Origin of the sequence: Sphingobacterium pedocola (genome assembly GCF_015209965.1) — a bacterium.
Classification (GTDB): domain Bacteria; phylum Bacteroidota; class Bacteroidia; order Sphingobacteriales; family Sphingobacteriaceae; genus Sphingobacterium; species Sphingobacterium pedocola.
This window is the reverse complement of record NZ_MU158690.1, coordinates 647,515-705,185: the sequence shown is the minus strand read 5'-3', so window position 1 is coordinate 705,185 and position 57,671 is coordinate 647,515. Positions and strand designations below refer to the sequence as shown.

General features: G+C 42.7%; 51 protein-coding genes (1 of these 51 running past the window's edge). 20 read left to right on the top strand and 31 right to left on the bottom strand.

The features are described 5' to 3' along the window. On the bottom strand, positions 1-3,113 hold the 5' portion of the coding sequence (locus C4F40_RS13110) for a SusC/RagA family TonB-linked outer membrane protein (RefSeq protein WP_196939834.1). It extends 94 nt beyond the left edge of the window; 3,113 of the gene's 3,207 nt are visible here — the first part of the coding sequence; the start codon lies at positions 3,111-3,113; its stop codon lies off the left edge, out of view. After that, positions 3,110-4,270 (bottom strand): peroxiredoxin family protein, encoded by a 1,161-nt coding sequence (locus C4F40_RS13105; protein WP_196939833.1) that lies wholly within the window; start codon positions 4,268-4,270, stop codon positions 3,110-3,112. The genes C4F40_RS13110 and C4F40_RS13105 overlap by 4 nt, the downstream gene beginning before the upstream one ends. Before the next feature lie 646 nt (positions 4,271-4,916). On the opposite strand from C4F40_RS13105, the gene C4F40_RS13100 reads away from it, so the two are divergent. The 5 genes from C4F40_RS13100 to C4F40_RS13080 all read left to right on the top strand — a co-directional run bounded on the left by C4F40_RS13100 (position 4,917) and on the right by C4F40_RS13080 (position 9,019). Beyond that, the gene (locus tag C4F40_RS13100; RefSeq protein WP_196939832.1) at positions 4,917-5,411 is read left to right on the top strand and encodes a hypothetical protein; all 495 of its coding nucleotides are present in this window, start codon (positions 4,917-4,919) and stop codon (positions 5,409-5,411) included. 12 nt (positions 5,412-5,423) lie between these two features. Next, the gene (locus tag C4F40_RS13095; protein WP_196939831.1) at positions 5,424-6,791 is read left to right on the top strand and encodes an ATP-binding protein; all 1,368 of its coding nucleotides are present in this window, start codon (positions 5,424-5,426) and stop codon (positions 6,789-6,791) included. A 63-nt stretch (positions 6,792-6,854) separates the two neighbouring features. Continuing rightward, a complete protein-coding gene (locus C4F40_RS13090; RefSeq protein ID WP_196939830.1) occupies positions 6,855-8,072 on the top strand; it encodes a hypothetical protein in 1,218 nt (405 codons plus the stop codon). Between the two features lie 331 nt (positions 8,073-8,403). Further along, the gene (locus C4F40_RS13085; RefSeq protein WP_196940413.1) at positions 8,404-8,739 is read left to right on the top strand and encodes a type II toxin-antitoxin system RelE/ParE family toxin; all 336 of its coding nucleotides are present in this window, start codon (positions 8,404-8,406) and stop codon (positions 8,737-8,739) included. After that, positions 8,729-9,019, top strand: coding sequence for a helix-turn-helix domain-containing protein (locus C4F40_RS13080; protein ID WP_196939829.1), 291 nt, complete (start codon positions 8,729-8,731; stop codon positions 9,017-9,019). Before C4F40_RS13085 ends, C4F40_RS13080 begins: the two co-directional genes overlap by 11 nt. Positions 9,020-9,129: 110 nt before the next feature. Here C4F40_RS13080 and C4F40_RS13075 read toward each other — a convergent pair whose 3' ends face one another. From C4F40_RS13075 to C4F40_RS13065, 3 genes are all read right to left on the bottom strand, one after another. Next, positions 9,130-9,408, bottom strand: a complete 279-nt coding sequence (locus C4F40_RS13075; protein WP_196939828.1) for a hypothetical protein — start codon at positions 9,406-9,408, stop codon at positions 9,130-9,132. An 84-nt stretch (positions 9,409-9,492) separates the two neighbouring features. After that, the gene (locus C4F40_RS13070; protein ID WP_196939827.1) at positions 9,493-9,978 is read right to left on the bottom strand and encodes a hypothetical protein; all 486 of its coding nucleotides are present in this window, start codon (positions 9,976-9,978) and stop codon (positions 9,493-9,495) included. 35 nt (positions 9,979-10,013) lie between these two features. After that, the gene (locus tag C4F40_RS13065) at positions 10,014-10,439 is read right to left on the bottom strand and encodes a hypothetical protein (RefSeq protein WP_196939826.1); all 426 of its coding nucleotides are present in this window, start codon (positions 10,437-10,439) and stop codon (positions 10,014-10,016) included. Between the two features lie 413 nt (positions 10,440-10,852). On the opposite strand from C4F40_RS13065, the gene C4F40_RS13060 reads away from it, so the two are divergent. Continuing rightward, on the top strand, positions 10,853-11,110 hold the full coding sequence (locus C4F40_RS13060; RefSeq protein WP_136819251.1) for a hypothetical protein: 258 nt from the start codon (positions 10,853-10,855) through the stop codon (positions 11,108-11,110). A gap of 710 nt (positions 11,111-11,820) precedes the next feature. Here C4F40_RS13060 and C4F40_RS13055 read toward each other — a convergent pair. Then, positions 11,821-12,555: a sulfite exporter TauE/SafE family protein gene (locus tag C4F40_RS13055; protein ID WP_231390058.1), complete on the bottom strand. Its 735-nt coding sequence runs from the start codon at positions 12,553-12,555 to the stop codon at positions 11,821-11,823. Between the two features lie 492 nt (positions 12,556-13,047). On the opposite strand from C4F40_RS13055, the gene C4F40_RS13050 reads away from it, so the two are divergent. Next, positions 13,048-13,626: a Crp/Fnr family transcriptional regulator gene (locus C4F40_RS13050; RefSeq protein WP_196939825.1), complete on the top strand. Its 579-nt coding sequence runs from the start codon at positions 13,048-13,050 to the stop codon at positions 13,624-13,626. A gap of 73 nt (positions 13,627-13,699) precedes the next feature. Then, on the top strand, positions 13,700-14,275 hold the full coding sequence (locus C4F40_RS13045; protein WP_196939824.1) for a hypothetical protein: 576 nt from the start codon (positions 13,700-13,702) through the stop codon (positions 14,273-14,275). Between the two features lie 24 nt (positions 14,276-14,299). On the opposite strand, the gene C4F40_RS13040 is transcribed toward C4F40_RS13045, so the two are convergent. The 7 genes from C4F40_RS13040 to C4F40_RS13010 all read right to left on the bottom strand — a co-directional run bounded on the left by C4F40_RS13040 (position 14,300) and on the right by C4F40_RS13010 (position 18,889). Then, on the bottom strand, positions 14,300-14,470 hold the full coding sequence (locus tag C4F40_RS13040) for a hypothetical protein (RefSeq protein WP_196939823.1): 171 nt from the start codon (positions 14,468-14,470) through the stop codon (positions 14,300-14,302). A 151-nt stretch (positions 14,471-14,621) separates the two neighbouring features. Further along, positions 14,622-14,978 carry a rhodanese-like domain-containing protein gene (locus C4F40_RS13035; RefSeq protein WP_196939822.1) on the bottom strand — a complete coding sequence of 119 codons (357 nt, stop codon included), beginning with the start codon at positions 14,976-14,978 and terminating at the stop codon, positions 14,622-14,624. Then, entirely contained in the window at positions 14,975-15,286 is a 312-nt protein-coding gene (locus C4F40_RS13030) for a DUF3817 domain-containing protein (RefSeq protein WP_196939821.1), read from the bottom strand. The genes C4F40_RS13035 and C4F40_RS13030 overlap by 4 nt, the downstream gene beginning before the upstream one ends. A 29-nt stretch (positions 15,287-15,315) precedes the next feature. Beyond that, positions 15,316-15,774 (bottom strand): hypothetical protein, encoded by a 459-nt coding sequence (locus C4F40_RS13025; RefSeq protein ID WP_196939820.1) that lies wholly within the window; start codon positions 15,772-15,774, stop codon positions 15,316-15,318. A gap of 98 nt (positions 15,775-15,872) precedes the next feature. Beyond that, positions 15,873-16,463, bottom strand: a complete 591-nt coding sequence (locus C4F40_RS13020; RefSeq protein ID WP_196939819.1) for a TetR/AcrR family transcriptional regulator — start codon at positions 16,461-16,463, stop codon at positions 15,873-15,875. Positions 16,464-16,639: 176 nt separating this feature from the next. After that, positions 16,640-18,274, bottom strand: coding sequence for an alpha-L-fucosidase (locus C4F40_RS13015; protein WP_196939818.1), 1,635 nt, complete (start codon positions 18,272-18,274; stop codon positions 16,640-16,642). 210 nt (positions 18,275-18,484) lie between these two features. Next, on the bottom strand, positions 18,485-18,889 hold the full coding sequence (locus C4F40_RS13010) for an L-rhamnose mutarotase (protein ID WP_196939817.1): 405 nt from the start codon (positions 18,887-18,889) through the stop codon (positions 18,485-18,487). A 307-nt stretch (positions 18,890-19,196) separates the two neighbouring features. Here C4F40_RS13010 and C4F40_RS13005 point away from each other — a divergent pair, with 307 nt between their 5' ends. After that, entirely contained in the window at positions 19,197-20,066 is an 870-nt protein-coding gene (locus C4F40_RS13005) for a helix-turn-helix domain-containing protein (protein ID WP_196939816.1), read from the top strand. Positions 20,067-20,086: 20 nt separating this feature from the next. On the opposite strand, the gene C4F40_RS13000 is transcribed toward C4F40_RS13005, so the two are convergent. The 8 genes from C4F40_RS13000 to C4F40_RS12965 form a co-directional block, all read right to left on the bottom strand. Next, positions 20,087-21,103, bottom strand: a complete 1,017-nt coding sequence (locus tag C4F40_RS13000) for an aldo/keto reductase (protein ID WP_196939815.1) — start codon at positions 21,101-21,103, stop codon at positions 20,087-20,089. A gap of 171 nt (positions 21,104-21,274) precedes the next feature. Next, positions 21,275-22,144: an AraC family transcriptional regulator gene (locus C4F40_RS12995; protein ID WP_196939814.1), complete on the bottom strand. Its 870-nt coding sequence runs from the start codon at positions 22,142-22,144 to the stop codon at positions 21,275-21,277. Positions 22,145-22,182: 38 nt separating this feature from the next. Further along, a complete protein-coding gene (locus C4F40_RS12990; protein WP_196939813.1) occupies positions 22,183-22,548 on the bottom strand; it encodes a hypothetical protein in 366 nt (121 codons plus the stop codon). Positions 22,549-22,585: 37 nt separating this feature from the next. After that, on the bottom strand, positions 22,586-23,188 hold the full coding sequence (locus C4F40_RS12985) for an SCO family protein (protein ID WP_196939812.1): 603 nt from the start codon (positions 23,186-23,188) through the stop codon (positions 22,586-22,588). A gap of 189 nt (positions 23,189-23,377) precedes the next feature. Continuing rightward, positions 23,378-23,929: a cysteine hydrolase family protein gene (locus tag C4F40_RS12980; protein ID WP_196939811.1), complete on the bottom strand. Its 552-nt coding sequence runs from the start codon at positions 23,927-23,929 to the stop codon at positions 23,378-23,380. 62 nt (positions 23,930-23,991) lie between these two features. After that, positions 23,992-24,864 (bottom strand): AraC family transcriptional regulator, encoded by an 873-nt coding sequence (locus C4F40_RS12975; protein WP_196939810.1) that lies wholly within the window; start codon positions 24,862-24,864, stop codon positions 23,992-23,994. Between the two features lie 105 nt (positions 24,865-24,969). Next, the gene (locus C4F40_RS12970; protein WP_231390057.1) at positions 24,970-25,677 is read right to left on the bottom strand and encodes a DsbA family oxidoreductase; all 708 of its coding nucleotides are present in this window, start codon (positions 25,675-25,677) and stop codon (positions 24,970-24,972) included. Positions 25,678-25,934: 257 nt separating this feature from the next. After that, on the bottom strand, positions 25,935-26,324 hold the full coding sequence (locus C4F40_RS12965; RefSeq protein ID WP_196939809.1) for a nuclear transport factor 2 family protein: 390 nt from the start codon (positions 26,322-26,324) through the stop codon (positions 25,935-25,937). Positions 26,325-26,508: 184 nt separating this feature from the next. Here C4F40_RS12965 and C4F40_RS12960 point away from each other — a divergent pair, with 184 nt between their 5' ends. The 11 genes from C4F40_RS12960 to C4F40_RS12910 all read left to right on the top strand — a co-directional run bounded on the left by C4F40_RS12960 (position 26,509) and on the right by C4F40_RS12910 (position 35,045). Then, positions 26,509-26,841 carry a winged helix-turn-helix transcriptional regulator gene (locus tag C4F40_RS12960; RefSeq protein WP_196939808.1) on the top strand — a complete coding sequence of 111 codons (333 nt, stop codon included), beginning with the start codon at positions 26,509-26,511 and terminating at the stop codon, positions 26,839-26,841. Between the two features lie 249 nt (positions 26,842-27,090). Beyond that, complete coding sequence (locus tag C4F40_RS12955; RefSeq protein WP_196939807.1) at positions 27,091-27,741, top strand: SCO family protein; 651 nt, start codon at positions 27,091-27,093, stop codon at positions 27,739-27,741. 14 nt (positions 27,742-27,755) lie between these two features. Further along, positions 27,756-28,136, top strand: a complete 381-nt coding sequence (locus tag C4F40_RS12950; RefSeq protein WP_196939806.1) for a hypothetical protein — start codon at positions 27,756-27,758, stop codon at positions 28,134-28,136. Positions 28,137-28,319: 183 nt separating this feature from the next. Beyond that, on the top strand, positions 28,320-29,162 hold the full coding sequence (locus C4F40_RS12945) for a FixH family protein (protein ID WP_196939805.1): 843 nt from the start codon (positions 28,320-28,322) through the stop codon (positions 29,160-29,162). 32 nt (positions 29,163-29,194) lie between these two features. Further along, complete coding sequence (locus tag C4F40_RS12940; RefSeq protein ID WP_196939804.1) at positions 29,195-30,067, top strand: MbnP family protein; 873 nt, start codon at positions 29,195-29,197, stop codon at positions 30,065-30,067. Then, entirely contained in the window at positions 30,067-31,188 is a 1,122-nt protein-coding gene (locus C4F40_RS12935) for a cytochrome-c peroxidase (protein ID WP_196939803.1), read from the top strand. Before C4F40_RS12940 ends, C4F40_RS12935 begins: the two co-directional genes overlap by 1 nt. Before the next feature lie 5 nt (positions 31,189-31,193). Further along, positions 31,194-32,093: an MbnP family protein gene (locus tag C4F40_RS12930; protein WP_231390055.1), complete on the top strand. Its 900-nt coding sequence runs from the start codon at positions 31,194-31,196 to the stop codon at positions 32,091-32,093. A 15-nt stretch (positions 32,094-32,108) separates the two neighbouring features. Beyond that, a complete protein-coding gene (locus C4F40_RS12925; protein ID WP_196939802.1) occupies positions 32,109-33,176 on the top strand; it encodes a cytochrome-c peroxidase in 1,068 nt (355 codons plus the stop codon). A gap of 10 nt (positions 33,177-33,186) precedes the next feature. After that, a complete protein-coding gene (locus tag C4F40_RS12920; protein ID WP_196939801.1) occupies positions 33,187-34,137 on the top strand; it encodes a transporter family protein in 951 nt (316 codons plus the stop codon). 23 nt (positions 34,138-34,160) lie between these two features. Beyond that, the gene (locus C4F40_RS12915) at positions 34,161-34,649 is read left to right on the top strand and encodes a c-type cytochrome (RefSeq protein ID WP_231390053.1); all 489 of its coding nucleotides are present in this window, start codon (positions 34,161-34,163) and stop codon (positions 34,647-34,649) included. A 78-nt stretch (positions 34,650-34,727) separates the two neighbouring features. Then, complete coding sequence (locus tag C4F40_RS12910) at positions 34,728-35,045, top strand: hypothetical protein (RefSeq protein WP_196939800.1); 318 nt, start codon at positions 34,728-34,730, stop codon at positions 35,043-35,045. A 152-nt stretch (positions 35,046-35,197) separates the two neighbouring features. Here the strand turns inward: C4F40_RS12910 and C4F40_RS12905 are convergent, their stop codons facing one another. From C4F40_RS12905 to C4F40_RS12860, 10 genes are all read right to left on the bottom strand, one after another. Further along, the gene (locus C4F40_RS12905) at positions 35,198-37,858 is read right to left on the bottom strand and encodes a hypothetical protein (RefSeq protein WP_196939799.1); all 2,661 of its coding nucleotides are present in this window, start codon (positions 37,856-37,858) and stop codon (positions 35,198-35,200) included. Positions 37,859-38,014: 156 nt separating this feature from the next. Beyond that, the gene (locus tag C4F40_RS12900) at positions 38,015-39,853 is read right to left on the bottom strand and encodes a RagB/SusD family nutrient uptake outer membrane protein (protein WP_196939798.1); all 1,839 of its coding nucleotides are present in this window, start codon (positions 39,851-39,853) and stop codon (positions 38,015-38,017) included. A gap of 10 nt (positions 39,854-39,863) precedes the next feature. Further along, on the bottom strand, positions 39,864-43,049 hold the full coding sequence (locus C4F40_RS12895) for a SusC/RagA family TonB-linked outer membrane protein (protein WP_196939797.1): 3,186 nt from the start codon (positions 43,047-43,049) through the stop codon (positions 39,864-39,866). A gap of 9 nt (positions 43,050-43,058) precedes the next feature. Beyond that, a complete protein-coding gene (locus tag C4F40_RS12890; protein WP_196939796.1) occupies positions 43,059-44,525 on the bottom strand; it encodes a fasciclin domain-containing protein in 1,467 nt (488 codons plus the stop codon). 18 nt (positions 44,526-44,543) lie between these two features. Next, complete coding sequence (locus C4F40_RS12885) at positions 44,544-46,355, bottom strand: fasciclin domain-containing protein (RefSeq protein WP_196939795.1); 1,812 nt, start codon at positions 46,353-46,355, stop codon at positions 44,544-44,546. A gap of 7 nt (positions 46,356-46,362) precedes the next feature. Then, positions 46,363-47,853, bottom strand: coding sequence for a RagB/SusD family nutrient uptake outer membrane protein (locus C4F40_RS12880; protein ID WP_196939794.1), 1,491 nt, complete (start codon positions 47,851-47,853; stop codon positions 46,363-46,365). A 4-nt stretch (positions 47,854-47,857) separates the two neighbouring features. Continuing rightward, entirely contained in the window at positions 47,858-51,136 is a 3,279-nt protein-coding gene (locus tag C4F40_RS12875) for a SusC/RagA family TonB-linked outer membrane protein (protein ID WP_196939793.1), read from the bottom strand. A gap of 13 nt (positions 51,137-51,149) precedes the next feature. Further along, entirely contained in the window at positions 51,150-53,366 is a 2,217-nt protein-coding gene (locus tag C4F40_RS12870; protein ID WP_196939792.1) for a fasciclin domain-containing protein, read from the bottom strand. A 236-nt stretch (positions 53,367-53,602) separates the two neighbouring features. Further along, positions 53,603-54,511 carry a PorP/SprF family type IX secretion system membrane protein gene (locus C4F40_RS12865; RefSeq protein WP_262894822.1) on the bottom strand — a complete coding sequence of 303 codons (909 nt, stop codon included), beginning with the start codon at positions 54,509-54,511 and terminating at the stop codon, positions 53,603-53,605. Positions 54,512-54,659: 148 nt separating this feature from the next. Beyond that, a partial coding sequence (locus tag C4F40_RS12860; protein WP_196939790.1) for a rhamnogalacturonan lyase family protein occupies positions 54,660-57,671 on the bottom strand: 3,012 nt, incomplete at its 5' end.

Genomic DNA, 57,671 nt, shown 5'->3' with positions numbered 1-57,671 from the left:
ATCATACCTATATTAGATGCCATTAGATACAAGTTCATCCGTAAGGACTGGGAAATACGGCAGGAATAATCCATCCGTATGTCGTCCAGATAAATATGGTCACCCTTTTCGACCAATACCTCCGAGTTAGCATAAAAGGTATTTGCTAAGGAATTGACCGGATAAATAAATGCAGGTACATCGGTTGATGCCTCGTCTCCGGCCTTCTGCCATCTCCTATAATAGTCGCTATGTGCTAAACCATTGTTGAGCACATATGAATAGTCTATGGATTCTCTCCGGAAATAGTAACCAGCTTTCCAACTGACATTTGCTGATAGGGAGAAGTTTTTGTAATTGACATTATTTCGCACACCTCCCCAGTACAATGGTCTGCGCGAGCCGTGGAAAACCAAGTCTTCGGGCTGTACATTCTGACTACGGAGCGCCCGATAGTCTTTGCTGGGTTCCCCATTCAGTAGACCTCGCGGCTCTCCGGTTTGCGGATCCAACCCGCCCCAGCGATAGGAATACATAGGAAACGCCAGATGGCCCTCCACAGTATTAAGTCCAGCAGTTGTCAGATCAGCAGGCCCAGCATACTCCTTAAAGTTTCGCTTTATCCATGTATTATTATACGAAAAGAGCCAGTTCGTACTCCATTTAATGGCATTATCGATATTCACCGTTTTTATCTGTAGATCGACACCCTTTCCGTTCACATTAGCTCCATTTATGACCATAGCACTGATACCTGTGGTCGGATCCATCGGCACCGAGGTGTAGAGATCCTTTGTGCTTTTATGATAGATATCAATCGACCCACTTACCTTTTTATTGGCCAGTCCAAAATCAAGACCAAAGTTTATATTTCTAACTTTCTCCCATCGCAACTCCGCATTCGGTGCGTTTAGGTTCTGTGCTCTCTGCCAGGGCACCAAATACGCCGCTGCCGGCGACAGAAATGATAGCGTAGGCACGGCGCTCAGACTATTGTCGATATTGCCGCTAAATCCATAGCTCGCACGCAGTGTAAGCGTGGACATCCAGTTTGTTGAAAAAAAACTTTCTTTGCTGGCATTCCATCTACCGCCAACTGACCATAGTGGAGACCATTTGTCGTTGGTAGCCACCCCAAAGAGGTTGGAGGCATCCTTACGTACACTCATGCTGACGACATACCGCGAGTCGTAACTGTAGGAAGCATTCCCGAAATAGGACATATACCGCTGCTCAAGCGCGGTCATCGGCCGTAGCGGTTGACCGATAGCACTCGTCGCTTGTAGATTATCGTAGACCGGATAAGGCTTTAGGTAATCAATACCCGTAGGAAAAGCCAGTGTATTCTCGTCATAGCCGACTATCGTGTAGCCACTGGATGCAGACTGTCTCGCATTGAATTCGAACCCCAGCAGTCCATTGATGTCGTGTCGGTCAGACCATGATCTATTCATATTAGCCTGCGCACGCCCATAATGTCCTTTGCTGAACAGAAGGTCGTCCTGCAGCACGGAACCATAAGGAAAATTGTAGATAACCGCCCCATTGGAAATCGTAGAACCCAGATTGATCTGATTCCGTGTACGGTAGTTGGCCAGATCGTATAGCGAATTTGCCTTATCGGCCACGTCCGCATACTGATACTTGAGATCGAGATTAAACCATGATGTCCATCGGTACTTAATACCGGTATTCAAGATAAGATCCTTACGCAAGTTCGTCGTCGGCTGGTTCGCAACCTCATCCAGTGGTCTATAGTGCCAGTCCATTAGCAAGCCCTGTCCAGTCTGGTCGATATAACTCAGGCGATAATCTTTTGGAATGGGTATTGCATTGCCCTGATCATCGGCCAGTCGTATATAAGGATATCTATAGCCTATCTCCGCATACACAGGCACAGCATCAGCGGAGCGCGCCTGTGCCACCGACCATCGCATCGACGTGGTAATATCTATATTTTTGGTCGGCTGATAGACATTTTCGATACGGATATTACCTCTTTCATAATCTCTACCAAGCTGCGTCGGTGCGGAGTTGTCATAGCCTGCAGACAGCACAAATCGGCTTTTAGCAGAACGACCATTCAAATTCAAATTGTACTGGTGCAGGAGTGCATTTCTGTAGAGGTACTGCGCGAAATCCCTTCGCACATCCTGTGATCTTAAAACCGCCAGCTGTGTATTTATTTCGTCTATAGATAGCGTGCCATCCCGCTCCGCAATAAAAAGCTCAACAGCGGGAGATAATGCCGGACGGCTGCGATTGGTCTCTAGGTTACTGTAATACCCTTTGTCAAATAAAAACCGCTCCACATCGATGTAATCTCCGGGCGATATCACCTGATGTCTCATCAGATCAGGCTTTTGGGTGATACTGACGGTAGAGCCGAAACTACCTTTGATACCCTCCGCCATACCGGCATACTTACTGGTCAATACGATCACACCATTGCCCGCTTTTGCACCCCATATCGATGTCGCTGCCGCATCCTTCAAGATGGTGATGTTGTCGATTTCGGCCGGGTTGATATCGTTTATATCTCCCTCGTACGGGAAATTGTCCAGTATGATCAGGGGTGAACTGCGATTTGCATGATCTCGGATTGTGCTGATACCGTGCAGCACAATCTGGGGAGATATAGCAAGACCGCCCCCTACTGCACTAACGGATTGCTTATTGAAATGCAAGCCCGTAGTTATATTCTCTAACCTCGCTATGATATTTGTCCCTACGGATCTATTCAGCAAGCTATTGTCGATAAATTCGAACGATCCAGTAGCCCTTTCTCTAGGTATCTTCTCATATCCAGTAGAAACATACACACTATCGATCTCAACGGCTTCTTCTACCATCGCGATCTGCAGATCCTTGCTATCCGAACATCTCACTGTCAAGGTCTGCACAGTATACCCCACATGCCGTATCCTGACATCAACAGCTTCTTTGTCTATATGCAATGTAACCCGGCCAAGGTGATCCGTCTTAAAGGAACGGCCATCCATCTCTATGTTTATATTTGGCATCGCACGACCATCTTCCTGTCGTACCACAACAACATCAATGCTACAAGCCTGCTGTGCATATAATCCAGTATACGAAATGGCCAGCATAAAAAATAATAGTAAGATTTTCATCGCTTATCTAGATTAAGTTCAAAAAACAGCAGCTCACCTCCCCTGCGTTCGCAGCTTATCTCCATAAAAGATTTTAGATCATCCATCAGTATGCGTTGCTTATCCTCCATACGCATCCCCAGCGGCACCGTCCGTTCGTAAGAGATGGCATACCTTTGATACCATTGATCCTTGGTGAGCTCATCTCCTTCATATAACTCGTATGCATATCTATGCACATTGGCCACTTTCCATTCGGTATGATCTTGGTTCAATATATTACCCCTCTTAAATAGCCCCAGGCCAGATGCGATCAGCCCAAAATCCAGCAGCGAAATATTTCGTAATGATATGCGCTCTACCCCCTCTAGCGTATCCCTAGATGTAGGATAGTAAGAGCCTATTCCATCTATGTATCCCGTAATCGCAGCGTAATGAAATTTTTGTCCCGTATTATTAGGCATCTCTTCTAGCTTATTATTACCTTGCATTATCGGCTGGTGAAAGTAAGATGTCGTCTCACTCTTTACCGGCCAGCCGAAGGTATTTCCGTCAAGCAAATCACCCAAGGTAGATTCTGTCATATGATTAGTCCGTGTAAAACCCCTGACGACACCTTGTACATCTATCCATACGACGTGGGATATAAAACTGTGTGGAAACGCTTTTCGCAGTACCCTATCCTCCACTACATACGTTAACTCCGAATTCCGGAGGTAATCATTGTCTGGTTTGAACCTGAGCATACGGTCTCTACCTTCATTGGTAATCGGCAACAAAACAACATCATTGCCATATACACTGATTGTCTTCTCCATTCCCGGCAATGCCTCTATACAAGCTTTACAGCCTGTAGACATAAAATCCAGCAATAGTGCCTTTCCTTTGAAATCAGCCAATTTAATTCTACGCTTTCCATCAGTATGGTTTACGACCTGTAATGGAAGGTTCCAGAGCGCCTCGGGAATCGTGTCCCCGATCTGTAGCGGTTTGATATCCTCTGCCCCGATCACAGCCCGCTCTCCAGCGGACTGCGCCTGGGCATCACTAAACAACACACATATAAGACCTAGTACAAAGCTGAACAGCGTTCGACTCCGATTATTTTTTGATTTGAAAAGATGAGATAGCCGCTTTAAATAGCACAGTCCTCTCCCACCCTTAAAAAATATATTCATTTTTTTAAGGTTAATGGTGTGACCTGTACTCTGTGCCTTCGCTAGATCTTTATAGCGCTATTCATCTCTACCCAAGCCTACAGCTCAGGCCACCTATAAATAATTTGATTGATTAAAAATCGAAATGCGGTTTTATACATCATCAGGTTAATTTCGGTTATCTTACACGCATTCATCGATTGAGATGTCCGCAAATGCGGACAAGCCCTGCGGAGCTACTCCGGGGCGGTTTTTAGATTTTTGTAAAGTTGCTTTTTTGTAATTTTCATAACTCACTTTTATTTAAGTGAGTCTCGCGATTGCAAGGAACTATAGCCGGGCTCCTATCAACCGTACTGTTAGCTTCCGACGGCTTAGGAACGGTAACGATAGGGCCCACACGCTATAGCGTATATCAAAGATATACAAAATATTGTAGTGGGCATTAAAACCTATCGCCTCGTCCTACTGAAATGTCGGAATTCACAGTCGAGACTCTTTTAGTCTAATGCCATAAATTGAAAAAATCAATTTATAAAACAAACATAAACAATACTTTAATTTAAAACAAATTTTTTCTATTACATTTTATAAAATCAATATGAACGACCTTGCTTTTATGAAGCAAGTCGTATATGTAAACTCAATTTCCCTCCATATAATAAACATGATCCGCCTATTAAGAACATATTTAGGATTCAGCACGAGAGATATCCAAAAGATACTTGAATTGGAAGTTGATGGAAATCTGTTGGGAGCAATAGAGAGTGGCAAAAACACTGCGAAATACCATGATCAGCATCTGAATAAACTGGCCCGAGCGTTCACCGCGAAATCATTTGAATTAGGATATAATATCACATACACTGTGGGCGATTTCTATCCTCCTGCATCCTTCAAGGAGGAAATGGTCAAAAAAATTATTATTAAGATAGAACCCACAGAACTGGGACCGACGGGTACGCTTCATTTACTTTTAGCCGAAAATAATGACCCATTCTTTGACGAATGGCATACATCAAAAGAAATCGCACACTATTGTGGTGCGCAAGCTGGAAAAAACTGGGAAGCGAAGGATTTCACCGCCGTGATCGATAACGCTATAAAAAAGGATACGCTTATAAGAAAGAGTGAGGACGAAGCGCTATTTAAAAGACCATAAACTGAATTTCAGATGGCCAAACCACTAAAAGAAGATATACACACGGAGTTTAAAAGTTCCTTTAACGATGCAGTTATTGAATCGCTATCAGCATTTGCCAATACTAAGGGAGGACGCGTATTAGTCGGTATGACTGATAAGGGGACGCCTGTAAAAGGCTTTACTCTCGGATCGGAAACATTACAGAAGTGGATCAACGAGGTCAAGAACAAAACCCAACCCAGCATTATTCCTGATGCAAATATTATCCATATCAATGGTGTAGATGTTGGCGAACTTACCATATCTGAGTTTCCGATTAAACCTGTTTCTTTCAAAGGCAGATATTATAAGAGGGTTAACAATTCCAACCATATGTTGTCTCTTTCGGAGATTGCCGATATGCATTTGAAGTCGTTCAATACGAGTTGGGACAGCTATATTAATCCCGAAAAAAGTATCGATATGTTATCCTTGGAGAAGGTAAATACATTTATAACCAACTGTAACAATGGCAGACAATACATTATAGCCGATGACCCCCTAACTGTTTTGAACAAATACGATCTTATAAAGGAGGGGCAGGTTACTCACGCTGGATATCTTATGTTTGCCCGCAACGATGTATTCGATGCAACAATCGAGTTAGGACGTTTCTCAACTCCGACCAGTATCAAGGATGGCATAACCATAAGGTCGGATTTATTTAGCGAAGTCGAATTGGTGTTGGACTTTGTCAGGAAGCATATCAATAAAAGCTATATCATTACAGGAGATCCAAGGAGAGAGGAAAGATGGCAATATCCGATGGATGCACTACGGGAGATCGCTATAAACATGATAGTCCATCGTGATTATACGCACTATGGCGATTCTTCTGTCAAGATTTATGATGACTATATAGAGTTTTTCAATCCGGGTAGACTTCCCGAGAATATTACAATAGACCAGTTATTAAGTGGGGATTATTCTTCTCAAGCCCGCAATAGAAAGGTAGCTTCAGCTTTTAAAGAAGCCCAATTTATCGAGAAGTATGGTTCAGGTATTAAAAGGATTAAGGAAGGATTTGCTAATCATGGTCTAAAACAGCCGGTCTTTGAAAATTTCCAGCATGGCTTTAGGGTTTTAGTTTATGCACAGGATGACAGTCTTTTAGAAGAAACTGTGGGAAAAACTGTGGGAGAAACTGTGGGAAAAACTGTGGGAAAAACTTTGAGAGGAACCTCTGCTGCAGTATTCTTTTACATTAAGGACAATCCTCATATCACACGAGAAGAGCTTGCCGAAAGAGCAAAACTTTCGGTTAGAGGAATAGAATATCAATTGGCCAAATTACGCAAATTAAAGCTAATAGAAAGGATCGGCTCTACGAAAGGAGGTTATTGGAAAATTCTTGAATAATACGCTTTTGACTTCAAATCAAAATCGATTAATTATTATCTTTGAAGCAACAGTATCTATGCCATGGCCAACAAAAAGTCAAAACACCTTGTTACTTTTCCTGCGTTCTCGTTTGACAAGATTGCCCTATATTATAAAATCAGGAAAGAAAAAGGAATATCAGCATTTGAGTGTTCTTTCCTGCTTGGCAAGCATAACTTTTTTATACGGGATACCGAAAACCCTTTTAAGCCGACACTGATTGATCCGGAAGATAGCGCACACCTTGCAAAAATCCTTTTACTGGAAGACTACAACCCACCCGTTACTCCTCTCGATCTGTATAAACTGAATGTCGAAGAACTCAAGATCGACCGGAAGCGAATAAAACGGGTTATAACAATAGAAACTGATCAGGATCTACCGAACAAGTACCTGGAAATCTGCACGGAGGAAAAGGAAGATGAGCTTGAAACACCTCTATTTCTTAGTACCTATGCAGAAGTACAAACTGCCTTTAGAAAACTACTGGAGCAGGGGTATTTCAATCATACGCGCACAGCCTTGGAAATTTTTGACACATTTAGGGCGATGGATCAATTTGGGCCAAACTTCCATCCACGGTACCTCATCCAGAACATCCGCTATTTTCTCAATAAGAAATCCGGGGAACCTATTCTCGACAACAGCCGAACCAATCTTTTTTCAAGACGATTATTCGCTAAGCCTATAGACTTCACTATCGACCAGGCCAGAGGCGAGGTTTCCAACTCATTTGCCGCGTTGGGTATAAATTCTTTTAGCGAGGCGGCTGACTGGGTCAGCACTTTAAATTACCGGCGAAACAGCGATAAAAACAACCCATTATGTTTATTCGAAGACAACTGCGGCACCTGTAGTACCAAACATGTACTGCTGAAAAGACTGGCCGATGAAAACGGACATCCAGAGCTGCAATTGATGTTGGGCATATTTTACATGACTGCCAAAAACACGCCAGCTATTAAAGACGTGCTAAAAAAATACAATCTAAAATATATCCCAGAAGCTCACAGTTATATTCGCGCTTACAACCATATACTTGACTATACCGGCATCGGTATCAATGAAACCAAATTTGAGCTTGAACTACTGGCTGAAGTCGAAATACAAGCAGACCAGGCTACGGATTCTAAGGTGTCTTACCATAAGGACTATCTAACCACATGGATCAAGAAAAATGGAGTTTCATACGATCTTGATGAATTATGGAAGATCCGTGAGGAGTGCATAAAAGCACTTACACGTCGCAGTGCTACATAAAGATGCTGCTTAAATATCCATCCACAGCTAGCACAGGTTTGTAACCCAGCCCTTATAGCCTCTTGCTAATACTCCCTACCTTTAAGTTGCGATTCCAGTAGCAACTCCAATGTGTTTATTTTACAGGTACTAGAAGGAATAAAAGCATCACCGAAAGCCGAAGTTCTTGAAGATCTGGACAAACTCTATAAGCACCTCTCTCCCAAAGACGCCAACGAAAAAACCGTCATCAAAAAGGTAAGGGAGGAGTTTAGAAAAAATTAAACACGTCTAAAATTTGTTAAAAAGTAACTTTTAAATTACCTTTGTCTTATGACAGTAAGAGGAAGTTATAGCTTTTAAAAATTATTTTGAAGACTTTCTGTCGGGTCAGCCAAAGAAAGTCCAGGACAAGATTTTTAAAATCATTGAAGCTATTGAAACTCTTGAACGTGTTCCGTCAAATTATTTAAAACATCTGACAGGAACTGAAGGATTATATGAAGCTAGGATTCAGCTGGGCTCAAACATCTGGAGGGTATTTTGCTTTTTCGATGGAGAAAAGCTTATCGTGCTAATGAATGGATTTCAAAAGAAAACCCAGAAAACACCTAAAAATCAAATCGAAAAAGCGTTAAAAATAATGGCTGAATATTACGAACAAAAACATAATGAAAATGGAAACTAAAAGTTGGAAAAATATAAAGGACGATGTTTACGGAAAAGTAGGGACTGAAAGACGAGATGAACTTGAAAGAGACTTCGAATCTTTTAAAATTGGCCTACTTCTTAAAAAAGCTCGTGAGGAGAGGCACTTAACACAGTCAGAACTTGCCAATCTAGTAGACAAAAAACGTGAGTATATCTCAAAAATAGAGAATAACGGAAATAATATAACTTTAAAAACACTATTTGACATCGTTGAAAAAGGATTGGGCGGAAAAGTAAAAATTTCAATCGACTTTTAACCCTTGCAGCTCTTCTTTAACAATGATCGAAATTATCCAAAGACTATCCGTAAGAAAAGCAGATAAGCCAGACGTCTATAAAAAGACAAAGGCCGAAAGTAACATCTCTTTCACGGTAAGTGAATTGGAGAAATGCTTAAAAACACTTTGTAGTAGTCGCCATGCTTTATTTGAAAAGATTCTATTGATGGGATTTTGAAGTATTGGAGGGAAGGATGAATTACCTCTCGCCCCCTACTCAGGGATAAAGCAGACGTACTCAGGCAACATAGGCGTGCAAGCTGTGATCTAATTTCTTTCGTTTTGGAAGCATCTTGTCCTATCGTAACCTCAGGTAGCAGTGCTACTATTATTAATCCTAATAATATGTTGAATATATAATTTTTCATGTAGTCAACTTTTAATGTGGTAAAAGCGAGCAGTTTTTTCTGCTCGCCCTTAAAATCCGCAGTCAACATGACTAGGCGTCATTACTACCACTCTTTATACCGCAAAAATGGAATATCTCTTGGATGGATTAATTCTTCTTTGTCCTTCGTGAATAATGAGTATTTCACAACCTTGTAGTATTCAATTCGCGTTGGCATTTTATCCACTCTGCTTTTGGATAAGAGCGTATAGAAATAAACGTAGGGAAATGGCATACCGCTGCCTACTTTGTATTTCAAAGAGTCTGGTCCTGTAGCTTTCTCTAAAAACTCAAAATACAGATCGCGGTCGGGTCCATGCTTTATCTTCTTGATCTGGTCCCGATATAGTTTTTCAAACTTATCTATCTGTTCGCCATACTTGGCTCTGGGAAGCTGAACAAACTCATCATATTTCATGCTATAACCACATAAATGTGAAAGCTGTGATCTAATTTCTTTCGTTTTGGAAGCATCTTGTCCAATCGTAACCTCAGGTAGCAGTGCTACTATTATTAATCCTAATAATATGTTGAATATATAATTTTTCATGTTTTTAAGTTCTAAATATAAAATTATGGAAAATCTTACTTATGTCGATAATAAATACGGTTGTATTTTACTGCGCCGTTCGAAAAGGTTTGGGTGGGAGACATATTGCCATAACTTTCCGGGATATCTCTCGGATGATGCTCTATCGGCTCGTAAGCTGCTCCCATCTTACCCATCACCTTTGTCGCAAAGCCATTCGCATCGACTTCGGTCACTATAGCCGAATGCTGGATCGCTGTTCGCCAGTCCTGAGTGGGCGACGTCCAACCATAATAACAGATCCTATCCCCCACTTGTATCGTGCCCGAAGGACCGATCGCATTATAGTCGGACAGGTCTGGGTAGAATATATCTTTGGTCCAAGGGGGATTATACGAGTTAGGATCCGGATTGGGACCAAATGCATAGCCATGACAGTTCTGCATTTCTGGAAAAGGAGATACAGGAAGAGAGAATAGCATGTAAGTTCTTTTGCTATATTGCTTGTTACACAGAAATAAACAGCAATTTTAGTTTAAATCCGATACTATATAATAAAGTGTTATTATTTCTATTAAAGATCTAAAAAACTAACGGGTGTAAGATATAAATAGGTTTGAAAAACAGCAACCTGCGCTATCTAGTACGGTCTAAAAAGTTGCGGAAAATGGGATTTACCGAATCAGCATTTGCCAATACGAAGGATGGACATGTACTTGTTGGATTAATGGATACAGGCCAAGCTGTCAAAGGTTTCTACCTTGGGATGAGGCTTTGCTTCACTCGAATTGTTTATCTAGCACGATTGAATAATTTAGGGAATGTGCAATCTCTAAAGGTTCGGTTTGTGAATGCAAAGCCTTTTAGCTAAATTTGGTATTAAAACTAAACAACTATGAACGTACTATCACTTCGAGAGCAGGTTAAGAGAGGCTCGATGGCTGTGAAAGCACTCAGAGCTAACCGATTGAAAAGCGGATTACCTTTCATGATCAATGTAACAGGTATGGAAAGAAAACTGTGTTATATGGAATATCCTAATGGTAAAATACATCTGGTAAAACAGTCTAACAATGGCAGTGATTTTGAGACCATGCATATTTTGGACGAGTCGGAAACAATACAGCTTAGAAACCGTTTCGATCTCTATTAATGCCCGAACTTTTTGTAATAACTGGATCTAACGGAGCAGGTAAATCTACCGTAGGACCGAGTTATTTCCCAGATAATTTACAGGATATTTTTGATGGAGACAAGCTTTATTTGGAGAAAAGGTCGGAACTGTGGAAATCAGGCCTACGCGTACAAAGAGAGCTAACCAGGCAGGCGTCAGAATTTGTAGACCGCACGTTATCTGTTGTTCGATTCCTTAAAAGTAATTGACACCTCTGAACTTGAACATAAGGACTTGGTATTTATTTTAAATGGAAAAGTGGTAGAAGCTTTGGAAATCTCACAACAGCCAAACTGGCTAATAAAGTATATGCCTAATATCGCTCGCTTGGCGGAACTCAAATGAACACAGATTTCGTTAGTGTATGTACAGTAGTGTTACAGTCTAATTTCCCGCTATTAATTGTTGGAGTAACCTGAGCAAACGCTAAAAATCGGTTGGATTTGCAGATACAAATAAATTCATCTAGGTTTGAAGCGACAGCGTTGATGCTATGGCCAACAAAAAATCACAACACCTTGTTACTTTTCCTGCATTCTCTTTCGATAAGATTGTCCTATATTATAAAATCAGGAAACAAAAGGGAATCTCGGCATTTGGCTACATAAAGATGCTACTCAAATATCCACCCACAGCTGGCACAGGTTTGTAACCCAGTCTCTATAACCTCTTGTCAGTAGTCTCTACTTTTAGGTTGCAATTCCAGTGCTAAAAATCAGAATACCACTAATGACCATAAGGCCCCAATAAACATACTTAAAAAATTCCCCGTCTTTCAATTGATGATTTAAGTACCTGCCTAAGAATATAGCAGGAATAGTTGTAATCAATGAAACCAAAAAATAGGTATTTACTTGTGGTGTAACAAGTCCTTTGGCGTAATATCCTACCACACTTATGAGGCTTACTGGCAAAAAATAAGCCTGTAATGTAGCCCTGAAGTATTTGGGGCTCCATTGCCTTAAATTCCCATATACAACCAATGGCGGACCATTCACACCATATGCTCCTCCAAATATTCCTGATAAAAACCCACACACAAAAAGCCAAAACTTGCTATCCTCCTTTAATACGGTATTGCTATTGAAATAAAGCGAATACAGGGAATACAAGATTATCAATATCCCAAGCCCTATTTTTACAAAAACTTCATTTCCATACATCAGAATGATGATACCGATAGGCACTCCAAGTGCGGCATATAAAATCAACCATTTGGCACTGTTAAAATAGATTTTTTTATGGTCTTGTATCACGATAACAAGCGCAATGACCACTGACAGCATAACAGACAACGGAACGGCAATATCTACTGGCAGAAAAAAAAGAAAAAGCGGAACGGCAACTAACGCTTCGCCAAATCCTAATGTGGAGCGTACTAAAGATGCTATGAAACTGATGATAAGGATAAATAGAATTGTCAATACGGAATATGTTACAATTATTTTGAAAACCCAAATTTACAAAAATTGCTGGCGATATAATAATTACCAACGCTGCATTATTCCATTATTAAATTTGACTTACGTAGCAAAATAAATTATGGAAGATCCGTGAGGACTGCATAAAAGCACGTTTAATTTATCAAGGATAGCAACTTAAATCCGCTACTTCATCAGATAAGATGTTTCTTTAGGGCGAATTATCCTTTCTTGAAAAATTCTTCCGAAGCAATCTGTGACTTTGATTTCCAAGGTACTGGTGGGCGAGGATGCTTTCGCCTTGAACATGTGTGCCTATTGAAAAACAGGGGGGCGTTTATCGCGTTGACCACTTCGTAATTGCCCCCGCTGTCTCCGGTATATGCAAATCGCTGGCGCATAGACGTTGTCCCGTGCCTATTCTAATTCTCCTCGGCTAACGTCTAACTGGATAAAATCTATTGCCAAAACAAATATTATGCATAATTTTCGGAGATGTACGATGCACTTAGGGAAACCGTTACGAAGGTTATTGATTTGAATGAGGATGAGTGGGGCCATTTACAGCAATCATTTGAGACGTTAAGCGTGCCGGCACGGCAAAAAATAACGGAGATAGGCAATACAGAAAAGTACCTGTACTTTGTCGTCAAAGGTGTCATCAGACTTTATTGCATTAATGCGAAAAGCGAGGAAATCACGCTCTTCCTTTTTGCTGAGAACAACTTTGCCAGCTGCTACCAGAGCTTTCTGACCCAAGAACCCGCGGAACAGGCCCTGGAAGCTGTAGAGGACTGTACCCTGCTTCGCATAGACTATCGATCCTTTAATCGCCTTAACGTAGATTTTGCGAAGATGAACCAGCTAACCCGAACCATTGCCGACCAGCGTTTCATCAATTCACAGAAAATATTCATGGGACATATTACCCGTACGGCCGAAGAGCGCTACCTCGACTTTGAAAAGCACGACGGAAAATTACTACTGCGGGTTCCTTTAAATATCATCGCATCCTTCCTGGGCGTTACGCCGGTCTCACTTAGCCGTATCAGACAGCGGTTAAACAAGAAATAATTTTTTTTATTATCTTTTGTTAAGTGCCGGCTTCTGCTTTCCTGTTACTTTTGGTAAAACAGCATTTTTACCTATGAGTAATTTCATCCAGCCAACTGTGCGTATCGTGATATGCTTAACGATACTTAGCGTAAATAACGCCTACGCCCAATTAAAGTCAAAAGTTGCGTTTGAACTTGAAGCAGACCCCTTGGCGTATATGCTGAACGGCTATTCGATACATGCAGGTATTACCTATGGCAGCTTTCGTTCCAGTGCCGGCATTTTTGCCATTAAGCAGCCCTCCTTTTTTACGAACAACGATAGTTTTTCAGTATACAGCTCGGGGTTCGACCTGAAAACCGACTATCATTTCAAAAAGATCAACGGCTTATTTGCCGGCGTTCAGTTTACCTACGGCAACGACGAGATCAAACTTAAAACTGCACCGCAAACAGAGGAGAACATACGGGGACTGAACATCGGCATACGGTCCGGCTATCGGATTATGTTTGGAAAAGCAGAAAATGAGCATAAAGGTTTCTATATTAATCCTTGGGTAGCACTTATTTTCGCATCCGATGCCAAGGATAAGGTTATTGGCCCTGAAACGTATCGACAATCGGCCGTCTCGATATTTCCAGCGGTACATCTGGGATGGCGGTTTTAGTTTATTGGCCAGACAATTCAGCGATTATCTTAGTAACTGGTTATCTGACCACACAGATACATTCGCTAATTTTGATCTAACGTCTGATACATTTTCCTTTTTGCCAGATGATAGAAATACCACACCGAGCTCTTTGAGAAGCTGCTTCACCGAAGCGCTTTTTGTTTCTGGGATATTGATAGTCAACTTTTCCATAACTCAAATTTACAAATATTTTACGATAATTACCAGAGTTACAATTCTAAAAATAATGCGATGATCACTCCTCCTCGCGCTGGTATATGCAAATTGCTGGCGCGTGGACTTTGAATAGCCCTCTTACGTTCGCCTCTGTACATTACCCTTATTACTTCTTTACTATCTTTTCAAGGTCGCTCCAAGCACCACCGTTATAGACATTTTTAAACCCTCGTTCTTTCAATAGATTTACGGCTTTTACACTTCTCAGTCCGTGAGAACAAGTGGTGATGTATGTTTTGGAAGGGTCGAGCTCGGTATATCTTTCTCTAATTTCACCTAGAGAGATGTTGATAGAGCCATCAATATGACCTGTTGCATATTCTCCTGCTGTTCTTACGTCCAAAATAGTCGCCCCGTTTTCAATCTTTTTATCCAAGCTGTCTGCTAAGTTCAGGTAGCGGTAAGTTCGGTATGCCAGGTAGACGACCAAAGCACCAATAGCAGTAATCAATAGGTACTTCATTTGTTGTCTATATTTTTTAGGAACTTATAATCCACGTAGAATGTGCCAAACGGAATAAAGCAGGATGCCAATATCATTCCGATAGTTTTAACTTTCCATTTTTGTTCAATACCGGCACTGCATGCGTTTAGCAAGAATAACAAAAAAAGTGCTCCGTGAATAGGGCCCATCATTTTGGTTAATGATTCATCGTGAAGCCAATACTTCATCGGTACAGCAATAAATACCAAGACGAGGAGTGAAATCCCTTCTAGAAATCCCATAATCCTAAGCCTTCCTGTCCTTGTTTTTAAGAGTTGAAATGTCATTATTATAGCTTTTGAACGTTGTATATGAACTACCTGAAATAGGGTCTGCTAGTGAATGGTGAAAATGGCCAGGGAATGGCTATGCATATGATGACTAATGCGACAGTGAACCAAATCATCATTGTTTTGAATTTTGCTTTATCCGTTTCTTTTCTTTTGGCAACAGCAGAACCGATTGTAATCAGTACAATGGCGATCAGCATCAACGAACTATGGATCAATCCAAAGAATAACATATTGAAATCCTGAGCCGCTGTTTTGAAATTGGCTAAAAAGTATTTAACCAGCGGACTTTGAAAATAGAGGATCATTCCAATCATCAACTGGATATGCGCAATGGTGGCCGTCCAATTCCGTACTGCATTATCTCGGTTTGAAAATGCTGATGTTGAAAAGTAACCCTTGTAAGCCCGATAAAGCGCGAACAGGAGGCTTGCTAATACAAGCCAGCGCATAAAGCTGTGATAAAATGTGAGTGTTTGATACATTACCTTTAATTAATTGAACCAAAAGGATACTAGCCCCTATCCAATTCAACAAAGGTAAATAAATAACATACCAATTAGTATGTTTACAGGTGAAAAATTTATTTTAATGTATTAAGGTACATTTTAAGTTCCTCTAAATAGGGCAAGTAGACTTCTTTGCTATTCGCTAGCTTCCCGAAATTGCGAACACCCCAATAGCCAGATAGCACAAAAAGGCTTGTTTGTTTTGCATTGACATCTTTACGGATATAACCTGTCTTTTGTCCTTCTTCAAGAACCGCAGTTATAGCCTTCAGCCATTCCTGTGTTATTTCGTTCAACGCTTTGCTAAAATCTTCGTTCCAGGGAGTCATTTCCTGCGTAAAGTTAGCAGCAGGGCAACCGTGTTCTACTTTCAAAAAATCGTCTTCAAGAAGAAGATAATGCATCAAATCGTATATGGCATCCAATGGATTTTCTGCGTTTTGTAACGGTTCAATAAAGCTTTTGGTTAGTGTAGGTTTCATCAATTCGTTGATAATGGCTAACCCCATTTCATCTTTGTTTTTAAAATGATAATAAAACGCGCCTTTGGTAACCTGTGTGGTTGCCAATATATCGTCAATGCTAGCGTTCTGATATCCTTTGGCATAAATCAACTCAAAGGATTTTTTCAGCATGTTTAGACGTGTGGCTTCAGCTTTCTTCATCTCTTATCTTTACTTCTTCTAGTCAGGTGGATCATTTCGACTGTATGTTAAATATCATCCAGTATTTGTTAGCAAAATAAGGAAAAAAAAGTTGTAATATATCTTCTTGGTAGATTTTGCAATTCGGAGGAAAAAGGCCTACAGAACGGATCGGTACATACCGAATCTATTTTTTGTTAGGAAATCTTAAAGACGACTGCCGTTTCATTGTAAGTCCCCTCTTTTGGCGGCTCGATCACTAATCTATTCGCTTCCTGCACGAATTTCACCGCCCCGTTATATCCCAACAAGTTAACTTTTTTCACCCGCTTGGTTTGCGCTTGACGTGCACCCAACGATTCAAACGACAAGCTCTTGCCCGAGGGATTACCCATAACAATAGCATACAGCACGTTTCCTTTTGTCGTAAAACGTACATCTTCGTTCGTATATGGTTTACCCTTCCCTTCATTAAAACCTTGTGCCTTTAGCTCCGGTGCGTCTTTCTGAGCCGGCCCCTCGCCGAAGGTATGCCATGGCCGGGTGCCGATAATAGCTTCGGAATTGACCTCCATCCAATCGGCAATGCCTTCCACAACCTTACGTGCCTTATCATCTAATGATCCGTCGCCACGTAATGGCACACTTAAAAGAAGATTACCATTCTTACTCACCACATCGGCCAACATATGCACGACAGTTTTAGCCGTCTTGTACCGGTTGTTATCGTAGATACGCTTATCGTAATGCCAGGAGCCAATGCAGGTACACGTCTGCCAGGGTAGGGGTTCAATCCGGTTGCTCTGCCCTCTTTCAATATCCCAGACCATGCATTTCCTTTGCTGCTCGTCTAATATTTTTCCAGTTATAACCGCCTCCAGATTGCCCTTATTGCGTTTCATACTTCTATTGTAATAGTGTGCGGCTATATCTAACCCTACATTACTGATGGGCCAAAGTGGTAATGCGGTATCATCAAAATAGATTACATCCGGGCTGTAGTTATCAATCAACTCCAAGGTGCGGTCGCGAAAATTGGCACAATAGGCTTCGTTAGGCACATTTACACCGGCATCGACGTCCCAATGCCATTGCTGGTGAATGGTATGCCCCTCTTCACTTCCTTTACTTAGCGGATGGTCTTGCGCATATAATTCCTGTGGATCATAACCTTCCCACCAGGTACCGGTTCCATCCGATTTCTTCAACTTTCCATCATAAGGCACACCCTTTAATGGTCCATCTTTATCTGCACGCTGTGCCGTTTCGTACCACGTCCAGGCATGTGCTGCATGGACGCTCACACCGAACCTCAACCCTCTTTTTTTTGCAGCTTTCTCCCATCCGGCTATAATATCTTTTTTCGGACCGACGTTCGTACTGTTCCATTTGTGGTGGCTGCTCTTGTAAAGATCCAGGTTATCGTGATGATTGGCCAAAGCCATAAAGTACTGTGCACCTGCTCGCTTATACAAGTCCATAAGCGACTCTGCATCCCATTGCTCGGCCTTCCATTCGTTAATAACATCTTTAAAGCCGAACGTGGAAGGATGTCCATACTTTTCGACGTGGTACTTATACTGATCCGAACCTTCCTCATACATCCCACGTGCATACCAGTCTCCTCGCTCGGGCTGACACTGTGGGCCCCAGTGTGCCCAGATACCAAATTTGGCATCGCGATACCATTTGGGTACTTCATAGTTTTCTAACGATGACCATTGCGGATTAAACGGAACTTTCCCCCACCGTTCCTCGCCATGCACAAACTTACTTAAATACAGGCTGGGAATGGCCGTTCCCAAGATCCTGATAGCCGTTCTTCTATCCATAAAATTTACTTTTACTTATCCGTCGAAATGACATTGGGGTTCACTCAAAAAAACCTTATGTGACAATCCGGCTTATAAAGGTTATTATTATACTAACAAATATAGCGGATACCTTCAGTGCGAAGGCACCACATTATCGACAAAAAACAACACTTTATCGACTTTTTTGAAAAAATAAATTTGGTCAAACCTAACCGACGAGAACTGAATTTACTCTTCAGTACGATACAAATGAAAAATTCGCTCCATCATCTGCCACTTGTCCGTAGCGGTTTGCGCATCTGAAAGCTGAAAGAAAGACATTCTTTTTTCCCACTCGGACTGACGCGGCATGTTTTCCAATTTCGAAAATGCTTCGGCCCACTCGAAATCCAATCCGGCCTCCACGATCATGAATAACCGGTTTCCTTTGAGGTATATTTCCATCTCCAAAACTCCGACTTTTTTAAGTCCTTGTACAATTTCTCTCCAGTGATGCTCAGCGGAATGCGCTTCTACATACGCAGCAATCAGAGCGGGCTCATCGATTAGATCTAGCACTTGACAATATCTTTTGACGGGTCTTTCGTAAACTTGCTGAAGGTATCCGTTCGCATGTTCAATATCTTTATTCATTATTGTGGGTGATTTGATTTTCGATGTAAGCCTTTTCCCTATAGAGATATTGGTCGAATACAGCCGAACTAGTTTATAATACATTAATCGATAAAACCCTACTGGTCTATACCATCAAAATTAATCATCCTCGGGAATTATCAGTTGACCAGTATCGATAATAATATGCACAATATCGATTTTAAAAAACCATCAATTTGTCATATGTTATTGAAATATGGCTACCTTTACTCTACAAGTTAGTACAACCATCAGGTATAGACCGGCAGCATAGCCACTCGATTAGTTAAACATAAGTAAAGATATTATGCGAAAAGATAGGCATCAACTTGATTTCATCTTGTTGAATATTGGTTATGCAGAACACCACGCCGATTGGAATTGGAAAAATATAAACAGTCCTTTCGCGCGCATACACTTGGTCGTTGAAGGTTCGGCAAAAATTCTCCGTGACGGGAAGAAATACGAGCTGACGGAAAACAACCTCTACCTAACGCCCGCCTATACTCCTCATAGCTACGAATGTGACGGCGATTTCTCTTTATTTTACATTCACATTTATGAAAAAATAGACAACAAATCCAGTATTTTCGATGTGTTGCACTTTCCTGTTGAAATAGCGTCAGACAGGTTGATTATGCAACTTGTGCAACGTCTTCATTTGCTGAATCCGGGTAGAGAACTGCGCTATTACGACCCCACCGCGTACGACAATTCGACGGAGTTGATTAAAAATATTGCATTACACAGCAATACGCCCTTGGCTATGGAACTCGAAAGCCAGGCCATCATACAACAACTGCTTTCTCGTTTTCTTGAGTTTGCCTCGGCCAAAACGCCTCACGTCGATGAGCGCATGCTACGGGTATTAGATCATATACACGCTCATATCCATACAAACATCCGTATAGAAGAATTGGCGGAATTATCTTTTTTAACGAAAGATCATCTGATACGGTCTTTCAAAAAACAAGTAAGCTGTACCCCAGGGAAGTATATTAATCAGAAAAAAATTGAAAAAGCACAGCTTATGATGCTACTAGAAGACTATAGCGTCCAAGACCTCGCCTACAAACTGGGCTTTGACAATGTATCTTACTTCAATCGACTGTTTAAGAAATTAACAGGAGAAAGCCCCAGCGCGTACAAGAAGCGCCTACCCATTGTAAACAGATAGGCAAATTAACTTGCTTGGCATTACAGCCCTTTAATCATCCCTTGACGAATCATTTCTGACCAAAATTGCGCAGGTATTTTCTTTTCCGCCATGTCGATATTTTGCCGTACCTTCTCCGGCTTGGTGGTATTGAGGGCGACACTGCATACGCCCGGAATATTGAAACCGAAGTTAAAACAGGCTTCCGCAGGTTTAATGTCATATTGGGCACAATGTGCCCAAAACTGCTCACGCCAGTCCAGCAACGCTTTTCCTTCATCAGATCTCTCATCAACAGGCTTGTAGTTATAATAGGCGCTACCGACCAAAAAACCGCCATTAAAGACCGCTGAATTGATAACGGAAACGCCTTTTTCATGAAGTTCGTTAACAAATCGCATAAGATCTTGCGGATGGTCATAAACGGTGAGGCTATTGGCAATCATCACCCAATCGAGATCGATATCTTTTGAAATTCGTTCGATCACCTTCCACTGTTTAGACCCCACTCCTATCCCTAAAACTTGGCCTGCATCTTTCAGCTCTGCTAATGCTTTATACGCGCCTAAAATATCTTGATAATAGGCCTCTTCTTCCTCTTTGGTCGTTGCATTTGCAAGGTATTCATCGGGATCATGTACGGAGACCAGTTGTGCCTGATACGCGCCCAATAAGCCATTACCCTGATGGAAACAGTCCATTATGCCCTCGTAACTGATCCGTTGCACAGCATCGTGCATTAGTCCTTTCCATACGCCGGGTTCGAATGTCGGTTCTTCGGTGGTAAGCGGAACCCTATACCATCCCAACTTATTACTAATAATCACTTTAGAGGGATCAACACCCAGTTCGGATAGGCAGCTGCCAAGTGCTTCAAGCGCAAGGCCTGCGCCATATTTCCCTGCGGTATCAAAGACGATTGATCCTTCAGCATGTGCGACACATTCATTTACAATGGCTCGTTTGGTTTCTTGGGGTACAATTTCGTACAAATTTCCCAAACTACTGGTGCCGAATATAACTTTCGGCAGCGTAAAAGCTTTTTGTTCTGCATTCATTCTTATCAAAGATATAGAGAAGACAGTTTAAAATTAGGCTTAATATCGACATAAATAAGCACTTTATCGATATACACATCACGAAAAACTTCGCTTTTTGAGATGCAAAAATACTCATCCGTTTGGATAAAACAGCAAATTGATATCTCGTGGGCTTAATAAGCTATCCGCTTATCGATGCATTTTTCGATATTCTTCTGGACTGACCCCGTGCTTCTTTTTGAAAAATGTAATAAAATAAGAAGCGCTGTCGAATCCAAGTTCAAATGAAACCTCCGATACGGTTTTGAACGTATGAAAGAGCAATCGTTCCGCTTCCAGGAGTATCCTATCTCTTATTATTTCTCCAATACTTCTGTTTCGCCCTTCTTTACAGATACGGTTTAGGTAATTAGTGGATATATTCAATTTTTCAGCGTAAAAGGACGGAAATCTCTCCAGTTTGTAATATTCCTCTAACAACTTTTCAAACATTCTTATCTTACTCTCTTTCTCTCTATTGTAGGGAATATCAACTGTTAAACCATTGGATCTCCCCAAAATACCGAGTACAATATTCAGATAGGAACGTAAGATCGTCTTGGAATCAGTTCCCGAACGTATAAACTCGTCATACATCGCATCAATTATCATATACAACCGCTGCATATCTTCCGCATTCTCAAACTGTTTACATAGCGTATTTCCTTTTAGAAATGAAAAATCGCACAAAACATTATCGTTATAGCGCTTTGAAAAAAAAGCATCTGTAAAAGACAAAACCCAACCTTTCGCTTCTTTATTTATTTTAAATGTGCAGACACTGGATGGGGCAATGGCCAACGCTTCTCCTTTTTCAACCTGTACGATCGATTGATCGATGGTAAATCTCCCTCCTTCTTCCTCAAAATAGATGATTGTATAAAACATTCTTTGATTGGGTAAGGACAGAAAACTATACTGCTGGTTAAAGGTGCGAAGCGGAGAAATGATGAAACCTATATTAGGACTTCCCATATCTTCCAGTGTCAAAACGCTTATTTCATCTGTTCTGACAACCATAATAATATTTCCTTAACTTAAAATAATCGATAGATCAATTAGCTAAGGAATACCGGTGGCTTGAAGATACTAAAGTAAAATCCGTTAGACAACGGATCGGAAAAAGTCGGTGTAAAAACGATGTCTTCACTGGGTTGTTGAATAGGTTTTTCGTGGAAATGGTCAAAAAGAGGTAAAACCATTACAACCTCGAGCAACTTAACTGTTATCTGTACACCCTCGTTACTCTTTTCCGATTTAATCCTTTCTTCCAGATAACAAGATCCATTACATACAGGAATGGTTTCAAATCGATTGATACATAGCTGGCCTGCGATGTAATCGCGGTTGAGCTGAAAACCCATATATATCCATATACTACTCGTGGACTGCATGGTAACAGCCAAAAGCAACGATATGTACATGAATTTCCTCAAAACTGTGCGAATCTAATAAATAAAACTAGGTTTCCTTCCTTAGGGTAGCGATGTCTTTCAAAAGCCGTTTGGTTTCTTCGTTTGATGTACCATCATACACACCTCTGATTTGAAGCTCTTTATCGACCAAAAGCAGACCTCCGCTGTGTGTAAAACCTCCCGGTGCCAGGCTATCGGGATATGCTATGGCATAATAGGATTTTTCCGCCAAACGCATAACGTCTTCCTGATTCCCATGCAGAAAATGCCACTTGTTATCTTTAGCTCCTATTTTAGTCGCGTACGACCTTAGAGCAGGTATAGTATCCCGTGTCGGATCAATGCTAAACGAAAGAAGAAGCACGTCGTCCATGCCCTGGGTTTTCTCCTGCACCTTTTTCATCTGAACGCTCATCTGGGGACAAATTGTCGGACAGGAAAGAAAAATAAACGATGCCACATGGATCTTGCTTTTCAAACTATTGAAAGATACTTCCATACCGTCTTGATTGCGCATTGTAAATGGATCTATTGTGGGATAAACGGCAGCACCTCCCTTCATTATTGGCGTGCCTAAATAAGGCAATTTGTTCTCCTGACAACAGCTAAAAATGAACGATACCACTAACAACAGAAAGACTATTCTCATAAAACGCGCAAAGATTAGAATTTTTACACTTCAAATATACGCTTTCTTAGCTTGATTTTTTCTTCATCTGCGTATGATAGCCTATTTATACTGCTCTAAGCACGAAAATCTAAATCAATAGCACGCTTATGTATATATCAAAAAATACGTAAGATGGTATTAATCTTTCTTTTTTATTCTGTTGCTGCGTTATGCAGATAGAAAATCTTCGGCACTCTTTATCTCCGCATAGAAAAACGCTAATGCGGCTAAAAATGCGTGGTGTACGTCATCGGCTTTTATGGTTTTTCCGTTGATTTCCAAATCCCGTGAAGCACAAGTATCTCCTAGAACCGTACATTTGTAGCCATAATCAAATGCAGCTCGTGTGGTTGCATCTACACACATATGGGTCATCATTCCTGTAATAACAACTTCGGTTACGTCATTTTCTTTTAAATAATCCAAAAGGCCTGTTTCTCTAAAACTATTTGGATAATACTTTTGAAAAACTTTTTCCTCGTTAACTGGTTTCACATTTTCGTGGATTTCTACACCAGAAGTTCCTTCAACAAAAATCGGCAATGCTTCGGGGTCTGCTGATACGTGTTGGATGTGTGCAACGGGTAAATTGTTTGCTCTGAAATGGTCCAGAACCTTGCGGGCATTTAGACTCGCCGTTTCAGGGTTTACCAGCGGAAGTGCTCCGTTTTCGAAATATTCGTTCTGGATGTCGATAACAATTAATGCTTGTTTGCTCATAATCATTTATTTTTTGTATAACAAAATTAGCAAACACCAGTATGACCGATCATACCAAATCGCTAGGAAATGATACCATTTTGATAATCCGCTAAAAATTCGCTGGTCGTCATCCCTGTTTGCTTCTTAAAAAAACGCATCAAATGGTTGGGCTCTGAAATATGGAGTTTGTAAGCTATTTCCGAAACGGTCATTTCAGAATGGATGAGGTAATCTTTGATTTCTATAAGCAGTCTTTGCTTTAACAGATCCGTTGCTGTCAAATTGAACTGGCCTTTTACCGATTTGTTTAGGGTGATACGACTGATGCCCATTAATTCTGTATAATCGATGATTCGCTGTTTATGTTCGATATTCGTTTCAATCAGTTTTTTGAATTGAAATGCATAATTGTTTTCTTGATTTTTTAATGATAAATGATGCTTCTCGGCATACACTCTGTTCAATTTCTGTAAAAGGTAATAGATTAGGGAACGGATGATATGCACACTGTCTATCTTAGTTTTCCGTAATTCTGCTTTAATTTCTGATAACAAGACACAATACCTTTCTATGTTTTCTTTCTCAACTTCCATACTTAAAGGAAATTCCAACTGATAGAAATAAGATAAACGGTAGGTAAACAGTTTATCGGAGAAGAATTCATTTAAAAAATCTTCTTGAAAAACCAAAACGGTAAAATCAAAATTTTCGGCATCAAGTTTCCATTGGCGTTTTTGAAAAGGAGAAATAAAAACAATACTGTTGTCCCCGATATTTATTTTTTGGTAATTGAGGATAAGCTGACCGCTACCTTTCTTAAAAAAAACGATTTCAAAATAATCTGTATTAAACAATTTTTGACTAAGATATGCCGCCCCGATTTCATCGGCAGGAAGTACGTTGAGCAGAAAATCTACACCGCATTCTGTCTTGTTAAATTTTATTGTTTCCAACTATTTTTTCTTTGATTATCGCCAATACACTTTTTTAAATCTCCTAAATGGGTGGTATCATTTTGCAGATGCTGAATCACTGAGCAAAAAAACAAGCAGTACAGATTAGCCACAACTACCATCAATATTACAGCTATTTGCTTGTGTAACTGCCAGCGTAGCTCCAGGGTTAGACGTTCTCCATTCAGAAAATGACTTGTTTAAACTTTGTAAAAACACTTCTGCGGGTTGTGCGCCAGAAACAGCATATTTTCGATCAAAAACAAAGAATGGAACACCCGTAACTCCAATGTTTTGAGCTTCCTGAATATCTTGAGTTATCTCATATTTATATTTTTCGTCTTCCAGACTGGCTTTTAGTTCGCTTTCTTCCAAACCGAAATCCTTACCTAATCGGACGAGGGTTTCGGTATCAGCAATATTTTTGCTCTCGGTAAAAAAAGCGCTAAATAAACGTTCTTCGGCTTCGTTACCCAGTTCTTTTGATTTTGCAAATTGTATCAATTGATGGGCTTTTTGCGAATTCACGATTACAGATTGATCCAAATGATAATCTAATCCCACTTGCGAAGCCATTTCTGTTACATTAGTCAACATTCCTTGAACCTGTTCTGCAGCCATTCCTTTTCGCTTTACCAAATATTCGGCATAGCTTTCAGTAGCCACTTCCGGAATTGACGCATCCAGTTGGAAACTTTTCCAGATTACTTCAATGTTTTTCCTTTCTGCAAATTGTTCCAAAGCCGTTTCAAAATTTCGTTTTCCGATGTAACAGAACGGACAAATTACATCACTCCAAATTTCTACCTTCATTTTTAAAGTATTTATCGTTATTATGAAATAGGATTACCAACATACAAAGATAAACTTTTGGTTGTAACTGCTTTTCCAGCTTTCGCTATCGATAACAATTTTAAGCCTACCTGTTATTGTATTTGTGTTGCCTGTTTACCCATTTAGGTTTATAATGCTTTACCGATGGTACACACTTCTTTGGCTTTTTTCATTTATAAAAAACGAAGACGGAAGGCCCTTCAAACCAAGCGTCCTCGTTTTAAGATCGCATGATGCTAATTTCCCCAAAAATCGTCTTCAGCAGCTTGGTCTTCTGAAAACAACCAAACCTGGACAATTTTTCCATCCACAACTTCAAACAAATCGACACCATTCATATCCACTGTTCTATCACCAATTTTACCAGTAAAATGAACAGGGAACGAAACTAAATTTTCATTGGACATCAACGCTCCTGTTGGATTGATTGCCAATGAACCTTGGGTTATAGCCATCATTTCGCTAAGCATTTTGCCAATGGATTCGAGCCCTGTTTTTGTTCCGGCAAATTGATGGATTCCCGGCTGGTGCCATTTGGCACCCGGACTGAAATGTGAAAACGCGGTAGGAATGTCTCCTTGCGAGAGGGCTACTGAGTAAGCCGTTACTACTTCTATTGCTGTCATAATATCTATTTTTTTAAAGTACTGTTTTCTTCACCTTATTTCTTTACTTCGTATATTACGTTGAATTTGTGAGCGTGCATTTTAGTAATTAACATTTGTACAAATCTAACCAACAACTTACCTTTGCACAAGTACCTACCTATACATCTGGTACTTACTAGATGGTTAGAATTGTTGATTATCAATGGAAAAAAACTTAAAAACAAATCCACCTTGCGATGATAGCTGCCCTGTTAGAGCGTCTTTAACTTTACTAGGCGGTAAATGGACGTTAATGATATTGTTCCAAATCAACGAAGGTGTAATGCGGTACGGTGAATTGAAAAGGGCTGTTACGGGCATTAGTGAAAAAATGTTGATTCAGGAATTGAATATGCTTGTTGAGAATAAACTAGTCAGCAAAAAAGTCTATCCCGAAATTCCCCCGAAAGTAGAATACCGGCTCACCGAACTGGGGTTGAAAACTTTACCAATTGTGGATCAACTGGCTCAATTCGGACTGCAAAACTTAGTGTGATGAAGCCTGCTGATAGTAGGTTTAAAAAAAATCCTACGGAAGTAGTTTTATGTTATATAGATCGCTCGGTATTGCGTTGCAAGTTGACGCGTTAAAGCGAAAATAGTTTCTATCGGTACCACGTGTCAGTTAACTTGATTTCCTGCACGAAAACCTAAATCAATAGCACGCTTATATAAGTATTTGGCAATATAAAGATTGGTAACTTTGTCTACAATTTCTGTATGATCAAATAGTAGAAAAGAATATATGTTGTCGTTCAAATTTCGCAAAGCATCGCTCTTACTTTTTAGCATTCCTGTCTTTTATTCTTGCGTTAACCAAGATAATGGTAACCTTCCTATTGTGGGTGAAAAGGAAATTATTTCCGTCGAAAAAGAAGGTGTTATCATTAAGGACACCCTATACCACACCATTCCTACATTCCGTTTTGTCGATCAGGATAGCATATGGATTTCTAACAAGGATCTAGCCGACAAAATATATCTGGCAGATTTTTTCTTTACACGTTGTCCCACGATATGCCCATTACTTGCCAAAAACATGCTTATCATCGCAAAAGAGTTTGCGCATGAAGAGCGGTTTGTTATTTTATCCCATACCATTGACGATAAACATGATACGCCAGCTGTTCTCCGCGATTATGCCAAAAAACTTGGAGCGCCATTAAATTGGAGGTTCTTAAATGGTCCTCAGGAAGCCGTTTATACGATTGCAGGAAAGGATGGCTACTTTTCGTATGCAGAGGAAAACCCCGATGTCCCAGGAGGTTTTGACCACAGTGGCGCATTTACATTGGTAGACACCAAAGGGTATGTAAGGGGTGTTTACGATGGTACGAATGAAGAAGAAGCAAGAAAGGCAATAGTGGACATCCGAAAATTATTGAAACAACTGTAAACGTTTAAACCAAATTGAAAAAGATCATATCTTTCTTGCTCCTTATTGTACTTGCTTTCCAATGTCTGGGAAGCATGGGGGTGTTTGTGTGGTTTGAAAGTAACCGATCATTTATTGCAGCAAACCTTTGTGAAAATAAAACCCGGCCTGAGATGCATTGTAATGGTCAATGTGTGCTCATGAAAAAGCTCAAGGCACTCGATGAGAAATCTTCTGATAAAAGCCTCCCCCAAAATTTAAAATACGAAACCTTCATTTGCCTGATTCAAGATCAGTTGACTATCCCGGAGCAAATATTGATTCGTGCAGAACATAAATATATTACGTATTACAGCGCCTACTACAGCTTTATCCATTTTAAGAATAACTTCCGTCCCCCTCGCTTCCAAGTCTAATTTACCCCTATAAATTTAGTAGTGCTGTGTTGGCCAAAGGTATATTTATCCTTATGGCTGTCAACACAACTATTTTGGCATTGAATATAATCGAGAATGAAACCGAGATGTAAATAATATTGATCACAGGGCAATGATTATTTACATTGAGCTCTCATCTTCCATTAAAAAGGAAATAAACAGATGAAATCAGTTTACTTTGGAAAAGTATCCATGCTTTTAGGCATTGCGTCTATGGCTTTGGTATACAGTTTAACCGGGTGCGGAAACAATACACAGACCCAACAAAAGAATCCTGCTGACACAGCTGGTAATGCGTTTGATATAAGCACATTAACCAAAATTACAGATACCACGTTAACCGATAATAAGGTGAGTGTATTTGCACAGGACAGTCTGACAAGTAAAAACGAAACAATCTATATTCAGTTCACAGACCTCGAAGGAAGTCCAGTTACAAATGCACATCTTGATTATGATGTAATCATGGACATGGGCATGATGTCTCATGGAGGGCCCTATTACCCTTTAATCGATTTGGGAAACGGATTATTTAAGGCCGAAGTTGTCTTTATCATGGCCAACATGGATGATATGGGTGAAGGATGGATGTTGCATGCAGTCCTTAACAAAAAAGATAGCTTGTCTTTTCTCTTACCTGTATCAGAGGCGAAGCCTGCGCGCACGATCCCCGTAGGTACCAAAGATGATAGCCAGGTGTTCGTTAGTCTATTATTACCCGCGGAGGTAAAGACCGGTAGCCAACCTATTGACTTCACGCTTCACAAAATGGATCATAACCTCTTCTCGGTATTGGACGGCTACACGGTCGAGATAGAACCCTTTATGCCGGATATGGGGCATGGCTCTCCGAACAATAAAACTGCCACAACCAAAGGTAATGGACGGTATAGCGGAATGGTCAATTTTACGATGAAAGGTCATTGGAAGATTAAAGTGAATCTGTTCAAAGGTGGAGAAAAAGTATCACAGGAGGAGTTGGTATTTCCTGTTGAGGTCAGATAAAAAACAAACCAATTAGTATAATAATTAGAGAAATGAAGAAGCAAAATCTATTTTTTGCAGCCATCGCTGCGTTGGTGTTCACATCTTGTGACAAAACAGAAATTAAAGAAGTTGAAAAAATTGTCTACGCTGATCAGGCGGGATCTTTGTCATTGACATTTGATGCCCGATATGGTGACTCAGATTTTGAACTGAATAAGAAATATCCCTATCAACTTGTTAATTCCGAAGATACTTATGATCTGGAATTCGAGTTTAACCGTCTCCGTTATTGGGTGAGCAACGTCAAACTGGTTGACAAAGACAATAAAGAGCATGCTTTACCAGACTCCTACTATCTGGTGGAGGAGACCAATGAAATTGAAGTAGAACATTTGATCAACGGAGAGAAGTATCCCGCAAAAAAACGAGAAAAAGTAACGATCAAAGACATCCCCTCCGGTGAATACAAAGCCATCAAATTTTCTATCGGTGTCGATCAAAAATATAATGACAATATCACACTGACTGCAGGAGAACTAGGCTCGCTGAACGGAATGGGTGTCAGTGATGGCTGGATGTGGTTCACGAGTTACAAATTCTTGACCTTGGCCGGTACCATGCATTGGGCAGCCGGGACACCAACTTCGAAGGCACTGTCGTGGGAAACAGGTTCCAACGAACTGTTTGATGGCGCTGAAAAAACTATAGAACTGGCTACACCACTGAAAATTGATGCTCAAAACTCGGCAAAAATCACTTTGGACGTGGATGTCAAAGAATTACTGTCCGCTACCGATCAGCCTTGGACCAACAACAGCATCAGCCAAAGCAAAAAAGAACTGATGAAAGCTTTTCGCGATGCTTTCTTAAGTAAATCGCTAACATTCAAAGAAGCGGGTTCGGTTTCTGTGGAAGCAAATTAATGTCTATAAAGCTAAGAAATAAACATTTCACTGGAGTCTTCGTCCTTTTGGTCGGGTTGGTCGGCGTATTATCCTGTTCTAAGGATGATGGTCTACCCCTTGCCGAAGAGGAGGAGATTCCTTTTGCTTTTCGTCAGCCTGCATTTTTTCCCAAAGCGGTGGAATCTGCTATTGACCCCAAGACTGGTATACCATCCAATCCACTGACCAAAGCGGGCGTTGAATTGGGCCGGCGGCTTTTCTACGATCCTCTTTTGTCCGCCAATAAACAGGTGTCCTGTGCAAGCTGTCACCACCAAAGCAAAGGCTTTTCCGATGGAGTGGCACTCACCACAGCTGGTGTATCGGGTAAGCCTTTGGAGCGGCACTCGCCCACATTGTTCAATCTAGCCTGGGCAGACAAGGGTTTTTTTTGGGACGGAGGGTCGACCAATCTGGAATCACAGGCATTTGGTCCGCTGACACATGCCGACGAGATGGGCATGTACCTACCCGTGCTGGTGGAACGCTTGCGTGCGGATGCTACTTATGTGGAGTTATTTCAGAAAGCATTTGGGGAACTGCCAAGCGAGCATCGAACGGCTATGGCGCTATCGCAATTCCAGCGGATGTTGATCTCGGCAGATGCTCCATACGACTTTTACCGTCGAGAAGAGCAGCCGGACGCGCTATCTGCCGAGCAGCTTCGGGGACTGAATCTGGTTCGCCAAAAGTGTGGCTCTTGCCACGCAGGGGAATTATTTACGGATAATGAATTTCACAATAACGGCATAGATGATGATTTTGGTGATGGATCGCATGAGGGCATCTATTGGGGGAGATACCGCATTACCTACAATCCACTGGATTTGGGAGCTTTCAAAACACCCACGCTGCGCAATGTGATGGTCAGTGCACCTTATATGCACGATGGGCGGTTTAAAACGATAGATGAGGTATTAAATCATTATCGTTTCGACATTAAAGATACCCCTGTTACCGCTTCGGTATTATACCAGAACAAGGACCAGGTCGGCATACCGATGACGGACAAAGAAGTCGAGGACATTAAGTCCTTTCTGAATGCGTTGACCGATGAGACATTTTTAAAAAGCAGGGAATTTTCAAGTCCTTTTAAATAATTGATATGAAATATAAAATGATAAAAAGAAACTGGAAGAATATGGCGACCGCACTTATAGCGTTTTGCTTTCTCCTATCGGCCTGTAAAAAGGATGACGATATTATTGACGAAACTAAAATGGGCGATTTCTCTATTGAGTTTGACCATATCGTTGGGGAAGACCGATTATATATCGACCCTAACTATCTGTACCGAAATGGAAAGGGCGAGCAATTCAGTATACGTATCCTGATGTACTACATCAGCAATATCAAGCTTTACAAAGCCGATGGAAGTAGTTATACCGTTTCGCAGGACGATAGTTATTTTATGGTAGATGGATCAGATCGAACGACCCGCTTTACAAAGGTCAAAGTGCCGGAAGGAGATTATACGAAAGTTGAGTTTATGATAGGAGTCGATCAGGAAAGAAACATGATGCCTATGGAACGAAGAACAGGGGTGCTTTCCTTCAATCCGGGAGAAGGCCATGCGGGTATGTTCTGGACATGGAGCCAGGGTTATATCTTCTTCAAACTGGAAGGGAATAGTGACGTGGTAACAGATGATCAGCAAGGTGACCCTACTGGTAATAAACAATTCAAATATCATATCGGTGGTTTCGGTTATCCCTTTGACGATCCGGAAGCAATGAACAATATCAAAGTCATTACAGTTGACCTGACCAAAACCAGTGGGGACCATTTGGCGCATGTGAGAGCAGACTTAAGGAGCAATGTCCATTTGATGGTTGACCTGATGCAGATCTTTAATGGCCCGTATAAGTTGAGTATAGCGGATAAACCTAACGTCATGTTCAATAAAGAGGACAGCGGGAATATCGCGGGTAATTTTGGCTCCCTGTTTACGCATGACCATACCGAGAATTATGTGCGGAGTGAAGAGGAGCTTTCCTCGAATTAATAAAACAAAGAAGAGATGAAGAAGATATTGGTGTTAACCTTACTACTTGGAGTGGTGTGGGCCTGCAAGAAAGGGAATGACATCTTGGAGGACGAGGAAACATTCTTGGGATTTGTACAGCCTTCCAATTTTCCGAAACCCTCCTATGACCTGTCCAGAAATCCAGTGACCAAAGACGGCTTCGAATTAGGAAAAAAACTTTTCTATGAACCCCGGCTTTCCAGAAATAACACCATTGCCTGTGGGAGCTGCCATATACAGGGCGCTGGATTTACGCATCATGGGCATGACGTAAGCCACGGGATAGATGACCGGCTCGGGACACGTAATCCCATGCCGATTATGAACTTGGCCTGGCACCATGAGTTCTTTTGGGACGGTGGAGTATTTGATCTCGACTTGTCAGGCGTGAATGCTATTCACAGTGAGGTGGAGATGGACGAGACGGTACCCAACGTGCTGCTCAAATTAAGGGCACGTCCCGAGTATCCGGCACTCTTCAAAAAAGCTTTCGGCACGGAAGAGATTACCGACGCTTTGTTTTTCAGGGCTTTATCGCAATTTATGCTCATGGCCACCAGTAGTGACTCCAAATACGACAAAGTGATGCGTAAGGAAGAAGGTGCTTCCTTTTCAGAATCGCAACAACGGGGTTACCTGTTTTTTCAGAATAACTGTGCGAACTGCCACAAAGAACCCCTATTCACGGATCTTAGCTATCGCAACAATGGTATACGTCCCAATAGAAGTGATGACAAAGGAAGAGCTATCGTAACGGGTAACGTAAATGACGAATACAAATTCAAGGTGCCCTCTTTAAGGAATCTTTCCTTTACTGCGCCCTATACACACGATGGGCGTTATCTGACCGTTAGCCGTATGCTCGACCATTACCGTTATGACATGGTGGATTCACCCACATTGGATCCACTGTTCCGGCAAGCTGACGGAACTTTGGGCATTGCTATGACCGAGGATGAAAAAACAGATTTAATGGCCTTTCTGAAAACATTGGAAGATCCTACCTTTTTGTCAAATAAATTACTATCAGAACCATTCGGGTCTGATTTTATCGTCAATTAAATATTGGAATATGAGAAAGAAAATTATACTATCGATTTTTTCCGTTGTCGCACTGTTTGCGAATATGCCTGTGTCAGTAGCCTGTGATGTTTGCGGCTGCGGCGTAGGTAGCTATTATCTGGGTATCTTGCCGGACTTTAACAAACGGTTTGTGGGTTTACGATACCAACAGAATAGACTACAGACCCACCTCGGCCCTAACGGTATCCGTACACCGAATTCAACCAATGAAACCTATCGTACGATGGAACTTTGGGGGGCATGGAGTTTTGGCGAACGTTGGAGAGCTATGGCTATCATTCCGTATAGTTTCAATGAGCGGACTATTGGTAACAACAGTCTGGAAACCGGAAAGAAGAACGGGCTTGGCGATATAGTTGTTATGGGGCATTACAAACTTCTCGATGATGTCCGTACGACAGGAACGAACAAACTTTTGATGCAGTCCTTATGGGTGGGGGCAGGAATCAAGACACCTACCGGTGAATATGATACCAGCGAACAATCCAGTGCAGAGATGGGCGCTCCGAATAACTTCCAATTAGGAACGGCGAGTACAGATTTTATGATCAATGCGGCTTACGACATTCGTTTGATGGATGCCGGACTCAACGTCAATGCAACGTATAAGATCAACACAGAAAACAAGCATGATTATCGCTATGCCAACAAATTAACGATTAATGCACTGGCATATTATAAGTTCAATATAAAGAACAAAGTACGTATTTCTCCAAATGCAGGTGTGCTATATGAAACACAGCCAAAAGATGTGCTTTATAACCGTTTTGACGTTACCCAGTCTGGAGGACATTCCACGATGGGAATTGCAGGTGTTGAAATCAATGTCGGGGCAATCTCTATTGGTGGAAATTTTCAGACTCCGATCAATCAAAATCTCGCAGACGGACGTATAAAGGCTGAAAATCGTTTTATGACCCATGTATCATTCTCCTTTTGATTTCACCAGTAAAATAAATAGATATGAAAAGATTAAATATAATATTAGCCGTTGGTCTTCTCGCTATGGCGATTGCGTGCAACAACAGTCCGAAGACAAACAGTTCAGCAACTCCACCGGAGACAAAAGCAGACCAACCTAAAGAGATGGTCGTCCACGATTACCTTAAAGAAGGCAACAAAGGGATCGGACCTATAACGTCATTTACACAACCTGAATTTGACCAGACTGTTGCAGACGAAGGAAATAAACTTTTCATCGTGAAGTGTACGATGTGTCATGAACACGGCGAAGACAAACTGGGGCCAGCTTTAAAAGGTGTTACCAAGAAAAGAACACCGGAATGGATACTGAATTTAATACTGCACCCAGAAGAGATGTTTGAGAAGGATCCCGATGCACTTGCCATCAAAGAAAATTTCCCAAGTATGATGGTAAACGTAGGTTTGCAAGAGAACGAAGCTAAGGCGATATTGGAGTACCTTCGACAAGAAGATGCCAAATTAAATTAGAAGATAGTGCTTTTTTGCTGCATTTTTGATTGTTACTTCCTCTTTTTCCGACGTCTATTGTACCAGATGTAAAACCCCGTGAACGGGATGCTCGGAACGGTAAATACCTACCGGTGTAATTACGGTGGCGGTTACGCAGGTCTGCGGTTAGCCAATAATTGCAGCAATGTGACAACCCGCAATTTGATCGCCCGCGAATGCGGCCGCGAATATTTCGTTCTTACGGGCAGTAATAATATCCGTCTCAACAATGCACAAATACATAACTGTAGTGGGAGCGGTATCTGGCTGGAAAATGTCGTAAACTGCGCTGTGCTATCGGGATGCACAAACGATGGAGTTTCAGTTTCCGGATCAGGTAGTTATGCCAATGTCACGATGAACTGTCCGGGATAGAACGACAGCAGGACAATTATCAGAAAGGTCCAGATAGCCATATTTGGACCTTTAAAATATGTCGAGATCTTTGGGGAACTCGACTTGGAAGATAAAAGGCTTCTGTGATGATATAGTCGTCCGTTCAGCGGTCGGTTATCAAAATTTCAAGGCTATTTCACCTCAAAATCTGTAGTCTCTCTATACAAGTTGCCGCTTAGATCTAACCCTTCCAAAACAACACGGTAGATGCCCGGTTCGTCGGACGTATAGAAATCGAAGCTGGCTTTTCCAGATGTATTGACCACAATACTCGGCTCCCAATGTATGCTGGTGCGCAGATCGGTAAATTTAGACCGATCGCTATCTACCTCGTATGTTGGTTTGTAGTATGTCTTGCTGATATGTAAACCCGGAGGATTAATGGTTAATCTACCGGGATTGGTGCTGTTGTTAGTCCACGCATTACGTCCGGGTTTGGTCGTTAGTATAAGCACTAAGTCACACCCCGCCTCGTCTAATTCACTTTGGTAAATTAAAGTGTACACAGCACCATCCTCTCTCCGCAACATCTCTACGCTTTCCAAGGCATCGGGATCAATACGCTCCACCGCACCCAATCTTACTTGCTGTCCATCCACGAAAAAAATTGCTAAGGGCATGTCAGTCGTCGTATCCCATTTCCCTTTCGGTTCCAAAATATTGTACAACATATCCCACATAAATCCAGATAACGAGGTATAGCCTTCCATATCTTTCTGATTAAATACACGGTCTGCCATGCCTGGGCCGTTGCGGTTCTTTGACCGGGATGAAGCCTTCCCTACCTTTTTACTGACCGTTACCTCTTCGATCAGGATCGAGCCATCCATTAGTCCCACACGCGCCAACTGATCGAAATGTTTCTGCGATGCACGGATCTCGTCCGACAGCAGCGTATTCACATCTGGCTGCTCCAGCGGACTGTTCCTGTTCATGCCCACTTCCGGTAGCTCATGCTTGTCCAGGTGGATAGCGATCCGATTACTACCTTTTTTGTCCTTCGCGCTCACAATAAAACCTCTACGATCGGAAAAGAGCAGGTCATCGAACTCGAAATAGCCATCCGCTGCCGAGCGCGTCTCCTTATATTCGTATAAATTCAGTTTCGGAAAGAGCCGCACCGTTGCGTCCGGCTCAGGCGCGTCCCGACCGATCTTTCGGGTGTAACCGCTAACCTTGATACCAAATTCTCGGCCATAGGGCAGTACCTTTGACGTATCCAGGGCCGTCCAGTCGATGCTGCGCCAGCCCTGCGTCAGCATCAGGCAGTCCAGGTCCTGCTGCTTTGGCACGCTATCATTAAAATAATAACCCGGGGATTCGATAAAGCCCCTGATATCCGAACTGAGCAATAAGGTCGACAGGATATTCGGCAACAAGTCCTGTTCCTCGCCGTCCAACCTGGCCACCGAGGCCGAAAAAACACCCACCGATGGCTTGTCCTGTTCCAAGTGGAGATCCACCGTCACATTTTCACGGGTCGTATAGCCTTCTTTCGCCAAGGCCATCGACAAGGGTGAAGGATCGGACGCAGGGCAATGGAAAAAGGGTCGTTCGGTAATGAGAGCAAGCCGATCGTCCAATATACTCAGGGTAAGCATACCCCTAGGCAGACCTGCCGCACTGCCGCTAAAGCGCAGCTGCGCAGATTTTGCGGGCTCCGTTGCGCGGAGGTATACTTTCCCCAGATGATGCACGATAAAATGTATATCCTTGCCGTTAATCTTGTCATCCGACATCGACAGCTGTGCTGAAATTACTGTATCCGGTCGCGTATCCAGCAGAAGGGCATAGCCCGAGCTATGGATAGTCGGAATAACCAGTTCCTGGGTCCTCCCGTCTTCAAATTCGGCGACTGCCCGGACTGCATTATCTTTGTTGAGGGAAAACGTGCCTGCCCCCATGCCCAGTACGTTCGTCTGTATACTAGATAAGGTATCGCTTCCGGAGAGAAAAACTACTTTTGTCTGTATGCCCAGTCCGCGCGCATCGATCGCCTTCACGCCGATCCTGTTCGCGAAGCCCGCCAGCAGTCTGCCCCCTTCGGGAAGCAGATGTACCTCCGGTGCGCCAGATCGGACTGTGGGTGTGAGCAGCTTGCTCACCCGGTGTCCTACCGCATTCTCAAATTCATAACGGACCGTGGTATTTCCGGGATCGCTGTCGAGGGACAGGGTGACCCGGCCGGTATGGTCGGTAGCAGCCTGTTGTTTCCTCACCTTTTTGCCCGCTTCGCTGATCTCGAACGCTACGGGGATATTACGCAGCTTCGAACCGTCGTTGTTCTGTAGCTCAATTGAATAGGTCTTCCCGTCGTCACTCAGCGCCGTTTGGCTGTAGGTATTGTCCGATCGCCCATTGCCGATCTGTACCGTGCGGTCATAGAAAAACTGCTCGTCGTCGTTACGCATCCAGTTGGTGTAGGCACGGATCCGGTAAGCCCCTTCGGTAAGGGTATCCGGTAGGGTAAAATCCCCTACACCCAGCCCGTTGACCAAGGGGATACGGATGAAATTGACCTTACCGCGTGCCGGATCGATCAGCTCCACGTAGGCGATCCTGCTCCAGTTCGACAGCAGGTTCTCTATTCCAATGGTACTGTAAGCCTTGAACCATATTGTTTCCCCGGTAGTATAGTTCGTCTTATCGAGATGGAGGTAAAATTTTTCCTGTACATTTCGGGCATGGTACACCTGAGCGGTATTGCTAAGCTGGTCTATCCCTTGGGCATAACTGAAATAGCAAACTCCGCAAAGCAAAAGGAAAGACAATACAGTTCTGAGGTTCTTCATAGATCGTAAAAAAAAGATATCTCCTCAAAGGTTCAAAACCCTTGAAGAGATGATCAAATTAAAGGTCATTGTAACCCAAAAAGGCGCAAGCGAATCCTCGCGCCAGAAATGGTCTAGATTCCTCCTATCGTCGGAATGACAAATTTTTATTTTACATTATATATCAAAAGGCAAATACCAATTCTTCATATCCATTAGCTTCGTTCGAACTTGACCTGCCTTCGGGTTATTTGCCTTTAACAGCTTTTCATATACTTTATCTGCCAAGAATGCTGGGTCATTACGACGGCGCGCGATACGTGTAAGATCAGACCATCGCTCACCCTCAAAGGCCAATTCCAAAGCGGATTCTTCGATAATCTTATCTTCCAGCTCTTCGATACCTACCTCAAATGCCGACATCACCAAACCATAACCACCTGCCGTACCTGTAGAAAAACTGATACCATCAAATAGCAGATACGGCATCATAGCCCGGCTACGCACACCGATATTACGGTACCAGACTCCACGCACAAGGCTCGCATTGTCCCGTGCATCGAAATAATAGGGCGATGAAGTCGGGTAAGTCCTCCTGTTCTCGCCAAAGCCTTCGTGCGTGATCTGCGATTCCAATTCGAAGAAGTTGGCCGGAGCCATACCACCCTGGCTGTTGAATGCGCCGTAGTAAAAGGTAGTCTTGATACCATTGTTCAACAAGGCATAAGCTACACGGCCATGTCCGTCACGGTTGGCGGCTTCAGAAAAACGCAAATGTGCGCCAGCAGCGCGATAGATGTTCCACTGCCCTCCTTTGTTTAGCAGGCTCAACGGTTCTTCGGAATTGTCCGTCAGTTTTGTGATAACCGGCTCCTCATCTAAGGTGAGTTCGTAAGACATCTTGCCCCTAGCATCCCATGGCACACCATTGGTCAGCGTTTGTGCATCCCAGAGATCCATCACTTTTTGTGAAGGTCGGATCTGGTATTTACCGCCCTTAGTGGCCAATTCTACAAAAGGATTACCGGGTGCAAAGGAATTGCTATACGGGATGGACCAATTCCACTCCGTAAACCAATGCCTGTTGGTATTTGCCAAGGCAAATAAGCTACGCCAGCCTGCCGAAACCGAATTAACCAATGAAGCGCCCTCTTGACTTTTGCCAAAGGACACCTGGATATTGGCATCCGAACTATCAAACCAACCTACTCGGTTAGTGTTATAAAGGAACCGTATTTCAGGGTTCGCATCTTCTGCCGATAGTACTTTCTTGTACCAGTACGCCGCCTGATAATAATTTCCTTTCCAGAGGTACAGCTCACCCAGCACATGTGGTTTACTGATAAAAATCTTACGTGTAGCCCTTCCATCAGTCGTAAAGACCATACTTGATTCTTCCGGATAGGCATAATATTCCAGATATGGTAAATCCTTGGTATCGGTAATCAGCGCCTCGATCAATTGGTCGAAAGAAAGTTTAGGCTGTTCGCCTAAGAACTGTAGTTCATCTACATTCTCGATCGCATCCTTAATATAAGGGATCTGTCCGAAGTGAATACCGAGCTGCAAATATAACCAGGTTCGCAATACTGCTATATCCGAATAGCGTTCAGCAAATTCTTCCTGTGACATTTTACTTTCATCGGCCATGATCTGAAAATTCTTCAACACATCGTTGCAATTAAAGATGACCTTATAGAACGCAGTAGGATCTGTATATGGATTATCCGTTGTGACATCGTGATCCGAAATTTGCTGCAAATAAGGATCTGCATTGATTGTAATGTCCATCAAATCTGCTCGCAGCTCATTCCATAATATATATTGCTTGCCCAGGCCAGCGACCTGGCCGTAGATCCCAAATACCGCAGCATCTGCATCGGCCACTGTATTATATACCTTCGATTTATCCAGTCTATCCTCTGGTAGGATTTCCAATGTCTTTTTACATGACGATAAAGCTCCTATGCAGGCACATATCGTCAGTACTACTATTTGTTTATTTAATTTCCACATACTCCTATTTTTATAATCCGATACGGAGACCTAATTGAACTGACTTATATATTGGCTCTAACGTCACATCTACTCCTTGATGGAAGATATCCGCAGACGACGCAAACTCGGGATCATAGCCCAAATATTTGCTCCAGGTAAACAGGTTATTCGCCGTACCATAGATCCTGACATATTTTATGATCTGCTTGTTTACGGGGAAGTTATACTCCAAAGATACCTGACGTAACCGAAGGTAGGAGCCATCCTCTATCCATCTGTCTGAGAAACGTGCATTGCCCATCGGGTCGCCATACGCGGCCTTTGGCACATTGGTTACCTGGCCTTCCGTACGCCAGCGTCCTTGCAATAGTTCGGTCTGATTGTAGTAAGTACTACCTGACTCCAACTGCGCACGGGTATAGTTGTAGATATCATTGCCGACACTAAACGTAAATAACGCACCGAATTTCCAGTTCTTGTAGCTAATGGTATTATTCAACCCTCCAAATAAATCGGGAATGGGGTTACCCAGTATAAAACGATCGCTTTCATCGATGATCCCATCGCGATTCTTATCTACAAACCGGGCATCTCCCGCGTTGAAAGGAACCTTTTCGCCTGCGATATCCAAAATCCCGAGGTCTGCCGCTTGCGCCTCCGCTTCTGTACTGTATACGCCATCAAATTTATAGCCGTAGAAAGAGTTGGCTGGAGATCCTTTTTCGGTAATGAAGGTAGCTCCGGCATAAGATGTAAAGGAAGTCTCGGGCAAGGATACCATTTCATTCTGATACGTACCCAATGTTAGCCCGGCATCCCATTTCACCGCACGATCTACCACACGCCCAAAGATATTGAGATCGACGCCACGGTTACGCATGGAGCCATTATTGTACAAATAATACGCTACACCAGCCAATGCATTACCTCTATTGTAGACAAGCATATCGCGCGTTGTATGTTGATACACATCGACGCTCACATTCAATCTCTCCTGAAAAAAAGAAACATCCAGCCCTGCATTAAGCTTTTCTACGCTCTCCCATTTAAGGTAAGGGTTAGCCAGTCCTTCCCGTACGAGCCCTTGCACACCCAGAAAATTCTGTGATATATAATTCTGCCTTGCAGCGTAGTTTCCGACATCATCATTCCCTACAACCCCATAATTGACACGCATCTTTAACAGGTTAACGCTAGCGTTGCTCTTTAGAAAATCCTCGTTCGAAAGAATCCAAGCCGCTCCCACTGCTGGAAAAATACCGAAGGCTTTGTCGTCTATCTTTATACTCGATTTGACTTTATCACCAAACCTAGAGGATCCGTCCACGCCTACAGAACCATTGAAGATATATTTATTTTTGAGGGTGAGGCTCCCCAAGGCATATGTGGTCAAGCTGTTCCATGAACCGATGTGACCTCCATACACACGGGATGCGGCAGTAGAATTCCCAATGCTTACCAACTGGTCTGTAGCCGAGTTAAATCCTAACGCATAATCCTGCTCGGCATCGTGGTTGTGGTAACGAAAACCTGCCGCTGCCTGTAGTTGGCTACTGTTCCCGAGATCTTTGCTAAAGTTTAAACGAATATCGTTGGAAATACCAAAGTAACGTGCAACCTGCGTACCGAGACGGCTGAATACTTCCATATTGTTTACGGTATCACGCGCAATGCCCTTCTTTGGCACAAAAAAATCTTCCTGTGCCTTGTCGTAGGTCACGGCTAGGAGATTCGTCAGGTTAAACTGCTCATTGAATTTATAATCAAAAACAACAGAACCGAGGAATCGATACGATTTTTTGTTGTTGATTCCATTATGGATAATTTGCAGGGGATTACTGATATTAAGTATATCTGCCTCGGCATAGATCGGCGAAACACCTCCGTCTGCAGATACCTCATTCGGGTGCATAAAAGGCGCCTTAACCAAGGAGAGAAAAATAGGGTTTGTCTTGGGCGAAAGTCCTTGATCCTTCAAGTTCTGCTGTCCATATCCCATGGAGATATTTGTCTGCGCCGTCAATTTTTTGGTAATTTCCATATCACCATTGAAGCGGGCCGTGTATTTCTCGGAATTCGTATTGTCGATGATTCCTTTTTCATTGTTATACCCCACGGAAAGTGCATACTTTGCAATATTGTCTCCTCCGGTTACTTTCAAATAATAGTTCTGATCTTGACTTCCTTTAAACACTTCCTTTTGCCAGTCGGTTTCGTTGTGATACCGCGCATACTCTTCAAAGTTTCTGTCATCATTGTTGAACGGCATCCCACCAATCTCCTCGCCTGAAAGCGACGTAGTGGCTAACACATCATTTAGATAGCTTCTATATGCATAAGCTGCCATCGTAGGCAAAGCTTTTGGTGTGAAGTTCATACCTGTGGTGGCTTGAAAATCAATCTTTGTAGCTAGCTCTTTGGCATGGTTCGTATTAATCACCACCACCCCGTTGGCCGCACGTGCTCCATATATCGACGCTGAAACCGCATCTTTAAGGATCGTAATATCCTGAATATCGCGTACATCTATGTTTTGCAGCGGATTGTTTTCATGGCCCGTTGTAATCGACGGACTGTGAATTTCCGAGGCATATACCACGCCGTCGATAATATATAAGGGTTGGTTATTGGTGTACAAGGAATTGTAATTCCGAATCATGACATTCGCCCCCATCGTAGGAGTTCCGGATTTACGGACGACAGAAACGCCTGATAATTTTCCCTGCAGGTAGCTATCCAGGGTTTCAGAGTTCTGTTCCCATGCATTTATATCATATTTCGCAATGGCTCCCGCGGTGTTCATTAGGCTATTCGATCCAAAGACTGTCGTCGTTTGCTTATAAAACGAAGGGTAACTTGCGGGATATATCACGACTTCCATAGGTCGGTCAAATAACACCGGTATCTGTTTAGCGGTATAACCATCCATTGAGACTTCGACCAAAGCATCTTCCTCTGGGAGCTCAAGCTCAAATCGTCCCCGGTTATCCGTTATCTTGGCAGTGGTAGTTCCATAGGTAACCCTCGCTCCTGCTATCGGCTCTCCGGAACGGCTATCAATGACTGTACCGCTTACCTTGACAAGATTAGCCTGCTGTGCCAAAACCTGTTGATCAGTAACCTGATCCGTTTGACTATATATCTTTCCTCCTGCAACAGTGGTCAGGAAAAGAAATGTCCCTAGCTTAATTAATTTATTCTTATTAATCATCATTTAGTTTGGTTATGGTAATATCGGAACAAAACGTAAATACTCTAATATAATCGGGCCTGTGCCATTGGACATGACCAATAAAGGTAATCTACCGAATTCGTCCTGGATGACTTCTCCTAGATACACTTCATCGTGATTGCGCGGCTCGACCGTAAAGGTCATTCGGGTATCATTCACGTCTTGATTGTTTACGACAGGACGCTTATAGAGATCTACCTCATTCGCAGATACCAATGTCGGATCAAAGAAATGTACATATTGCGTAAATGCTGTGACCTGGGGATCACCGGCGAGACCCATTATCGCACGACCATACACCTTATACTTTACAACATTCAGGTTATTTGCTCTGTATTTCGCATAGAACGCGGTAACCTTATGGTCGTATATCTGGATGTCATCGTACAGTTCCCCATTCAGGTCACGTTTATTTCTATAGTATGTATTTCCTGCCTTATCGTTCTGTTTGAAGCCTACAGGCTGTATCCCCAGGACCTTAATCTCCTTAATCTGATCGGCAAGTGCTACATTCAGTTTTTTTACGCGATATACCCGGCCATTGCTGGTCTTGTGCGTCGAAATAACATCAGCCGCATCCACCCGAAATTTCGTTCCAGAAACAGCGAGTAACTCGGCATCTAGATCTTCCGCACCGAGCTCTCCTTCGACAATGAGATCACTTAACAGGGCTCTCTTGGTAAAGAATGTCGTGGTACTATCGGGACGCACTCCATCTTCGGCATAACTGGTGGAATGGTAAGGCCTCAATTTGTTATATTCCTCACTATAGTACTCGTCATCCAGCACGAAATAGGTAATCTTTTTATCCTCGCGCGTCATATGCTGACGTGTCTGGGTAAACCAAAGCGAATTGATACGCAGGATGCGCGTTCCATCTGCATTGACAGTGATTACGGTATCAAACGAGCTAACGGCCTTCACTTGCTCTAGTTCCGAAAAGTTTATCATGACGAAATCGAAAACACTTTGCAAGGGCTTAAGCGCCGCAGGTACGACATGATAGATACCATTACCTGCTGTTAAATTTTGAGATGTAGGCACGACTTCATCGAAAGCACCTCGCGTGAATTCCACATATTTATTGCGAAAATTCTTTGCTTTTACAGTATCTGTTGCCTCATTGACACTGTAGATCGAATTAATGATATGGTAGCCAACAAAACTGCGCAAAACAGTAGAATCGTTAAAATTATCATAATTCGACCTGACCGCTTCAACGGCTTCATTTGTTGGAATAATCAGTGTATAGTTTTTAGATGCTTTCAGATCCTCCGCATAGCCCGATCGTTCCAATAGGTCCGCAAAAGCAGAAAACTGCGCATTGTCATTCACGACCTCATACAAACTTTGCTGTGCATCGCCGCTTCCGATATGATCTGCCCACTTGTCTGAACAGGAAGATATACCTAGGCACAATAATAAACCGATAATATAATTACTTGATAATATTTTCATTGCATTTGAATTGCTAAATTATTGTGGTCTGTAAAATAGTTCGCCAGGAATAGGATAGAATCTTGGATAGATCTGCTCTACATCATCTGCCGGTATGAACTGGATCATATCCAGATACGTATTAAATTTCTGTCCCCATGATGTACCCAGCCCTTCTAGACGAATAATATGCCGATCGGTGGTCTCGACTTCAATGGTGCCCGCAAGACGCCCTACATTAACATCCGAGTACGTACCCGACATCGCTTTGGTACCGATATGACCATTGGGGTTGTAATCATTCACTGTGGCCATATAGCGTTTGTAGCCTTGCGCCAGCATCAGGTTATCCGCATTAGGTTGTCCACGATCAGCATTCGATATGCCAGATGCCGAAAGTGTCTGATTAAAGAACACGACGTTAGGAAGTATCTGCTCATCTGCTTTTTCAGGATTGAAAGTTACCTGCATCGGTACACCATTGCCGTTCTGCGCGTAACAGATCCACACCTTATACCGGCCTTTGACCAGATACGGGGTCTTCAGTTCAATCCATGTAACCCTGTTTGCTGTACCGGGGCCTACTGAAAGATCTAAGAAATCTCCATTGGCGTATGGTCGCACGTTGGTCAGATCACCATAATAACGATACACATTATCGGCCATAGTCAAGTAATCATGTCGGTCGAAGCGGAAGGAATTGGCAATGGGCACGCCGTTGGCGACTAGCGTCATTAATCCTCCGGCATTCCCGTAAGCGCCTCCTAGTGCATTTCTTAATTCGGACGAGCTGGCTACATCAAAATACACAGGAGTCTGTTGACGCACTTTGATACTGATGCCCTGACCACTTTCGTGCAGTACACCATTGGAAGCCAAGACATCACTGTTTACCCGTAAAAGCTCTGCTCCCGGTTCAATCACGCCGTTGAACTCATCGTCATTCAGCAAGACCTTGCCGGCCTGTAGTTTCGTGCTAATAATCTCTTTTGGCGCAAGCGTATAGATACTTGAGGCCGAAATAATATCTTCGAGAAACAATCCGCTATTGCTGATATGATAAGCAACAAACAACCAAAGGCTGTCGGCACGGTTTTTAGGATCACCGGTCTGGGAATATTTTTCCTTCAACTGTGCAAAGTCCATAATACCCTGCTCCTGAAAAACGGCGTCGGACTCGACAATCACCGTCTGAAAGCGCTTTGATGCAGGGATTTCCATCCCTCTTTCATAATACAAAGTATCGTAAAATCCAGTCGCCTTGAGTGCCTCGGTAAAGATAGCGTATCCGGAATTTGATTCCACCAGTTCGGCAAGGCTCAACGGAGGAGGCACCAATACATGGTCAATGCCATGTACCCAGCCATTGCCACACAAGATATTTGCCCTATTCACGAAGGCAGCCTTATTTACCCGAAATACGCCATCCTGTACATCGGTGTATAAGAATTCGCCGAAGAGAGAAGGTGTCTTGATCTTTCCATCTGTAAAACGGAGGGTATTAATCGTATCGCGAACCACGTGGTATCTAACAAAATTCAGTAATTCATCTTCCGAAAAATCATCCAACGAATTCTTTCCATTTTCCTTGATCCAAGCACTGACACTCGCATTATCTGGTGCGAACAACGTATAGGTTCCATAAGCACCCAGATAGCCCGCTGTCTTCGACCGGTACAGAATATCCGACAACAGGGAATAGGTCTCGGGATTGTTATCCAGATAACCGGTAATATTTACGTCTTCTGTTGTCGTTTCCCGAAAATTAATCTTTTGACAGGCTTGGATGCAACATACGACTGCTACGCATAGCAGCCCATAGCCCCAATTCTTTTTCAATTTCGTTTTCATAGCGCTGTTACTTTAGGTAAAATGGATTTTGTTTCAATAAAGGGTCTTTGCTCAATTCATCTTCGGATATCGGTAGGTAATGGCTATCTCTTTGTCTTATTTTATTGATAGCCGACTGCTGCACGGTTACATCGGCCGTCTTCCCTACCATCGCAGTTAATATATCAATATTTGCATAGTCATCCCTGCGTGCAAAGCGGAGCAGGTCAAACCAACGCTTGCCTTCAAAGGCAAACTCCCGTGCACGCTCGGCTAATATAAACCGACCGATACCGCCGTTATCATCGTTACCCAGTTCGGGTGCTGTGGCAGCCAATGCCCGTCGCTTCAGTCTCAGGTCGTCCATAATAGTCAACGCTTCTTCTCCTCTGCCGAGTTCATTGATCGCCTCGGCTTTGATTAGCATTATATCGGAAATACGGTAAATCTGAAAACTTGAATACAGGTTCTCCTCTGTACCATATTTCATAATCAGCCCACCAGAACTGTATATAAAAGACTCGCCCCGTGGATCTCTTAAATTCGGATCTACATCCGTATTTGGCACAAAGACATCCTCTTTAATCAGCATGGTGTTGGCTGCAAATGGAGGGGAAAGAGTTAGCAGTAAAGACAGGATATTTGGAGTCGATTCCCGGTGACTGATCTCAAAGATAGTCTCCGCGGTGCCCCCCTGAAAGATAGGAAGTATGGCTCCCTCTGTCAGCTGATACCGATTGGTGGTCAAAATTTTATCTGCTTCAATTTCAGCTTGTGCGTAATCACTGTTCCACAGGTACACATCGGCTAATAGCGCTGTTACGGCCGGTTTCGTAATCCGTCCTTTATTTACCGGGCTTTCGGGCACATATACGCCGATCAATTCGGACTCTTCGGGTTGTATATGATAATCTGGCACTAAATTTTGAGCTTCTTTGAGATCGGCTATCAACTGCCGAATGGTCTCCGCTTCCGTTACTTGTGCCGTTGGTGTCAATACATCGCTGTCCCGAAAAGAGCCTTTCAGTTTTAACGGAATATCCCGAAATGTACGCACGAGATAAAAGTATAGCAAGCTCCGGATCGCTAGGGCTTCACCCACATAGGTGTTATATGCCGCATCGGTAAATGTTGGATCAGTAGCCTTGGCGTCTTTGGCGAAATCAATCAATAAATTACAATCATTGATCGTACTGTATACAGCTCCCCACGCAGCTACACTATTCGTACTCAATATATTCACATTTTTCACGAAACGAAAGTCATCAGAGCCCAGCGGCGTGACTTCGATCATGTCGGCACGCAACTCGCCCCAAAGAAAAATACGTTGCTCTACAAGACCTGCATTTAAGGAAGAATAAATACCATACAATGCAGCCCGTACATCCTCCTTCGTCTGCCAAAACTCCCCTTTGGTAATCCCGTCCTGTGGCTGTAAGTCCAACCATTTTGAACAGGAAGGTAAGCTCGCCAAACATGCGAACGCGAGCAAAGCCTGATATATTTTTTTTCTTGTCATCTTTTTAAAATCTAGCAGTTATACCTAATGTTACGGTTTTTAAAGGCGGCGTCATGGAATTGTCGATCAGTGTCGAAAATGCGTCTCTAATCCGTACACCTACATCGGGATCCTGACCTGTATAGCGTGTCAACGTGAAGAGATTCTCCACCGTGACGTAAGCTCCTAAGCTCCCTATCCGGATTCTATCCAAAAATTCTCTACCAAAATCGTATTTTAAGGTCAGCGAGCGCAGACGTATAAACGAGGCGTCTTCTACATATCGGCTGGAACCTAGCGAGTTATACCCCGTCCCATAGACAGCTCTTGGAATATCAGTAACATCCCCCGGATTGCGCCAACGCCGTAATACAGCGGTACTTTGGTTGTCGAAACCCAACATGTCTGTCGTATTCATTTTCGTTCCATTGATAATATCTAACCCTTGGCGATAGTTAAAAAAGGAACTTAACTTCCATCGTTGATTATAACTAACCGAAAAACCGAAACCACCTGTCAATTTTGGATTGCTGTTACCAAGGTAAATTACGTCCTTCTCGTTTATCACACCGTCATTATTAATATCGTCGTACATGGCATCTCCCGGTTGGAACACATAATCTACTGTCGGATAATTGAAGCGCATATAGATCTCTTCCCCATCTGGACTCACGATATTGTTTCCACGAGCGTCTTTGGCAATGGTAGCTTCCTGATCCTTATATACCCCGAGGTAACGGAAACCGTAGAATGAACCAAAAGGATTGTCTTCTTGAAAATAGGTAAAAAATGCCTTATTGGTCAAGGAATTTTTAGCACTTTCCCGAGGATATAACGGTGATATCTCACGTATCACATTGGTATTATGTGCGATATTGAAATTAACATTGACATTCCACTTGCTATTGCGTACCGGAAAATAATTTATACTGGCTTCCCAACCGTCATTGTCCATAGTGCCCACATTCATACTAAGCTCGCTAAACCCATTATAGGTGGCCACCTGTATTTTATCCATCATTAGATCAGTGGTTCTTCGACGATAAATCTCTCCACCTAATGTGAGCCGGTAATCAAACAACTCAACATCCAGTCCTAGATTTGATTGGGTCACTGTTTCCCACTTCAGATTTGCCAATTCGATATTGGAGGTTCCAACGCCATTTTCGCCTAAATAAGCATAATCATACGATCTATAAATATTGATATAGGAATAATCATTACGTGGAGCATTCCCACTTTTCCCCCAGCTGGCCCGCAACTTAATTTGGTCTATTTCTTTGATGTCCTTCAAGAATTTTTCTTCGCCTATATGCCAAGCTCCTGATACCGCTGGAAAAACACCGTATCGATTGGCTGGGCCAAATTTTGAATTGCCGTCCATACGCACACTTCCGGCAAGGATATACCGATTTTTAAACACATAGTTTCCCTGTGCCATGACACCCATGGAACGTGATTCCCCAATGGAAGAAGTGGCTTCTCCAGTTAATGTACGCGACGGAATACTCGGATCCTGTAGAAAGGAGGAGGCAGTATTCGTTGATTTCAAACCTTGTAATGTACGACGGGACTCTGTCGACTGCAACGACGCATTTACAGTAAGCAAATGGTCTTCACCTAGGGTTGGTGTGTATAACAAGTTCGTCTTGGTATTCATCGAGAACTGATCGAAATCTGAGTCGGAGGCCATGTTGACCGTGTTCTCTGTAAAAGGTCTACCTGTTGCAGACTGTGGTAAAAATGTCTTGGTCTTATTGTTATTGATGCTCAAAGACAACGCTGTATTGAATTCTAAAACATTCGGAATCAATTTATACCGGATATTAAAGCGTGGACTTAGTATATCCCCCCATTGCTGGTTTACTCCATTTGTTAACATGGCTAAGGGATTGTACGTACCGTTGTAAGTCGAATTCTGATTTCTTGGGAGAGCATTAAATGTACCCTGTGCTGTACTGATTGGCGTAAATAGATTTCCGGTAGAACGTCCGTATTCGTCAAATTCCCAAATACTTTGATTAGCCATCTTACGGTAAGCAACATCACGTACTCTAGAGTGGTATTGTCCATCTACTAAAGTATGCGTGTAGGCTACATCCGACTGGAAAGTAATCCGTTCGGAAACCACATAATCCAGATTTACCCGAGCGGTAAGACGATTGGTTGCGGTTCCGATGGTTGTTCCTTCCTGATTAAAATAACCCAATGATGCTAAATAACGGGCTTTCTCTCCACCACCACGAATCTGTATGTTATGATCCTGAAAGTAGCCGAGTTGGGTAATCGACTTCACCCAATCCGTATTGTTGCTAAAGTTATGATAGGTATACGGATTATTGGGATCGTATTGAAATTGTTCGGAACTGGCAGATCCGGCAAATACGCGTCCTGCATTGTAAAATTCTTCCATAACCAATGTCGTATACTGGTCTCCGCTCAATAACGGTATTGGGCTAGGTTGCTTAGAAAACGAGCCCTTAAATGTATAATTTAGGGAAGGTGGGCCCGAGGCACCGCGTTTTGTATTAATAACCAACACGCCATTTGCAGCACGAGAGCCCCAAACTGCGGTTGCCTGTGCATCTTTCAGTACGGATATATCCTGGATATCGGAAGGTGCTAAATTTAACAACTGTCCATATGCGTTATCGTCTGAAGTCGCAAAATCGAAATCGTCTGGAATCGTAATATCGTAAGGCATACCATCTAGGACGATCAGGGGATCGGTGGCGCCGTTAAGCGAAGATGTACCGCGTATACGGATTTGCATCCCCGCTCCCGGGTCTCCGGAGACGGTACTGATATCCACCCCTGGCAAACGACCTTGCAACGCCTGATCTATCGAAGCCGATTGCAGTTCTTCTAATTCTTTCATATTGATGGTTGCGACCGATGCGGTATTCCTGAATTTGGAAAGCCCCATACCCGTACCATCATCGACTGATCCTTTTGCACTGATCACAACCTCTTCTATATCTGCCGTCGCGGATTCTATTGCAATATTGATCGAGGTGCGGGATCCGACGGCCACTGGACGTGAGCTTTTATATCCTGTATAAGAGACCATGATCCGCAAATTTGGTTGTCTCACGCGCAATACATAGTTTCCGGTCACATCGGTCATGGTGGATGATATGGTCCGGTTGTCTTGGTCTACCAGGATGACCGTGGCATTTATAACCCCCTCGCCAGTTGCCAGATCACTCACCTTTCCTGTCAACAGGGGCTCGTTTTGCGCCTGCACCTGATGTACGGCAATCAACAAGCCTATAATAATAAATAATCTAAAAATCTTCATCATAATTATGGTCTGGTTAAATTCCATTTTGCAAATAACCGTTTAAAGAGTGAACTAAAAGGCGTTGTCCCAATCTATTGCTATTAGTTACATCGGCCGATGTAACTTGATTGGCATTGTCACGTATTTGCAAACTATTCGTTTGATTTTGGGTGATGGTTATGCTAAGGATCGTTCCTTCTATATCTTTGCATAAGGTCTCAAAAGCACCCGTTTTCTTACCGTCGATAGCAAAGGTATTGCGTACAATATGATATTGTATAAAACGCTTTGTCTTTTCAATATCAAGAACCGAGGTAGGATTGGGCACCGCAGGCAGATCACCATTTGCGATAGCTTCGTCAATAGCTTCGTTGTTGGGAATAACGAGCGTATAATTTAAGCCTAATTCGACGCCTTTGATCACCCCATCGGATTCGGACCACATATCCGTATTTTTTAGGTAGCTGAAAAATCTAAAATACGGAGACGTAGCTTCCTCAGCGCCCAGCGATTTTAAAAAATTTCCGGCATGAACCTCAGAAGAAAGCATTGCTCGTGCGCTATAAACAGCAATACCATTCAAAGGCCCCGATAACGCGGTACCAATGTTGGTCGAATCAATCCGAACGCGCTGTTCATTTGCTGTCGTTTGTGTCAACGTACCACTGGAAGATAATCTATTGTTGTCATAGATGAGGTATTCTCCACTAAATGCTTCCAAAAGTCCCGAACCACTTAGATCTGGAATCGGATAGTTTTCTAAAGGGATGATCTGATTTTGGATCACCTCACGCATCTTTGGTGTACCAGGCGCTCCGTTATAACGGATTGGATCGGTGGTATTGTACGGATCGTATTCAAAACCTATTCTATTCAGTTCCAGATCAGATACCATCACCAACATATAGCGTAATGTTGGAATTTTTAGTGTAAGGTTCAGGCCAAATCGCTCCAAGGCCGTCTGCATCAGATTATATTTCGGATCCAACAATACATTTCCATACACCGACTGAAATACGTTGGCACTCTGACAAGCATCAACTCCATAAAAAGCACCATTGCTAAGCATTTTAGCTTCTTTGATATTGGCCCTGGAAATTTTAGGTGCTTCGTTCAAACTATTTCGCTCTGTGTCGAATCGCGATGGCCATAACTGAGTCTGATAGAAATGTGAATTGATAAATTCCACCAATATGGAACTGTTACTATAAAAAACGTCTTGAATGGTTGTACCTGAAGGGTAATATTTTAACAACACCCGCTTGCTGAAATCACGTACGGCTTCATTGGTTGGTACGGTAACCGAATTGTTGTTGACTTGGGCATCGTTAAAGTCTTCTTTGGCGTAGTTCTCGTTATTCAATGACATTCCCAATGCAGTATAACCTTTGGTAAAAACACTGTCCTTTCTACCACTCAACACCGCGTAGCGCTGCGATACATTCTGATTATAGCTATACGTTGCAAAAAAGTCCAGTATTTCCTTGAATGCGCTATATTGTTCCTTTCCACGGAGATACTGATCTATACTTTGCTCTGGCGCCAAGACTTTATCGACGACATGTATATAACCATTTTCAGCGATAATATTATGTCGTTTTGGATCAATCTGTGCGCCACCTATATTCAGTCCGGTATATTGTGACTCGGGGTAAAAGACATTGTAGTCTGCCGCACCTAAGCCTCTGGTATCCATATAAGCATTAAAAAAATAGGTCAGGTGTTTATTATTGTTGTCCGTGGCTACGTAACCCGCATCGGGTTGTCGGTTGGTCGACACGATCATTCGGGTTTTCCCGTCAGTGGTGGTCTCCTCTTCCACGAAATCGTAATACACGGCACGACGTCGATACGCGAAGCCGGGAAGCCAACCTTGCTGTGAAAAATAGTCGTTTAGCTTTTCGACCCTTTCTCCATCATAGGCCATCGACATCCGTACTATTTTTTCCGCTAAGGTCTTATTGATATCATCAAGACTGCCGATGCCCTGCTCGTCCATGAACTGGGCAAATGCGACATCTGTTGGTGCAAAAACGGTCCACGACCCTGCAGAGCCTAAGGTATTGGTATAGCCAGCAAGTTCGATACAATACAGGAAACTTTTAAAATCGCCCATGGAGTCTAACTGCTGATAGATAGGGCTCGCCAACCACTCCGGGCGGCCATAATACTCATCAAAGGCCGCTTTTCGACAGCCTACACATGTAAGGACAAATACTATACAATAAAGTTGTAATCGGTAAAAACTCATAAAATAAGCTTTATAGGTTTATTAATTATTAAAAAATTTCGCTCAATGCGCTATCTATTCGTTCTTTTATTTTTTTGGTTAGCTATCATACTTCGTAAAATCAGGTCGTCGGTTAAAATGTTAATCGGCACAATTGCTATTGTTTCATCAATATTACAAAAGGTTACCGGTTTCAGCAACCTGCGCTATCCTGAATTATTCCTCAAAAAACACCTTATTTCAACGATGAAATTGGATTAAAGGAGGTTAATTTTAGATCCCTTTGAAAAATGATAACTTAGGGATATTTCATGTGTACCATTACGGGCACCAGCCATAGTTGTCCTTCCAACTCCAAATCCATAACCGTAACCGAATTTCAGCTTATCATTGAGCGCAAAACTGGCCATCCCACCAAACTCTTTACTGCTGTTATAATTAACGCCGATTCCTAACTTCCGATTAAAGTACGCCGTGGCGGAGAAATTCCCTAGCATCTCGCTATTATCCATCCATGACAACCAGGTACCAGCTTTTATATGCATGCCATCGTCTATTGCAAAAAGGTAAGCAGCTATTGCGGAGTAGTTTTCCCGGAAGACTTCCACTTCCTTAAATTCACCGGTACCAAAACGAGGTAATGTCACACCGACATAGAATTGCTCTGGTCTATAATACATAAAGGAAAGATTTAGGCTACCCACTTTTTCATTGATATCCTCCCGCAGAGACACATCACTCTGTTCGAGTGATGCGAATCTAACATTGTAGAACCGTACGCCCAAGCCTACCGTAGCCCCGATATAATCATTGTCTGATAGACGGATGGAATGTCCATAAAATGCATTGGCCTCGGTGTATTTTTCGGGACCGATTTTATCAAACAGAACGCTAAATCCGAGAGAAGACCGTTCACTTTTTGTTTTAAAGTGGCCACCGACAAGCATAGTAACAGGACCTCCGTCTATCCCCATCCATTGCTTACGCCCGATACTATACAGCTTGCCCTGTTCGGCGGAAAGGGTGTACGCTGGATTGACCTGCTCAGGATGTTGCTGGTACTGTAAATAGGAGCCAAGTTGTTGTTGGGCATTGACCTCTAGTAACAGTAAATTTATCATAAGTACCGTACATAATATACGGCTTAAATATCCTATATATTTCATATGTATATAATTTGCTTTTTTTCTGCCATATGGAATATCCAAACTATATTCATTCGTGTTTGTGCAGCCTGTGCGACATGGATATTTCATTGGAATATAATTTTCATTATTACTTAATTTATTAGCTGTATTCATCGGTGCTTCGCGATTACCGTTTTAAGTAAAACCATCCGTTCTGATGTACTTTTTTGCCCTCTTGGATCCATTCCAGTTTGAAGAAATAGGTTCCGTCATTCAATAAATTACCGGATGCGTCCCTACCTTCAAACACGCGATCGACGTTATTGTACCCATCTAAATGGAACAATTGCTGACCCTGACGATTAAATATACGGAAGGTATTTTCTGGATACCTTTGAATTTCGCGCACAATCAATACGTCATTATCTCCATCTCCGTTTGGTGTGATCACTTTTACGACCTCCATTGCGGGCATCGCTAATATTTCGAGTTGCTGAACAACGGGATCTGCAGCCGACCAAAGGGCGTTACCCTCCTGTTGTGCCACTATTTCCGCTCTACCTTCTTCAAGCACAAGAATCTCATTGCTCACTATCGTAGCCAAGGCGGGATCTTGTGTCTGGAATGTAACCGGTAGCTCAGAACTGCTCTCTGCTACTGGAGCAAACGGTTTGTCGCCCACGGTCAACGTTGGAAGTGGTTCGAAGCTGATTGTCTGAACGCCCTTATTTATGACAAGCGGTTTGGTTACCGCATCTGCAGGTTCCCAAGCAACATTTCCGCTCTGCGTAGCGGTTATATTAACCGAGCCTACACCGACAAAATTTAGGCGCTGTCCTTCAACTGTTACTACATTGGGATTGTCGCTCGTATATTTCACCATCAATCCAGACGTTGCAGTTGCCTGCGGTAATAATTGCTTTATATTATAGGTACTTTCACCTAAAGCTGGAAAATCTATTTCCTGTTGCTTCTTCACCAATTCAACCAATTCGACATTCGGCGCTTCTTGAGGCTGCATGTCTGCACCCAGATAGAAACTAGGGTGTGGTGGCTGGTTATACGATGAGTTCTGCCACGCAATCGCAACCCGATACTGTGGGTCGTGCATTAATGTATATAGCTTATGGTCTGTTGGTATCGCAGTGGAAAACAACAACAATTCCTTACTGTCTTCTGTGCGGAAAATTACTTCCTCGCGCCAGTCTCCTAAGAGATCCGCACTTAATCCCGGCGTTGCTTTCGTACTATTGTTGGATACCACATTGTAAGGACTAAAATCCACTGCTCTTTTTTGCGTATTTGTTAAATAATCCCATTTATAGATTGATGTACCATCTAATAATTCACGCAATAAATCACCATCCCACCAGATACCAAAGTTCATCGAACTAGGGTGTGTAGTAGCAACCTGCAAACCACTGACGTTGTACAGTCCACCAGCCGCGCTCCACATTTCATAACCCTTATAACGCGGGTCAATATCTGCTGCCATGGCACGTCCGATATCTCTGCTCGCTTCTACCTTTACAATACTTTCATTCGTTCTGGCGTCTCTTAGTAAAATCGCCGCGTCCCCGTAGGTACTTACCGACTCATGCGGCTGCCAGATCATTTGATTCGGTTTATCGGGATCCATCCGGCTCACATGCAATGCATCAGCATGGCCTCTACCGGTATTCGAGTAACGTTTACCATTATCATTGATGATGGAAGCGCCATTGATGATCTCGTCTTTTCCGTCGTTGTCCACATCGGCGACCGACATCTGGTGGTTACCAGAATGTTCGTAAGATTCGTTTCCTCTGTCATTGGTATCAAACACCCATCTTTGCGTAAGCTTACCATCTCGCCAATCCCAGGCTGCACGTACCATACGTGTATAATACCCGCGACCGAATACCATACTTGGACGTTGCCCATCCAAATAAGCTACAGCAGCAACAAAACGGTCAACGCGGTTTCCATAGCCATCTCCCCAATCGGCCACGCGTCCCCTTTCTGGAACATAGTCAACTGATGCCATGGCTCTGCCGGTAGCACCTTCAAATATGGTCAGGTATTCAGGACCCGTAAGGATAAAACCACTCGGTTCTCTATAATCTGCACTTCCGTCACCGATGACGACACCCGTACCATCTACCGTACCATCGGATGTACGCATTGCCAATTCAGCTTTGCCATCACCATCAAAATCGTATACCAAGAACTGGGTATAATGTGCTCCGGCACGGACATTGATACCCATATCGATACGCCATAGTTTGGTACCGTCTAACTTGTAGGCATCAAAATAGACTTTACCACGTTGTCCATTTCCGTTATCTCCGGTTAATGTAGGTTCCCATTTTACGATCACCTCATATTCACCATCGCCATCTAAATCACCCACACTCAAGTCATTCGCTGTATGTGTATAGGGGCTACCATTCTGTGATACACCTGTAGGAGGCATATCCAACGGAATTGACAAGAACCCTTGCGTCCAAACTGTAGCTTCATAAGAGGATTCTCCTTCGTCCTCGCCTATAACGGGCACCACAATATATTTGCCATTCTCAGTAGTTTGATCCCTGTAATTTGTTGAATTGATAATCGGTTCTGTATTCAATTTAATCCCGTCTCGGTAAACATTGAATCCTAAATCCATGGATTCGTTACCCAATAGTCGCCAGCTGACCAATACGTTATCTTTGCCTCCACGAACAGCCACAAGACCTCTGTCCAATGCCTCCACTTGTTTTGGCGTTGTCACAACTTCCTCGGCATCCGGATCGGTCTCTGGTTCAGGTTCTTCATCCGGAATAGACATATCAGGGATTAAATGATAACGTTGAATAACAGGCGTCACTGTCCCTCCCGAGTTGGCTTTCGTATAAATAATATACGGTTTACCATTTGGCGATAAACTCATCGACAGGCGGGAACCGGCATCCACAATACTACTAGTGGGCTGCCCCAAAGTCCGGAAACTTCCTGTAGTCAATGGGCTCGCTGAAGAAATAGATGCAATCTTGTCCTTTGCTAAGTGATAGACATAAATATTGGCCCAGCTTTCCAGATGGGCTATGGTCACATTGCCCGCAACATCTACCACGACCTGTTCACTCACCGAGCTATTATGGGAAGCCATTAGCAAACTGGTCCACGATGGCGATTCGATAGGTGAATAGACCAAATAAGGTCTACTACTTGCTCC

Bases quoted from the DNA above. Each gene is read 5' to 3' on its own strand.
- C4F40_RS13105 (WP_196939833.1), bottom strand. From the start codon at position 4,270: ATGAATATATTTTTTAAGGGTGGGAGAGGACTGTGCTATTTAAAGCGG.
- C4F40_RS13100 (WP_196939832.1), top strand. From the start codon at position 4,917: ATGATCCGCCTATTAAGAACATATTTAGGATTCAGCACGAGAGATATC.
- C4F40_RS13095 (WP_196939831.1), top strand. From the start codon at position 5,424: ATGGCCAAACCACTAAAAGAAGATATACACACGGAGTTTAAAAGTTCC.
- C4F40_RS13090 (WP_196939830.1), top strand. From the start codon at position 6,855: ATGGCCAACAAAAAGTCAAAACACCTTGTTACTTTTCCTGCGTTCTCG.
- C4F40_RS13080 (WP_196939829.1), top strand. From the start codon at position 8,729: ATGGAAACTAAAAGTTGGAAAAATATAAAGGACGATGTTTACGGAAAA.
- C4F40_RS13075 (WP_196939828.1), bottom strand. From the start codon at position 9,408: ATGAAAAATTATATATTCAACATATTATTAGGATTAATAATAGTAGCA.
- C4F40_RS13070 (WP_196939827.1), bottom strand. From the start codon at position 9,978: ATGAAAAATTATATATTCAACATATTATTAGGATTAATAATAGTAGCA.
- C4F40_RS13065 (WP_196939826.1), bottom strand. From the start codon at position 10,439: ATGCTATTCTCTCTTCCTGTATCTCCTTTTCCAGAAATGCAGAACTGT.
- C4F40_RS13060 (WP_136819251.1), top strand. From the start codon at position 10,853: ATGAACGTACTATCACTTCGAGAGCAGGTTAAGAGAGGCTCGATGGCT.
- C4F40_RS13050 (WP_196939825.1), top strand. From the start codon at position 13,048: ATGTACGATGCACTTAGGGAAACCGTTACGAAGGTTATTGATTTGAAT.
- C4F40_RS13045 (WP_196939824.1), top strand. From the start codon at position 13,700: ATGAGTAATTTCATCCAGCCAACTGTGCGTATCGTGATATGCTTAACG.
- C4F40_RS13040 (WP_196939823.1), bottom strand. From the start codon at position 14,470: ATGGAAAAGTTGACTATCAATATCCCAGAAACAAAAAGCGCTTCGGTG.
- C4F40_RS13035 (WP_196939822.1), bottom strand. From the start codon at position 14,978: ATGAAGTACCTATTGATTACTGCTATTGGTGCTTTGGTCGTCTACCTG.
- C4F40_RS13030 (WP_196939821.1), bottom strand. From the start codon at position 15,286: ATGACATTTCAACTCTTAAAAACAAGGACAGGAAGGCTTAGGATTATG.
- C4F40_RS13025 (WP_196939820.1), bottom strand. From the start codon at position 15,774: ATGTATCAAACACTCACATTTTATCACAGCTTTATGCGCTGGCTTGTA.
- C4F40_RS13020 (WP_196939819.1), bottom strand. From the start codon at position 16,463: ATGAAGAAAGCTGAAGCCACACGTCTAAACATGCTGAAAAAATCCTTT.
- C4F40_RS13015 (WP_196939818.1), bottom strand. From the start codon at position 18,274: ATGGATAGAAGAACGGCTATCAGGATCTTGGGAACGGCCATTCCCAGC.
- C4F40_RS13010 (WP_196939817.1), bottom strand. From the start codon at position 18,889: ATGAATAAAGATATTGAACATGCGAACGGATACCTTCAGCAAGTTTAC.
- C4F40_RS13005 (WP_196939816.1), top strand. From the start codon at position 19,197: ATGCGAAAAGATAGGCATCAACTTGATTTCATCTTGTTGAATATTGGT.
- C4F40_RS13000 (WP_196939815.1), bottom strand. From the start codon at position 21,103: ATGAATGCAGAACAAAAAGCTTTTACGCTGCCGAAAGTTATATTCGGC.
- C4F40_RS12995 (WP_196939814.1), bottom strand. From the start codon at position 22,144: ATGGTTGTCAGAACAGATGAAATAAGCGTTTTGACACTGGAAGATATG.
- C4F40_RS12990 (WP_196939813.1), bottom strand. From the start codon at position 22,548: ATGTACATATCGTTGCTTTTGGCTGTTACCATGCAGTCCACGAGTAGT.
- C4F40_RS12985 (WP_196939812.1), bottom strand. From the start codon at position 23,188: ATGAGAATAGTCTTTCTGTTGTTAGTGGTATCGTTCATTTTTAGCTGT.
- C4F40_RS12980 (WP_196939811.1), bottom strand. From the start codon at position 23,929: ATGAGCAAACAAGCATTAATTGTTATCGACATCCAGAACGAATATTTC.
- C4F40_RS12970 (WP_231390057.1), bottom strand. From the start codon at position 25,677: ATGAAGGTAGAAATTTGGAGTGATGTAATTTGTCCGTTCTGTTACATC.
- C4F40_RS12965 (WP_196939809.1), bottom strand. From the start codon at position 26,324: ATGACAGCAATAGAAGTAGTAACGGCTTACTCAGTAGCCCTCTCGCAA.
- C4F40_RS12960 (WP_196939808.1), top strand. From the start codon at position 26,509: ATGGAAAAAAACTTAAAAACAAATCCACCTTGCGATGATAGCTGCCCT.
- C4F40_RS12955 (WP_196939807.1), top strand. From the start codon at position 27,091: ATGTTGTCGTTCAAATTTCGCAAAGCATCGCTCTTACTTTTTAGCATT.
- C4F40_RS12945 (WP_196939805.1), top strand. From the start codon at position 28,320: ATGAAATCAGTTTACTTTGGAAAAGTATCCATGCTTTTAGGCATTGCG.
- C4F40_RS12940 (WP_196939804.1), top strand. From the start codon at position 29,195: ATGAAGAAGCAAAATCTATTTTTTGCAGCCATCGCTGCGTTGGTGTTC.
- C4F40_RS12935 (WP_196939803.1), top strand. From the start codon at position 30,067: ATGTCTATAAAGCTAAGAAATAAACATTTCACTGGAGTCTTCGTCCTT.
- C4F40_RS12930 (WP_231390055.1), top strand. From the start codon at position 31,194: ATGAAATATAAAATGATAAAAAGAAACTGGAAGAATATGGCGACCGCA.
- C4F40_RS12925 (WP_196939802.1), top strand. From the start codon at position 32,109: ATGAAGAAGATATTGGTGTTAACCTTACTACTTGGAGTGGTGTGGGCC.
- C4F40_RS12920 (WP_196939801.1), top strand. From the start codon at position 33,187: ATGAGAAAGAAAATTATACTATCGATTTTTTCCGTTGTCGCACTGTTT.
- C4F40_RS12915 (WP_231390053.1), top strand. From the start codon at position 34,161: ATGAAAAGATTAAATATAATATTAGCCGTTGGTCTTCTCGCTATGGCG.
- C4F40_RS12905 (WP_196939799.1), bottom strand. From the start codon at position 37,858: ATGAAGAACCTCAGAACTGTATTGTCTTTCCTTTTGCTTTGCGGAGTT.
- C4F40_RS12900 (WP_196939798.1), bottom strand. From the start codon at position 39,853: ATGTGGAAATTAAATAAACAAATAGTAGTACTGACGATATGTGCCTGC.
- C4F40_RS12895 (WP_196939797.1), bottom strand. From the start codon at position 43,049: ATGATGATTAATAAGAATAAATTAATTAAGCTAGGGACATTTCTTTTC.
- C4F40_RS12890 (WP_196939796.1), bottom strand. From the start codon at position 44,525: ATGAAAATATTATCAAGTAATTATATTATCGGTTTATTATTGTGCCTA.
- C4F40_RS12885 (WP_196939795.1), bottom strand. From the start codon at position 46,355: ATGAAAACGAAATTGAAAAAGAATTGGGGCTATGGGCTGCTATGCGTA.
- C4F40_RS12880 (WP_196939794.1), bottom strand. From the start codon at position 47,853: ATGACAAGAAAAAAAATATATCAGGCTTTGCTCGCGTTCGCATGTTTG.
- C4F40_RS12875 (WP_196939793.1), bottom strand. From the start codon at position 51,136: ATGATGAAGATTTTTAGATTATTTATTATTATAGGCTTGTTGATTGCC.
- C4F40_RS12870 (WP_196939792.1), bottom strand. From the start codon at position 53,366: ATGAGTTTTTACCGATTACAACTTTATTGTATAGTATTTGTCCTTACA.
- C4F40_RS12865 (WP_262894822.1), bottom strand. From the start codon at position 54,511: ATGAAATATATAGGATATTTAAGCCGTATATTATGTACGGTACTTATG.